We start from the raw sequence: 57,671 nt of genomic DNA on the forward strand, positions 1-57,671 counted from the left end.
GTTTCTTTCGTCAGCAGACCATCCCCACCGCTTTGGCCGCCGTCGTACTCGTTTTCCAGAACGACCACCATGTTATTGCCGAGGGTTCCGCCCCCGGCTGGGTCCGTATCTGTGGCACCTGCATCACAGGTCCCGACCCACCGGCTAGTTACCAGATCGCGTGCGTCGAAAACGGTCCGCGAAATGGTTCCGCCAGGACTCACAACCCGGTTTTCCCTGCCCATGGAATCATAGCCATAACAGGTCTCGTTGAAATTGATGTTCCTCTCTCCGTCTCCGCTTTCAGGCAAGCAATGATAAACCCGGAGGGATAGCAACTGCCCCCACCCATCATAAATCTGCCGTGTCCATTTGTTCCATCGTTTGCGGGGGAAAGTCTCGGCATAAGACAGGGGGCCGGTGTCTGCGACACGGGTGGCCTCGATCTCGTCAGTGATACGCCCTGCATCATCGCGGCATGTGATTCTGACCGAGCCCACCGTCACAAACGTGTAATCTGGGCCGTCTCCTCGTGCATAACCGGTCGTTTTCAAGACCTGTCGCAAATCGTCCCGGTAAACGGTATAATCTACTTTTCGCACCATGAGGGCCTCCACCGTGGATTCGTCAACGCGCACCTGGGCCTCATGTACCGGACCAAACTCCCTCAAAACCCGCCCATGGTTGTCACACTCATAATCAGTCACAAGGTTTTGTTGACCATCTGAGAGCGCCTGCAAGGCCATCTCAGCTCCTGACTCTGGAGGAGGGCTGGCATCACTCACCCGCCTGACAACCGCCCCTGTCGCATTGTTGTAGCCGATCAGCGTGATATTCCCGCGCGGATTGATGGTCTCTGAACGGCGTCCGTAGGTATCCAGCGTCTCCTGCTTCTGATATTGCTCTCCAGTGCCGTTTTGTTCAGGTGGAACCACGGGCAACGAAGTCGCTTTCTCTTTTGGCTGGAAGGTCGGCGGCCCTTCACTGGAAAGGCTTGATGAGGAGGACTGCAGACTGGAGCTGCTTGAAGAATAGGGCAAAGATGAAGACGAATACGGAAGCGACGATGAAGAGTCGGGAATTGAAGACGACGAAGGAACTTCAGAGGACGATGATTGAGGCTCGGAAGAGGAGTAATAGACTTCGGAAGAAGAGCTCATGGTCTGGTCAGATGGATAGGTGAAAGTGGGCTAGGGTCGTTTACTTGACGAAGTAGGTGAGCATCAGCGAATTGCGCTGCTCTCCGGGGCCAATCGGAACATCCGTTCCGTGATAGCTCTTTTTGTTAACCACGAACGCATGGCCTGCCCCTGGCAGGAAGTCCATCTGTCGGACCTTAACCTTTTGGGCACCAGAAACGCAATAGTAGGTGGTCCCCCAATCTTTCGCTCCCCCCCCCCGAGGAGGCAGGTAAAACTGAACCGCGATGGCCTTTTGGAGGATGTCGGAATGAATTCCGATTTTGTCGCCTTCCAGGTGCCGGACCAGTTCCAGTTTAGGCTGTAGAACCAAGGTGTTAAAATCCTTGCCGAACCGCTGGTGCAAGGCATTTCTGAAAACGGTCCTAAAAGCCTGCTCAACCTGACGGTTCAGCAACACAGCGCGAACTGCGGACCATACGGCTTGCTGTTTGGCCGTGAGCCCGGCAATCTCCTGCCCGGAAAAGGCAAAGCGCAGCCTGGCATAGGTGCCATCGTTGCGCAGTGCATCTGCATGTTGAAGTTCATGATAGTGTTTGCTGTCAGGCAAATGTTCCATCAGCTCCCCGTAGGTCTGGTCGGCAAAGCAGTGACGAAGCTCCAGGTGATCAAAGGGGTCTGACTGCAGAGGGCAGCGTCGTACGACATTGGTAAGATGCTGCAGCATCTGAGTTTGATCGAGCAGGCCTTTCAACTGCGGCAGATTGCTAACCGCTACGACTGTCTTCGCCGCAGTCTCAGCCTTCTTGGGAGGGGCATTTTTGTGAAGCGGAGTCTGCTTTTTTTGCGACGCCTCTTTCTGAGCTTTGTAGCGGTCCACATACATTCCTTCGGTAGTGGCGCTGCAGTCAACTTCAGCGAGCCTCAATTCCTCATCCAGGTCAGCCATTGGAAAGGCTTCCAATTGGCTCCGAGGATTGCAGTTAAATACCCGGAATCCTGACGCCAGAAAATGTGGCTGCAATTCCTCGAAAAAGCCCCTGAGAATGCGGTAGCTGTTGAGGTTGTTGTTGATCGCGTGGTTCGTCCTTCCCTCGGCGAACCAATAACGGTTCTTCTCATCCATATGGAAGTCGCAGCCCAACAAACAGACTTTGCGAAAACCCAGCAGGAAAGCGATTCTAAGTGCTGCAAGCATGACCGACCGCCCCCCGCCCCGCTTGGAGTGGTTTCCCCAGTTGATGGTGTCCTCATGCAGCCATTGTTCTGCGTGGAAGGCTTCGTTCCGGCGGTAACCAAACACACTGGGAAAATCTTTGACCCGCCAGTCTGAAAACCTGTTTTCCTTCACATCCCAGATTGGCTTCTCAAAGTGCGACATCGGGATAACCTTGGTGATCGTCGGGTCAGCCCAAATGGACCGTAAAAAGCGTGTTGGATCATCCACCGAAGTCCAGAAGTTCGGACGGAAGGCATGCGCACCGTTATTGACCCCCATGGTGCAAATGCCCTGTCTTTTCAGACGCGACCAGTCAAAACCCGCAAGGCTTCCTCCATTGAGAACCAGAAAGAGGGTCTGGCCGGCGTAGAGATCCACCAAGTCCGCATTCATGCCATTGCTCCTGAAAAACATGGGCGTGTTCCGGACACGGCTGGTGGCTAGAGCCCCTGTGCCCCGTTCGCCATTCCATTGCAGGGTATTAAAATCGTTCCGGTCAACAAACTCGTCCTTGGAATGACCATTTCTGCCCGGGTGACGCGTGATGATCTCCAGATCAAATCCAGCAGCCAGATCAATCCGGTTTTGGAGAAGCCTGCGGCCCAGCTCACTGGCCGGGTTGCCGACTTCGATCATCCGCCCGGACTGCCGGACTCTGGCCAGCACCTCCCGGCCATGGCAGCTGCGGATAGAATCCAACAGTTGGGGTTCATCATTCTGCCAGCGGACATTTTTCCAACGTAAGATGTGACTATTGTAAGAGGGGTCCATAATGTCTGTCGAAAGCTACTTCCGCTGCGCCATGAATTCGATGTGGCAGACGGCACCCCGTCTGGTCTGGTCCACCGAGCCAGGAAGCGAGGGATCAAAATTGTCGTCGCAAAGACCTGCATAACGGACGCTCAGTCGGTCTGAAAGCGGCCCTCGAAGTAGGTCCAGAACGTTAAAAAGGGGGACGCTCGGATCGGAATCCCGTTGAAGTGAAAATGCGGTTCTGTGAAAGCGGTTTCGGATTCCTTGGCCGCCTTCATACAGGTCATAGTCCGGAACCGTAATGTAGAGATAGCCGTCTTTTTTGACCACCTCGGCCCACCGCTTCAAAACTTTCACAGGATCATTCAGATGCTCCAGGCAGTGGGACGAATAGACATAATCAAGGGAGGATGACGGAACCCCTTCAAGCTTCGCCGCATCTCCATCTCCGTTCTTTTGGTCCCACGGACGGCAGGACCCGGCAACGGGCCGGAACGGGTCATCACCAGCCCCTATGTCGAGTCCCTGCCCAACGAGTTTCTGAAGGTGACCCTGCGTAAACCGGCGGGCCGAACATTTGGAGGTTTCCCAGCTCATGAGTTTTGAATCAGTTGAAGGGCCAGATCAGCAATGTCTTCCGGCGCAAACCGGTCTATGCAGACTCCCTCTTCTTGCGGGCACTCGTCGTGTTGCCTCACCCGGCATTTCCTTCCGCCACATGGCCAATCCTTTTCCACAATATGAGTGCGGTCATAAATGTTCCAAAAGGCCGAACGGTGAATTCCTGTTTGAAGAATGAGGGCCTGACGATGCACCCCGGACACCAGATGTGTGGGGCCTGTTTCGACTCCAATGTACAGCTTGGCGGACTCAACTAGCGCCAGCAATTCCGGAAGCTTGAATGCGTGGCCCTGCCCGCTTGTTTTAGAGATATTGAGCACTGACAGCCCTCTCCTTTTAAGGGCATCCTCCAGTTCTCCGCCACGTCTATACGCCCGCACCGGTTTCCACCCGCCTGCGTCAGGAGAAAGTACAACATCCCAGGTTTCCTTTGCCTTCGGCAGGCGATGGACTTGCAGCCCCCCGCATGGCAGCGGCAATTGATGAACCCCGAACTCCTCAAGGCATTGGAACACCGTGTTCAGCTCGCGATGAATTTCGTAACGGAAATCAATGATGAAGTCGAAGGGATGCTTCTGACCCATATAATCCAGCCCTCCCTCATAGCCCCGTGCGGCAGGTTGGGTGGGAAGAGGGTATCCTCTCAGGTCCGGCTGATACTTGTAGCAAGGAACCCCCTTCAGTATTCTCGGAAAATCGCGGTCATAGGGGTTGTGGCGGCATCCGTACCAGACATCAAGGTTGAATTGGTCTCGCAGGATACGGCAGCAAATGGCGTTCATGGCCATGTCCCCCAGCCCGGGTTTCCGGGTCCAGAGCAGGATCCGCTTGTTCTTGAAGAATCCAAGGGAGTGATGACCCGAGCGATTGGGAAGGCCAACGCTCTGCGAAAACTGCCGTCTGTCCCTGTGAATCTCATCCTGAGACCGCCATAGAACTGGAGAAACGCAATTCATTTTATTCTTAATATGGTGAGGATATATTTTATTATCGATAAGCATACAACATTAAATTTCCTGGGTCATCTGACACAATAAAATCATATTTTCAAACCTACTAAGAATCAGGGTTTTACGGGTGTTTAAGCGTGCGTGATGTATCGTAAATATTTGCATACCCAAACGTCAGCTCACTGTAAAAAACCCCTTATGCTTGGCCACAGCCACGTCGAAATGGAGGGAAACTGTCTGGACGCAGCCCATGCGATCCCTGGAGCCGGGCGTTGAATGAGCCGGGGTACGAAATCGCCCTGTCAGTATAACTTCTCTACGAGAGCGGTGGAGATTGGGGGATTGTCCCTGGTCATGGGACAATCCTCCAGCTTTCTCAGAAGAACTGAATTCCGATGTCTAGTACATCGACTAGCCTCATATCGGACCGCCTCAATCAATCCGTATCATCCATTAATTTACACTGCGGGACTTGGAACACACCGTTCCATATCAACGAGTTCCTTCCGAAGCAGCTTTGCAAAAGTGATCCCAGCATCGCACCACAGCTTGCTGGATTTGTTCTTACTGAAAAGTGATTCTGCTGCCTCGGGTTCAAAGAGTCTGTCAGCAATAACCACGCAGCCATCCTCCTTCACACACTCCTCGCCCCACACAAACCCCTCTTTAGGATTCAGAGGCCAGAGGAGGGCCGGAACGAACTTCTCCAAATAACGTCTGCATTTCGCTGTCTCGCTCCCAACCCCCATCTCGATAAATTGGGTGAGTGCATGGCGAATTTCCACATCGGAAGCGCGCCTGGCTTTCTTGAAGATCATTGAGATCAGACGATCTTTGGAAGATCGTTCTGCACGCTCCAAAAGTCGGTCAAGCGCCACGGTATATTTCTGCCCAGGCTTACCGCGTGATTCATAGGTTTCTTTTGCCTCTACAAAAATGCCTTTCTCCTGAGCTACTAGAACAAGCGCTAAGCCGGAGATCATTCCCATGGCTTTCAAAAGACCAATTCCATAAGGTTTCGAGGTAATGTCCCTGATGGCCGGGGAAACTTCCCAGATTACTGATGCCACCTTAGGTTTCTGATCGAAGGCTCCAAGGAGCTTTGTGATAAATTCAAGATTCTTGTCAATGAGTTGCGACTGTGCCGAAAAGCGCTCTTGCATGCGGTTGATGGCATTTGCAAAGACCGATTTTGCCGCTGAAGAATCTGAGTGCTCGCCTACCGGTTTATGGGGGTTCCCCACCAACGCTGTAGCTTTGTCTGAATTGAACGGAACAGAAAACTTTTCATCCGCCAGCAGATGTCGTTGGATCCGATATGTCGGGCTCAGACCTTCTGCGACTAACTTGTAAAGCGAAGTCACGGTCACAAATGGCAGACTTAATGGGGCAGGTTTCGTGTGTGGTGTTTGAGCCATGTCAATCTAATAATTGAAATATTTTGCTTGTCAAATCGCCATCCTTAAGCGCCGATCTTAGCCCTTCTTTCTTGGGTTATATCTCTATTTTTCGAACCTTCACCAAGCGGCCATTTGGCTGCCCAATTTGGCGTTTGAGAGATACAACATCACGGATCATTTGGTGATTTCGATTGTATTGCATCTTGTTAGACTCAGCCCTTAAAGGCCTGCTGGAATGGTGACAATGATACGTCCGATATTGAGGTGCTCCTCAAAATGAACATCGGACATGAGGCTTGTGAATGAAGCGACATCGATACTGACCTCGTGACACAACCAACACGGGATAACAAACAGTATAACACATTGCATAACTACCTCGCATCATGACAACGAACGTAAACATTAATAACCATGAATCGGTGCCTGAAACCCAGGCTTCGTCAGAACCTGCAGCGCCAACTGCTCCGCCGTTCACTCCCAACGATACTGAAGGCATCATCGGGACACCCAGTCAGATCAAGCACCTACGGGCCCAAATAAGCACCAAAAGGGCATACATCTCATCGGTGGTTCAGACTCATGCGGGCCAGATTATCGAAGCTGCTGGTGGTGTGAAGTTGCTGGCAGCAGTGTCGGTGTTCGAACTCCTCAAGAAGCTCGGGCATCCGCTGCCGTCTAGCAATGCCATTGCTCTCGGAGACGTCCTTGGACATGAAGGCCTTAAACTTCCAAGGATTTTCTGTCTGAGGAAGCGCCGCTACGCGCTCCATCTCACGGACAGCTCTGATGCAGAGAAAATCAAGTTCCAGAATTGGCTGGATAATCTCAACAACGACGAGCTCAAAACGCTGCTTTTTGGCTGAAATCATTAACCAGGCAGGCGGTCATCGCTGGCCGCCTGCCCTACTTCTAGCCTACCTTATGTCCGACTTTAAACCGAAAACTCCACGAATTGAGCAATACCTGGCGAACGCCGAGAGGCTTCTCAATTCTTCCCAAAGGCTCGATACGGAGGCGCTCATTCAGCGGTCTCCGGTACCGATTCCTGACGATCCCGCCGAGCAGTTTGCCCTGACGGTTCAGAATCTTTTCCAGGCCGATGAGATTGTGGAATTAAAAGCTGCTCGTCCGAAGTTTGGAGCCTCTAAAAATGTTCCCAGTGGACCGGATCTTCGCCGTCGTGCCGAGGATTGGATTCAGATTGCCCAGTCTGGGTCTCTGGAAGCCATCCTTGGCGAGCACCAGGGTGCTTTCATGCGGATCAACCCCGTCAAAGGAAACCGAAGTGCTTCTATGACGTGGTCGTGCAGGTAGCCATTATCCGCCCCGGACCCATTGTCGGGAAAATGGTTCACCCCTATCTTGATCGCCGCAATGGGAAGCAGCCTGTCGATTACATTCACCCCAGCTTTGAGCCGGTTCTTAGCCGCACTTTGGGGGTTCCTCTTTTTCAAGAGCAAGTGCTTAAAATGGCGATGGTCATTGCCGACTTTAACGGTTCAGAGGCTGAAGAGCTTCGTCGCGCCATGAGCTTTCACCGCAGTGAAGAGCGGATGCAAAGGGCGCTGGGGAAGCTACGGGCGGCGATGACTAAAAGAGAGGTGACCCACGATGTGCAGGAGCGAATTGTTAACAGCATCCAGTCATTTGCGCTGTACGGTTTCCCGGAAAGCCACGCCATTAGTTTCGCACTGCTGGCTTATGCCAGTGTGTGGCTGAAGGTGCATCGTGGTCCGGAATTTTATGCGGCGCTTTTGAACTGCCAGCCGATGGGTTTTTATTCAAGTGCAACTCTGGTTCATGACGCCAAGCATCACGGCCTGAAAATCCTTCCGGTCTGTGCTGTAAACTCCGAAGTAAAATGCACGGTCGTGGATGACAAAACCATTCGCCTTGGCCTTAACCAGTTGAAGGGAATTGACCGAACCGCGCTGCTCTCAATGGTGGCCGTCCGCTGCCAAGCAGCCTGGAAAGACCTGGATGACTTGCTGACGCGCTGTTCGCTTCCAAAAGACGCACGCAGGGCACTTGCCAAAGCTGGAGCGTTCAATGCCCTCGGGCACCACCGCAGAAGCGCACTTTGGCGTTCTGAAGCTGAAGTGCATCACGATTTATTTTTTGGCGTTGAAACCAACGAGGGGGACTCACCTTTAGCCATGATGAAACCGGAGGAGCGACTTGAGGCCGATTACCAAACCACCAGGATGACGGTGGGGCCGCATCCGATGCTTTTGGTTAGGGCAGCCATCCCTCAGGCCATCAAAGCCATCAATCTGCCCTTTATGCGTCACGGCCAAGGAGTCACTTTGATTGGCATGGTTATCTGCCGCCAGCGTCCCGGAACCGCAAAAGGACACTGCTTTATTAGCCTGGAAGACGAGACGGGCATTTCTAACGCTTTTGTACCCAGTGCCTTGTTTGAGGCAAAACGGCTGATCATTACCCAGGAGCCTTTTCTGGAAATACGAGGCATGCTTCAGCATTCGGAGGGTGTGATTACGCTTCTGGCGGGCACTGTTTTGCCGTTCCGCTACCCTGCCATAAGCTCGCAGGTGCAATCACATGATTTCAGGTGAGCAGGTTATTTAAGCTTTGATGAGGAAGATTTTCGATGTGCGGGCGCGGAGTCCAACGCCTTTGACCGGCGCTAGTCGTGGGACGACATGGAAGAGCGCCGGTCTGGCATGAATATAGTGTACTGACTTTTAGGTGTGATGGTGTCCGCAGGTGATCGCCTACATACCGCAAGGTTCAGTGGTGGGTGCCTCAGGGCACCTCAGCAGAGGCTGACTTCTCACCTTTCACCTTGGCAGTTTGAGTGAAAGCCTCACGGTGTCTTCGCGGGGGGGGGGCTGGCTGCTTTACACGCGTAAGGGTATCGTGAGCGTGCTGTCTTTTCACGGTGACATCCTGGCGCTGGCCCGTTTGCTCCCCCCCTTTCTTGGGGGGGGGGAGTTGGGGCAGTTTCACGCACTCTTTTTCCACACTCTTTTTCGTCACTTTTCTCGTTCTAACACTCTCCTTAAAAAGGTGCCTTTCTACCTCCCCCACGTCCCCCACCTTTCTTTCTCTCAAACCTCCCCCGGAGGGGGTTGTTGTGTGTGGGGGGGGATAGCGCAAAACGAAAAAAGCGGCCGTGTCCCGCAAGAAGAACACGGCCGCCACGGATGTCGTTTAATCCTCTTCGATCTCCTGGAATTTCCCCTGAAAAACGTGCTGTGAAGCCGTTTGCTTTTTGGCGGCATAGTTTTTCAGGGCTTCTGCTTTTGAAGGCCCTCCCTTCTTCGTTTTTGGCTCAAAGTAGATCCGCCAACGACGATTACCGTTAACCTTGGTACCACGCTCCACAATGTCTGGATAGTTATCGGCGAGGGCTTTGATCAAAAGGCCAGCCGAGTGACGATTGCGGAATTCTCGCCTCCAACCCTGGTCGGCTGGCAGGGACTGAACAAGCACCTCAAAGTCCTTGGAATATCCTTCCCAGCACCACCTCTCCTTCTGAGGATCTTCTTCGCCTCCCAGCACCGACATTTTGCCCGCAACGAGAGGCTGGTCCTCCTCCACATAATGTTCACGCAGGCAGCGCAGCAGTTCTCGGTTCGTGTCGGAATTTGAAAGTTCTTCCAGGAGGTCCGCATCCTGGAAAGCCTTCACCCCATACCGACCGTCGGTGATCGCCTCGGGAATCTGGAATTCGTGGAGCAGATAGTAAACGAAAGCTGGCAGGGCCAGCTTGTATCGGTTCATCCAGGCGTCCCGCTCTTCGTCGTTGCGGATCGCTGATACTTCCTGGGAACTGTAAGCACAGAGCAGTGCGTATTTGTCCAGGAAATCAGGCTCAGGAGCTGGGAAAACCGCCAGCGAATCTCGATTACCGAGCATCAGAACGCGCTGAAAGGTCGGAGCCGAGAATGCTTGCCTGAATTTCGGATGGAAACGCCGATTGGGAACCACCAGGAATTCTTTAATGTGCTTGGCAAGTTTGTGACGAGCATCGGCACGAACTGATTCAGCGCTGTCGTCCATCACCAGGAAGACGGAATGAGCGAGTTCGCCCTGAAAATCCGCAGCGCCGGACATGGCAGGGAAGGGATTTTGGATGGTCCCACCAAATAGCTCTGAAAACAGTGTCACAAAGAGGGTTTTGCCCGCCCCAGGAGGTCCGACAATCGCCAGCAACTGAGACGGCCGTAAGCGGGCTTTTTCAACGCCCACTTTCAAACAACGCAGCCCGTCTGAGACAGCAATTTTCAGCCACGATAAGACATAATCGTACTGCTCGGGACGCCTGCCCAAGAAATCCCAGAGATAGGACAGAAGCGGAGTTGGATCGCCTTTTTCTGGAATGACCATTTTGAAATCCTTTGTAACGAGGCAACGAGTGCCATCCTTGAATTTGGTTAAACCGATGGGGTGCCCTGCCAGAGGCATCACCTGATCCACACCATTTTTGGTAATGATAGCGGCTCGCAGTGCCTCAATCGCGGCGTGTGCATCCTTCTTTGGAATCTCAAGGCCGACTGCGCGCACGGCGGCCTCAAATCCCTGCCAAGGCACAGTACCAAAATTTCCGTCGCTCTGCGGAAAGTGAAATTTGCTATCACTTGAGGAGTAGAAGATCTGGACGTTGGCAGTGTGTTTTTCAGCGTAGGCTTTGAGGTCCTGGGGCGGAGCAAGACCTACAGTTTCCAATTGTTTTTGAAGGCTCACGATAAGAGATGGATGTTCCATAGAATGGTTCAGTGTTCAGCGATTGGGTTGAAGTCAGGGGTGGGATTTAGGTAAAGGAGCCGTTGGCGTTGCGCGGTCTGGCCGTTCTCACGACGCCAAATGCCAGGCACGCGGCTCAATCTCGACGGATTGCCCGTTGAGGGGTCGAATCCGAAATACAGCCGCAGGGTTTTATGGATCTCTTGGGCCTTGTGCGCGTACTCTTCAGCGTTGCTGGCAGAGAGTTTCACCCAGCCGTGGATGCTATTACCGCCTGATGCCACGATGACACAGATGGGAAGCGCAAGCGCAGCCAGCAAACAGACCTGGACGGCCAGAGGAAACGCATCATGCTCAATGAGAAGATGGTCAAACCGGGCAATGTCGCTGTCCTTGGTCACGCCTTGCGCGCCGCTGCCTGGCCCGGTTCATGCGCGGCAGCGTCGCCATCTGTGCTCGGCTCTCTATCTGGAAAACGCCGACCGTGTCTGCCCGTTGCATCATCTCAAATGTTTGAGGGTCATCTTTGGGGATGTTCGCCAAATCAACAGGCCTGCCCCGTGATTGAGAAGTTGCCAGCGTTTCTTCAATGGCTGCCATCATGCCAAGGCCAAGCAAATCGACTTTAATGATCCCAAGATCTTCACAGTCGTCCTTATCCCACTGAACGACAACGCGCCCCGGCATGGAAGCAGGCTCAAGCGGCACGATGCTATCAAGTCCACTTGTGCACAGGACCATGCCTCCGCTGTGCTGACCAAGATGGCGAGGGAGTCCGAGCACTTGCTGGTAAAGAGTGAGAAAGGCTTTGAGCCTGGGATGCTGGTCTGATACACCCGCCCGTTTCAGATGGTCTTCAAGCTTGAGCGTATGGGGAAAATCACCGTTGGCAAAAAGACTGCTGAAACGAGTGATAACATCACTGGGAAGATCCAAGACTTTTCCCATTTCGCGCATCGCACTTTTACCTCGGTAAGTGATGACATTGGCCGTCATCGCTGCGCCATACGGGGCAAATCGGCGATACACTTCCTGGATCACTTGTTCGCGTTTCTCCCCACTCGGTAAATCCAGATCAATGTCGGGCCACCCTTCTCGCCCCTCGCTTAGAAATCTCTCAAAGAGCAGCTTTCCGGCAATGGGATCCACGTTGGTTATGCCAAGGGAAAAGCAAACCGCACTGTTAGCAGCGCTGCCCCGTCCTTGGACCAAAATGCCCTGGCTCCTACACCAGCGCACAATGTCCCACACAACCAAGAAATAACCGCTAAATCCCAGCTTCTTAATGAGCGAGAGTTCATGCTCTAGCTGCCTTTTGACCTCAATAGTCAGCTTCGGAAATCGGTTCTGGGCTCCGGCAAAAGTCAGTTCGCGCAAAAAGGATTCCTGGTCATGCCCAGGCGGCGTGTCATAACGGGGAAACTCATACCCGAGGTTTTCCAGGCCGAACTCCACGCTCTGGATGACTCGCTCTGTCTCCGTCAGAGCTTGGGGGAAATCGGCGAACAATCCTGCCATCTGAGCAGCCGATTTGAGATAAGCCTCGGCATTCGGAGCAAGGTGCCGCCCAGCTGCATCAAGGTGCGTGTGATGTCTCAGGCAGGTAAAGGCGTCATGAAGCCCCCGCTTGTCAGGAGTAGCAAAAAGCGGCGCGTTTGACGCAATCACAGGCAATTTTAAGTGACTGGCTAGATCAACGATTTGCTTTAACTGCTTTTCTTCATCCCGCAGTCGTCGCCGATGAATTTCCAGATAGACATGGTGGGGACCAAAAATCTCACAAAGACGCCTGACCACATCAGCGGGTTCGCCTTTACCTTGATTGTTTAAGGCATGATGAAGGAGGCCTTCCTTATCGCCAGTTAACGCGGTTAACCCCTGCCCATAAGTCGCGAGGTTTTCCCAACTCACACGGCTTTGTCCCTTGAGCGCCGACAGCTTTGACCGCGTCAGCATGCGGGAGAGGTTCTGGTAGCCTTCACGGGTCCGCACGATTACAGGCAAAACACACCCGCACTCCAAAGTTAACTCAGCTCCCACCACCGCTTTCAAGCCAAGTTCCTTGGCCTTTTGGTGAGCCCGAGCTGAGCCGTATAATCCATCACGATCCGTGAGAACAAGATGACTCATCCCAAGCTCGGCGGCCCTCACGATCATTTCCTCGGGTGAGGAAGCTCCCCGCAGAAAGCTAAAAGCGCTGCGGGCATGAAGTTCATAAAATGGACTCTGGAGTTTAGGCATAACGTCCCTCCAGCCTCCAGGCCCTGTTTTCGCGGACCAGCCGGTATAAGCACCCGTCTTGTGACGCTATGTCCCAGATTTCCGCTTCCCAGGCATGCAGTTCATCCCACCAATGACCCGACAAGAGCCAAGGCCCACGACAGTCGATGACTTGGAATGAATGGCGTTGGCTTTTAACGCTTGCCGGTCGGCTCCGACGAAACCCCACCTCTGCTAACCATGGAGGCCGGAACCGCATCAGCGGCAGACCAGATTTTGGGTTAACCGACAGAGCGTCAACTGCCCCTGCTTGTTCAAGAAATGAAACCAGCTTGAAAGCGTCTGGCCGGTGGGTCGGCAGCAGTTCCCCACGCCCGACCCGACCGCGTCCCAGCAAAGCTTCCAGGGCAGAAAGAGTTTCAGAAAACTTATTGGGGTCACGCAGTCCCCGCTCAAAAAGAAGGTCTTGAGCGGCGACCGGTTCCGTTGCGATCACCTCCAACTCCGCAAATATGATAGGGGCCGAAGACTTGACTCCTTCCAAGTGGGTTTCCAGAACACGCAAAAGAACTGCCACATCGCGAGTGGGTTCCGCGATACGCAGAGTCGTTTGATGGGATGAGCCGTCATCAAAACGGAGCTCTAGGTGAACAAAAGCCGTCACTTTCCAAGCCAGACTAAGCTCTGAGCATAGCGGAACGGCCAGCTCACGCAGCAGACCCAACAGAGGCTCAAGCGTTTCAATGCCATTATCCAGCTCAATGCTTTTTTTGTATTGGATCCTCGGCCTAACAAGTTTTAAAATTCTCTCTCTTCCGCCTCGTGCCAGATCCCACAGTTCAAGCCCCGGGGCCCCGAGGCGTTCACCCACTGCGAGTCTCTTCAGCGCGGTCAGTTCACCCAGAGTATGAATGCCCCACAAGCGTAGCGTCTCTTGCAAACCAGGATGAGGAGCCAGCACAGACAGAGGCAGTTCCAGAAAGGCCGCCTTTTCCTCTCCAACCGACCCACGGATGACCTTCACAGGAAAGGCGACATGCGAAGCCAGTAAGGCTAAATCAGCTGTTTCGGCCAGCCCTATGCACAATTCGTATCCTCGCTCCCGCATGTCCTGATGCATAAGCATCCCATGTTCAAACCATGTGGGAGTTTGGAATCGGTATGCCCTTCGCAGGTCCAGCAAACAGACTCCAGGCTGCGTTGACTCAAAGTCAGCTGTCCAGGTTTCTGCGGACTGTAACAGGACGTCTTGAAGCTGCTTTTCTGCGAACTCGCTGCGGCTCAAGCACTCAAGTTTTGGACATCTAGCCAAGCCCTGCGACGCTCTCATCCCAGTATGAACGCCTGCCTTTTCCGCCAATCGGCTGACGCAAAGGAGCGCATCATCTTTGCTTCCAGAATCCTTGTGCGGGTTACCATCCAAAACCGCTGCACAGGCGCGGGCAGGCACCTTGAGGGCTTGGAGCAAAAATTGGGGTAGTCTCCACGCAGCGAACATAGCTGTTGGAAAAGTTAAGTTAGCTTTGTAGGGACAAGTCGGTGTTGCCAACCCTGGGTGCCGTGTAACCGAAACCCCGTTGGCAGATAGGATTCAGTCCGCCTAGCAGGCCCGCCTGTTCTTCTTGAACATCATCCAGGCGAAAAGCTCCGCTGACCAACCAGCGCACGGCGGCACAACCGACGGCTTTGTGAGAAGTGAAAACCATCACCCCTGCGTGCGCCCTTTCAGCCAGCATCCGCAGTCGGTGCCAAACGCTCGATGACACACCCGAAAGCTGAGCGAGAGGCACCTGTCTTAAATCAAGCAGCACCGAAGAGAGATTGCCGTCTCTCAGCAACAGGTCTGTAGCCTTTAGGCTGTCTCCCACTCCGTGTCCCCGAAGCCACAACAGACGATTGCGTAATCCCAAAGGTATCGCAGCTAGATCCAGCGCGTCACTGGCATCTACAAACGCCACGGGCCCCACCGCCTGATTGCATATGTGCAGCAGCAAGAGTCCCGCACCGGCGACTTGGTTTGTCGCGACGATCTCAACCAAAGCTCCCGGAACCAGCTCCACGCCGCCGTTTACGTGGGAAGGACGGCTGAAATCTGTTTGCATGGCCGTAGGGAAGCGAGAAGCAACCAGAGCGCGAAGCTGATCAATTTGGGTGTTCATGAGTGTTCTTATGAACAGTTATTGAGTTTTCAGAAAGTGCAAGTACCGGATCAGTCTGCGTGGTTCCGGTTGTGGAAGAAGGGACGCGCAAGGGTGTCTCACCACTCCACCCTCTGCTTGCGCACGACTTCAAAAAGCGTGAGAGAGCTGCGATGACAGCTCCACAACTTCTCAGACGGCTTGATGCCATCGAAGGTTTTCTGGAACTAGGGGATGCCAAGGAGGCTCTGAGGCTTCTGCTGGAAATCCCTGAATGGGTGAGACTAAAAGACTGCCAGCTACTTCAAACTCACCTCAAGGTGCTCTTGACCCAGAAAGACTGGGCCGCCGCTTCTGAACTCGCCCGCTGTTTGGTGGGTGCCTTTCCCAGCAATGCTGAAGCATGGTACGGCCTTGCTGTAGCCGACCTAAACGCTGGGGCCGTCGAGACCGCCAAGGAGGCTCTCCGCAAAGCTTGTGAGCTGAACAGCGACCTAAAACTGCGTGCGCTGAGCGATCACAACCTGACCGCCCTCTGGTAATTGAGGGCAGTGAGCCGTCACAGAACTGCCGCCCTTGTCAATAAACCTGACAAGAGCCCCTTCACAGTGTGATGGCTGCGCGCAGACTGAAAATGCGCTGAGTGTGAAATCACCACCCATTTCCATTCCTGCCGGACCGGCGCTCTTCCATGTCGTCCCACGACTAGCGCCGGTCAAAGGCGTGAAGCCTTCTACCTGAAGCTTGCATGAGAGGCTCAGTGATAACAAATGAAAATTTCGTCCCTTCTCCCATCCACCTTTAATCCATTGGAAGCTTGGAACAAGCTTATCGATGGTTCGAGTATTGACGCTTCACACGGATTAAGTGATTTGTTCATTCTTACGATCATATACTTCGGTGGTGCATTTTTTATCTGGGTCTTGTTTTTCACCGCTCGTTCCTTGTGGCGGACGTTTCGCTACCGCCGTCGCTTGAGTGCTGTTAAAGATTATTCGACTGCTCGTGAGTCGCTGGGAGGAGACCGCCGATTCCCAAGGTTCCGGGAGTTTAATCATCACCTGGTGAATGTACCAAAGCTTGATGGTTCAGGAGGGATGATGCTGAGACGATCAGTTGACGCGGAAGAAATTTTCACCAATGACCGATTTGCGCCAGGGCTATCATCAAACAGAATTTTCCAAGTTTTACCGGGTATTTTGACAGGATTAGGCGTTCTGGGCACCTTTGTTGGGCTTCAGCTTGGCATTGGAGGGCTTGAACTGAACGATCTCAAAAAGCTTGAAACAAGCATAGTGCCGTTGATTCAAGGTTGCGCGGTCGCCTTCTCAACATCGGTGTGGGGTGTTGGGGTAAGCCTTCTCTTCAGTTTATTTGAAAAACTTCTGGAGGGATTTGCTGAGCGCGGAGTCAGAAAACTTCAGCAACGGGTGGACGAACTTGTTCCCCGCTATGTGCCGGAGGAAGCGATGGCAGAACTTGCAAGTTCCTCACGTAGTTCCGAGGAGATGCTAAAAGGCTTGGCCGTGGCAATTGGTGATGAAATGCAAAAGGCAATCGGACGGCTGGGGGCCGAAATCAAAGATGCAGTCGTTAATGCTACGAAAGAAGGACAGGGACCCTTAGCCGAACAGTCTGCTCAGCTTTTGTCGTCCGCCATAACAAATGAACTTGGCAAACTGAAGGAGACTATCGATGGAATGGGCCAGCGCTTCACAGATAATTTCAGCGCCGTAAGCAGTGAGCTCTCACGACAAGTGGAATCATTCGGTCCAACGGTTTCCTCATTAGCACAATCTGTGGCATCCACAGAATTAACTGTTTCAAACGCAGTGAACAAACTTAATGCCCATGAAACAGTTATGTCGAGCATGAGTGAAGCGTCTGAGAAGATCAGACAGGCAGCCGAATCATTTACCTCGATGAATAGCACCCTTGAGACCTCTGCGAGCCGGAACAAAGAAGCGGCAGAAGCCCAGCACGCAGCGGCTAACTCAAACCAGGAGGTTGCTACAAAATTCAGCGTAGTGGGTGAACGCCTCCCCGAAATGCGACAGACGATGGAGGACGCTGCGCGAGTAATTGGATCAATTGGAGCCCCCATAGCAGAGTTGCAAGTCTTGTTAGCGAAACAGCCCGAACTCCAGCAGCAGATTGAAGGTCAGCGAGCTGCATCAGAAGAGGAACGCAGCACAAGGCTCCTTAGCTTGTCGAAAGACCTCGCGGGAACAGTCGGAAAAGCGGTCGAGGAGTTCGCCAAGGTGGGGGATATCGCACAACAACTTGGTAAGGCATCATCCAGCCTAGAGGAAGCGAGCAACGAACTAGCAGTGTTCGGCCAGCAAGTGCTTCAGGCCAGTCAGGAACAACGATCAGCCTCGGAAGCGTCCCGCGACGCTGCTAATGCCAGTAAACAGACGACAGAAATGCTGAAACCACTACCTGGGGCATTCATAAATGCTTCCAGTGAATTGGAAATGGCTGGAAACAGTTTGCGGCAAGGTGCTGAATCGGCGGCGGTAACTTACGAGCGGCTGATTGACTTGCAAAGCCTCTGGTTTAAGGGGGCCGAAACTGGATTGACCGCACTTCGTGATAGAGTGAAAGATATAATTGCGTCCTACGGTGGCGCTATTGAAGGGCAGACTCAGAAATTGATGAATGATTGGACTAATAAGGTCGAGGAGTGCCTGAAGAGTTACTCTGCCCAGGTGGACGAACTAAAAGGAGGGCTGGAAGAATTGCAGGAAGCGATCAGCAACTTCAAACGAAAATCCTGAACATGTTCTCCCGCACCCGACGTACGAAGCAAACTCCAAGTGAGGAGAACCCTTTTGTTCTCTCCTTTTCAGACCTGATGGCAGGTTTGCTTGCCATCTTTATCCTTGCGCTCATAGTCACCATGCTGGAGCTGCAGAAGCGGAAGGAGGAACTGTTGCGAGAACAGGAGAAAATCAAGATTACGCTCGTGGAGTTGATTGGGAGCCTTCAAGAAATCCAAACAATCCAAACCGACATAGTGAGCGCTTTAGACGGGGTCAGTCAGCGTGAGCGCTCTTTAACAGCCATGCTAGAAGGGATTCAAGATGACCTGAAAGAGCGGGGTGTTAAGGTCATTGTGGCGGAGAATGGCAGCGTGCTTCGAATTCCAGAACAGGGTCTTAGCTTTGCTTCGGGGAAATATGACATTCCACCCCTTTCGGAACGGAACGCGACGGCTATTGGCCACGCACTGGCTCATGCCCTTGAGCAAGAGGTCAATCGTCGGATGCTTGATACAGTCTTCATAGAAGGTCATACCGATGCCGTACCGAACACACGTGAAATGGGCAATTGGGGGCTCAGCACCTACAGAGCCATTTCTCTTTGGAATTATTGGACCTTAAAACCAGGTGAACTTTCGAAAATGAAAGATTTAAACAATTTGCCAATGGATCCGAGCCAACTCCCCCGTTCCCTGGTATCAGTCAGTGGTTATGCGGAGACACGATCAACTCATCCACCCGAAATAGCTTCCGTGATGAAACCAGATAGGCCTGAGGATCGCCGGATTGATATTCGTTTTACTCTTGCAGCGTCGGAGAAGAAGAATCTGGAAGACCTGCAGGGAGATTTGAAGACGATGAAAGCGAAGACTGATGCCTTGATTGAGAAACTCAAACTTTCTGATGACAATGCGCCTTGACCTGAATATTTCAGATCTCCCCCGGCCCAGTCTAAGTGACTCCTTACTTCGGCGGCCATTTTCTCGGCTAGATCAAATTAAAAAGCACAACGAAGAGCGCTGGGGGGTTGTCAGCACATCCCCAGTTTTTGAAGATCGAAAGGAAAAGTTACGGCGCAGACTTAAAGCAGCTCGACTCCCAATCGAAGAAATGGAGAAGATTCGGGCGACCGAAGTTGGTTGGCAGCGTTTGCTGCTAAGTCTTTACATTGAATCAAATGGGCAAAGTTGGCTGCCGCCATTCAACGATGCTGTTGCAGCGAAATTGCTTGGAACTGATGGTTCAGGTTGGAATGCATCCCGTCGCAGGCAGGCAGTGAGTTTGTTTTTTGAACGATTTGAGTCATTGCCAGCCCTCTCCTTCCTCGCAAAGCAACTGCGTTCGGCATTTGCAGACGGCATTACTAACTTAGGTGTAAACGGAAGAATCTGGGGGCATCAAAGGAATTCCATTTTCCAAACTGACGGACCGGAGAGGATCGCCAAGGCTGCTAATAGAGGCGAGGCCTTGGAACAATTGATGGAGCGACACAATCTGCCCGCCAAAGGAGCTTATTCGGAAAAGTTGCGCCAAGTCTATTTGCTGGAAACCCTTAAACGTTGTGATCTCGGAGATGAACCCGATGTGTTTCAAGAAATTGAGAATAACCGAAAAGAACCCGCGATTGGTGCTCTTTTGCTGGGCGCAGCCGCTCTGCGCATTCTCGTATCCAGAGTTGAGACTGAGGGGCATCACCAGTGGCCTGATGCTTGGCGCAAATGGTTAGTGCGACTTGGATGCGATCCCCGGATGGGAAGACATACAGCAGAAGGGGCCAAGTGGTGGGGGTGGGCCACAAGTACACAATGGAATCTTGCGGTGCAGGGGGTCATTGGGTTGTCGCTTAAATTTTTCTTCGACTTCCTGGACGGAACCGTCTCAGCCCATCAATGGGAGGAGCGGAAAGAGTTTCTCCAGAGTCTATTCGATGCCGGAAAAATAATGGATGCTCGCCTGATTCTGAACCAACAGTGTATGCAGAGATTGCCTGCTAAGATGAGGGATCGATGGAACACTGCAAATCTGATTTCGACAACCTGGGACACCAGCATTATAGCTCTTAAATGCACTGATGATATGATTTTGCTGGAAGGAACCCATAGCTATGCTTTGCGGGGATTTCATCGAGCGTTCCCGGTTACGGGGTTTTGGGAAAGAACACAACAGCACTATGCTGATTCAGAGCTTAGAATCCCCGAACGACGTTGTCCTGTTTTCATTCGCCATATGGGGAACTGGCGACATAAACTGCTATGGGAACTGAGAAGCAAATATCACATCGAATGGAAAATCTGAAAATATGTCTCTTTTTGCCCCAAAAGTGACTTTCGTATGGTCCTCAAACGAGGAGGGGTTGGCCATTCGATTAGGCACTTCAAAGCTCTGGAAAAAGGCACAATTGCTAAAAGCTCCGCAAGACGTGCAACGCGGCTATCGCCGCATGCAGACGCTAGCTGAGTGCGGTGAAGCTGAAATTCGTGTGGTTGATGACGGTATATTCATTTCAACCTGTGATGCTGTTCGGTTGGATGAATCGACGCGTGAGCTGTTCCATCTCCCTATGCGCTGGCAAGGGGGAATGAGGTTGAAAACTGAGTCAACACCAAGTCTGCCTGGTTTCATAGCACGTTTGGGGCTAGTGGATGCTTTGATTGATGTCGTTTGGAATTGGAGATTGAGAGGGCCAATTTTGGAAATAGGTGACACTCATTATCTACCTTCTGCTGCGCAATTTGCCGCCTTGGCAGCCTTCAAACAGTGGCAGGATTGCCCAATCAAAGACGAAATCGCAAATCTTTCTCTGCTGGCTTCTTTAACAGAAGCACACGAAGAGGGTTGCCTCATTGATCTCGAAACATACCGCGAGCAGGGTATGAAAATTGTCCGGGCAGATGAGATTGCAGTAAATGCAACAGAAGATCCAGCAACTGGCGATCTGATTTTGTGTCCCTTACCGAAAGGGAACTTTCCAGAAGTCACTGTCGATGAGATGGACCAGCGCCTTGCACAGCTTGATGGCGAATCACCGCGCAAGGTGATCCGTGTGGGAAAATGCATTATATTGCTGGATGATCAGCAGACTTCAGTGGCTCGAGCAGTGAAGGCACGTTTGCGCGTGCCCCGAAATGCCAGGGAAGAGTTCGTGAAAAATTCCGCTTTATGGCTCAGTGACAATATCTTTCCAGATGTTCCCATAGAGTTTAGCCCTCGCGTTACAGGTATCGGCGAATGGAAGGGAGGATACATGGGTGCAGTGAACGGTGAACCCGAAGATTGGTTTGGAGCAAAGCCTGAACACTCAAAAGCAAAATCTGACCCAATCTCTGCCGAAGATGAAACAGACATTGACTACGATAGTGAAGCCGAGGATGAGCCAGCATCTCCGGGATGAGTGCCTTGAATCGGTTGCTCCAGTTGCATTTGGTCTCCCAGAAGAACCAGATTCTTCGCGCATCTAGACATTGCCACAGCGTTTGCTAATGACACTTGTCCTGCCTCATCAATGAAAAGGATGTCGAGAACGCCCACCCATTCCGGTATTGTGAAAAGCCAAGCGGTTCCGGCTACAATGCCAGCCGAGTATGCGACTCGCGCGTCTTTTGAGTGCTCAATATGGACCAGACGAGGATTGGCTACAAATACAGGGTCTTTGTCGTTATCCCCCACTTTAATGCCTTGTAACTGCTGACCGTGTTCTGTTAGGGCATCACCACATGCCTTGAGCAAATTAATCACTGCCTTATGGCTATTCGATGCAATGCCAACCTTCTTGCCAGCGGACACAAGGGCGGCGATAACCCTCGACGCTGTATAAGTTTTCCCGGTTCCAGGAGGACCCTGAATAACGAGACATTCACCCTGCATCGACGCGGTGAGTCGGATCGCGGCAGCCAACGTGTCTTCATCGGCTGCTTTGAGAGCAGGACCGACAGGCCTTCCCTGCAACAAGGAAACAGCGGCAAGCGGCAGAGATTTGGCAAGGTGTTGGGCGGCAACCGAAGCGATAGCCGCTGCTATCACATCCTGACTCACGTATTCATCTGGAAGAAGTGACCCAGTGGCGGGGAAAGCTCCGTTAAACTTCGAATTTATGCTACCGCTCCCAAGTTTGAGTCGAAGCACACCGGTTGTCAGATTCAATTCCACCAAATTGGGCTTTGCATCAAGATAGTGAGCGAACCTCACCTTTGACTTCTCACCGGCGGCAAGTTTGCATTCTTGGGACGCATCAAAACGATATTCCTGTATGAGTGACTTTTTGTCAGGCACTGCATCTCCGGAAGCGCTAACTCCTTGAATGCAACCTGGGTCGTCACGCAATTCTTCCGGTGTGGCTTTGGCACGATCAAACATGCGCCACCACATTGGCTTTTGCTCGCGTCTGTGAAAGTCAACAAGATCGGCGAGTGTTAGGGCAACCAAGCCTCCTAGCGATCTCAATCGTCGTATCGTTTCAAGTTTCGCCAAGATTTCAGGTGTGAGCGGCTGAGGAGCGGCGGCCTCAACGGTTGGGAAAGGCATTGTGTTTGAGATTCCGTAATCTCTGATCGCCTGACGCAGCCACTGGGTCAGCTCAGCTGTGGACCGGCAGTCATCCTCATTGTAATCCCGAATCCCAGCGAGAATGGTGCTTTGCTCCCACTGGCGACCTTCGCCACTCTCAATCCATCGAGCATATTGAACGATCGAATCAACAGCGGTCGCGACCTCTGTTGATCGTTTTTCGCGATAGAGACTTTCCACTTTTTTGATGGAATAGCTGTCCTCTCCGATCCGAATTCCGTGACTTACGATCTGGTACAGATCGACGAAAACATTATTGCGGAGCAAATTGTCCACCTCATCCTGGCGAGAATCGTGCCTGGTGCTAAGACGGCGAATTGCGCTCACTTCATATGCTGCATAATGATAAATGTGCAGCTCTGGATTTTGAAGCCACCGAGAATAAACCCAGTCAACGAACTGCTCGAACGCCAGTTTTTCTTCCACACGATCATGAGCCCACCAGTCGTGAAACTCCAGTTCGGTTCCCTGCGAAACCTTGGTGGATGCCCCGAAGAGATATTCCAGTCCACCTGCAACCAAGGGGAAACCCTCCATGTCGAAATACACATCTGCGAAATGAGGAGGAGGCAATTTTGCCAAACCTACAGGTTCACCGTTCTTGCCCCTACTGGGTAAAATCTCAAACCTTGGTTTCGCAGCCGGATTTATCTTTCTGTCGTCGAGTGTCTGCTTCTGGAGACGAGCCTGTGCAACCAACTTTTCCAGAGAATCGTCCGCGAGTTTCCGTACCGTTTGCCCACTGGACCCTGCCAGATCAGTGAGCGTCCGTATCCCCGCCATTTTTAACTTTTTGATCTGGCCTACACTGATACCTGCAACTCTCACGGGATGATCGCGCTCCGTGAAGAACCTTTCCGCATGAGAGGTCCATCGTCCATGGTCGCTCCGGCATCCTGCCTGTACCCTTTGACCATGACCCCTCGGAAGTATGAGGGGAGAAGAACATTTTTGTCTTCGGGCGTGAAGATGAACGTCTTCTGTGGCCCTATCCGAGCCAATGCAGCACCAAGCTCAAAAATTACGTTGTCGCGGGGGACTGCCTCACTTTCCCCCTTCCCTTCCTTGTGACGAATATCATCATCACCAAGCACGACAGCCGCGCAGTCGTAGCACATGAGTTTTTTCAAAAAGACCCAGAGCGGAATGGTGTTGTGCTCGTCAAACAAGCCCTCAGTCCAAAGTTCGGGAATAAATGCGTCCTGCAAGTTGTCCCTGATGCCTTCGGCCACCGGGAGAGATTTCTTGGACGAAAAGATGATAATGCTTGGTTTCATTGCGCGGGATAAGTGGTGTGAATGGAGGAGTCATCGCCAGGGTGCCCAGTTCCACGTCCGTACCAAACATCAGTTGCGAGCCAGATTTCAAAAAAAGCAAGCCAAGCCAGAGTCCATTTCATCACGGTGGATGCTAGGGCTAAATGTGGTGTCCATTTTCGCTCTCGTGGATCGTAAAGACACAGTTTCTGAGTGGCCTGATCATAACAATGAGGCAATCGCCTTTCGCCTGCCAAAGCCCGAAGATTCGGAGTCAAGACGACTACCGTTGGGTGCAATCCAAGGGTATAGTCCATGCGAACGCGGTAGTCTCTTGAACCTTCATGGGGCATGAGCAACCCTTCCCAGGTGATCGCGTTGCAGCACTGAAGAATCGTTCCTTGCGAGAAGATCGATCTGAGCGTGAATTGCTGAGCAGCAAGCGATAAAGGCTGCCGCTGGGGGATGCGTCGAAGAGTACTCATGGATTACCGAAGAACGTTGTTGGACGGATCGGAGTTAATGAAGCGGCCATAGCGGGAACTGCCGTCAATCTTAGATTGCCAGTGTCGTGCATGACACGCATCTCCCTCCCGATGTCGTCCGCAAGTGAAAGTCGCTGTGCTCCTGGAATCGTCGAATTGAGCACCTCAATTCGCGCGTCCAAGCCCATAGCGGCGGTGTTCATAAGCTTGGTTACTTGGCTGCTCAGGCTATCTGCCCAACGGGTGAAGCTACCGTATGTTTTGAGGGTCCACTTCTCCGCAAAGTTTTCCCTTCGATCATCAGCGGGATTCAGCACATGAAAGTGATAGATACCCGCCGTTTCAGTGACTCCCACCTCGTTTTTGAGTGTTGCCAAGACCTGGATAATGAAAGCGTTCAGTGAAGTGTGCTGAGCCAGAAGCGCCTTCTGATAAGCCTTTGCCGTGATGGTCGTCAGCAAGATTGAAGAAGGCCTGTTTTTATCGTCAACCGCATACCCCTCATTGCGGAAGTGCTTCACGAGTTGGATGAGACGAAGCAGAGGTGCCTTTTCGAAGCCTTGATCGGTTGGAAGCGGCTCGACCCGATCCGAACGGGTGTTTGCTGCTGCCGTTGCATTTTTTCGAACGATAGTCGCAGAAAGTGAGGTCAGTGTTGTAGGCAACTGAGCCGCAATTGATTTGAGCCAATGGTCGCAAAAGCCGATGGGATTTGAGGCGCTCCATGTTTTTAGGCTCTTATCAGGCACCCAAAGCATCGGCTCAGGTCGCGTCGAGTCGGGGATTGCTGGTGTGATGTCCAAATCATAGTCATTCGCAAATCTCAACCGAATGCATCTCGCCTTGGGCTCGCGCATGTTCTTGTAAACACCATGCTCACCAAGAGCGTTCCAGACCAACTGCCAGACCTCTTCCGGGCTTCGGTGCTTTGAAATGAACTCCATCCAACACAAAACATCCAGATCAAATCGGGTTTCTCCCGAGGGCCGGTTTACGGTTCTTGCCCGGACCGAACCTTGAGGACGCAGATCAAGCCGGTGAAGAATCCCTTTAAGGGCTGCCGAGTTCACAAGCGCCTCTGTGACAGCTCCGTAGGAACGATCGAGGTCAGCACGCTGTGTTGTGGTCAGATCCAGCTTTGACAAAAGCCTCCCTAGAAGTGCGAGGGGCGTAGTGGCTATGGGGAATGATCTCGCGCTCATTGGGAATCGTTGTTGATTGTGTGCACCCAAATGGGTATTCTAAACTGTGTGGATCGTTTTTGAATGATCCCTCGTAAAACTGGTATGACACAATTAAAACAGATCAAGCGTTATTTTGCATGGGGAATTTAACAAATCCTGAACAATGGGCCGCCATGGAGCGGCTGCGCTTCGTGGAAAGATGCGCTTTTTGGCGTGGCGTAGTGAATCGCCAAGACCTTGTAGGCGCATATGGACTTTCCGCCACCCAGGCGACTTCCGATCTTCAGAAGTTCCAAGAATTAAATCCTGGCGCTCTTAACTACAACCTAAATAAGAAGCGTTACGAAGGCTCTCCGAGCATGCGCTGCACGCTACATAAGCCCAGAATTGAGGAAGCCATCGCCCTCTGTTTCGGAAGTGGCGACGCGCCATCTGCGCTGACTCGACCCGTCACGGAACCGTCAGGGCAAGAGACAAGCGGGTTTGTCGCCGGTGTGGAACTGCCGCTTCGCACAGCTGCTCCCGATATCCAACGTGCAGTTTTTTTAGGCGCAATTCAAAAGCTACGGGTGCAAATTGAGTACACCTCAATGACTGGGAAGAAGCCGGGGTGGAGATGGATAGCGCCTCATGCTTTCGGACACAATGGCTACCGATGGCATGTTCGCGCCTGGTGTGAGCAAAACGAGGAATTTCGAGATTTTGTACTTAGCCGCATTAAAGCTGCCCATTTTCCTATCCATGAGGCTGCTGTACCTGTTGTGGATAGCGAATGGAACAAATGGGTTACCGTGAAAGTAATTCCTGGGAGTGGTCTATCGGAGGATATGCAAAAGGGGATCATAACTGACTATAGCATGCGATCAGGAAAGCTAATTTTTGAAGTTAGAAAGGCTATGTTGAAATACACATTGCGTCATTTAGGTCTTCCAACCGGCGACACCCCTATTCCCCCACAGCTCGAACTTTTGGCTATTGAAGAATAAAGAAGAAAACACATGCCTTCTATCAGCCTAATGTTTCAATATTACACACTCTTTTCATTTTATCCTTATGGCCATCTCTACCGGAGAATTTACATCGCCATTTTTCCTTTTAAGGGGATACGAGAACTGCTGGAAATGCGGAAACAGCAGCCGCGTTGTCGGACTTGCTTCAGGCGATGCAAACAGCGAGCCCTACGTTCTTCAATACATCAAAGCGATGCCGGAGGCTTTTTTGACGGAGATTCACAAGCTCCAACCACAGCTTGAGTACCGTTTATCTCAAGCCATAGACGCCTCTTACTTCATGAACTTCTGCAGCTGCTGCGGAGCATCAATAGGTGACCACTACATCTTTAGCCAGCCAGGAGGAGCATTCTTCCCGATCACTGATGAAGATACGCAGCATATCGAAGTGCATGAACTGCCATTTCTTGGCTCATTCTCGTTCGAGTGTACGCCCGCACAAGGCATTGGCAAAGCCATTATTCAGAAAGGCACACGAGTATCCCCCCTCTCATCTAGCCCGTAAAAGATCGATGAAACTGACTCTTCTTCACCTGTATGACTTCTGATATTAGCGAACAAACGCTCCCCGGTAAAGTTGCCATCTACTGGGACTTTGAAAATCTCCATGCCGTGATGGCGGATAAAGCGCATGGCCCAGGGGCCTACAGAAAAAATTATTTGGTCGAACAGCCAATTTTCTTTGAGCTTGCGCCAGTGCTTGAATACGCAGCTTCATTTGGCGATATCATCATCAATAAAGCCTATGGCAACTGGCAGTGGTTCGCTTCCTACCGGCACATGCTCAACATCGCTGGCGTGGACTTGATCCAGATGTTTCCGCGCGGAAAAAATATGAAAAACAGCGCCGATATCCGTCTGGCGCTGGATGCCCTCGGCGACGTGTATGCCTACCCTCACCTTACCCACGTCCTTGTTATCTCCTCGGATAGCGATTTCATCAGCTTGGCTCAAAAGATCAAGCAGTCAGGCAAATTCGTCGCAGGGGTCGGCGTAAGCGGTTTCAGCAACAAATTTTGGGCTGCAAGCTGCAACGAATTCAAGTTTTTTGAAGCCCTCATTCCTTTAGAAGAGGATGTAGAACACCCGCCATCCCCACCACTGCCAACTCCAGCCGCTCAATCAGATATCTCCACCAACTTCCTCCCGGCCAGTGATGAAGACATGCCCCCCAGCACAGTGGAGTCTATACCGACCATGGAAGAAGCACGCAAAGTGCTTCACCGCGCAATGCTTCAGCTTGTGGAGCGGCGAGGTGAAAACTATGTCGCCAAATCTGGGCTGAAAAGCATCATTAAGCGCCTTATGCCCTCCTTCGATGAAAGGGCTCTGAAGTGTGGTAACTTCAGCGGATTCATCCACCAATGCGCCGACATCGTCGCAATCGTAGATGAGGACAGCGGCGGTCACGTCGCCCTGCTCAATTATGATGTCCATTCTGAGTCTCCACCTCCCCCAGAAGCAATTCATCCCCCCTCCACTGCCTCTGTTCCTACCCCACCTCCAACCACTCCAGAATGGCCCGCATCCGAACCCTCTGAGCCTTAGGCCCGAAATTATAGGATCGAAACGCGACCTATTTATACCTGCAGGTCACAAACTCGAACGGCTTTAAGATTTCAAACGAGCACCGAATCCACCCACCTTACAGACTTTTTGCTGGCCGTGAAGGAACCCTGCACAAGCTTCCCAAAGTCTGTTTGTCGCTAACACTCAGTATAACTTCTCCCTTCTTGTACTTCGTTCCAAGACTTCTCCAAGCGTAGGTTTATGCTGATCCAACGCATGTTGAACCCAATCTCGCCCAAAAAGTGAAACGTTGCAGATTTCTGCTGCACGTTTGCTTCGATTGCTGAATTTCCTTGCGGTAGTGTGGAGTGCTCTTTTCGCAAAGACAACTCCTAAGGGTCGTTCAAAAAAGGGCGCGGAGCTGCATACAGCCCGCACTCCTTCCTCACTATCAAGCTTGTCACTTTTTGTGAACTTGCATTGAATTAGCACGTTCTCGCGGTTCGGCCCCCAACCGAGAGCCACAACATCTGAACCATGGTCAGCGCTGTGGGGGGTGAGTATGACACGTTCGGAATCTCGCTCATAAATAACGGAAATTAATGCCTCAAACATCTGCCAAGAAAGATGAAGCGCATCCTCCAAAGTGATTGGGGCGCTCAACTTTCTACCTTCACGGCCTGATTGACCGAAAAGCTCCGCGATCAGTTCCGGTGCAGACACTATGTCCGGCGGGATTAGACCAAGTGCTCCCTGGATCGAGCGTTTCTTTTCGAGCAGGCCATGGAGAATGACATCGAAGGAAGCAAACTCACTATGAGTGGCGCTGGGCAGATAAACAGTCACGGGTTTCTGCTGGCCAATGCGATAGGCTCGGTCAGTCGCTTGATCCTCCTTGGCTGGATTCCAGTGCCGCTCAAGGTGAATGACATGATTCGCTGCTACGATGTTGAGACCTGCCCCAGCCGCGATAGGAGAAAGAATGCTGACTCCAAACCCAGGTCGTCTTGAAAATTCGCCAATAAGTCCAAGCCTCGTTTGTTCAGGATTGCGACGGGACGTGGCTTTCGTGTCACCATTGACAATCGGAACAGGAAGCCCATAAATCACCTCAAGATGCGCCGAAAGAGCCTCCTGAAGTTCTTTTAGGACACAAAAGACCAGAACCTTTTCCCCCTTGGCTTGAATGGTATCGAGCTGTTTGAGGAGCCACGCTAGCTTTCCTGAACGGTTGAGAATCCGGCGGCAGTTGCTTTCGGTTATTGCCGTGGGAATCGACCCTCCGCCTATAAGATCTGGGTGGAGGGAAACCTGCCGGAGATGCCACAGAGCAGCCAAATGTTGACCTTTCGGGGCAGGATCCAAGGTTAGGTCGTTAGTCTTTACGACTTCTCGTGCTTCCGCATACAATTCCTCCTGCTCAGCGCTCATCGGACAAGAGACAGGAACGATACTTTTGCCATGCAAACCCGTGAGGCGCTCTTCCTTTGTCCGTCGCAGCATGAGTCCCCCAATGTGTTCCCGCAACTCTTTCCCGATCTCATGCATCCTTGCCCGATCTTTGAGCATTGGTGTAATCCAGTTCTTACGGAAATCAGAGAATGACCCCAACGGTCCTGGTTCAGCAGTGTCTAAAATGCACCAATAATCGCCGAGATGGTTTTCCACAGGCGTTCCAGTCAAAGTAATGCGGAAAAGTGCCCTGAGTGCCTTTGCTGCAATGGTTTGTTGGGCGTTTGGATTTTTGATGTGCTGTGCCTCGTCAAAGACCGCCGCCCCCCACTGGGCAGCAGCGAAGGAGAATCGATAATCACGCAGAGTCTGATAGGTGGTTATGACACATGAACCCGGAAGGTCGAGGCTTCTCCCAGTGCCATCTCCAAAGCATAATCCAAACTCACGAACGTTACCAGGTTCTGCAATGTCAACGGCACCAGGGCTACGCCGGTAGCTGTTAAGCTCAAAGTCTGGGTGAGCCATCACGACGCGAAGAAATGGACCATTTGAATTCCCAAAGGCTTCCTTAATCTCAGCTTGCCAGTTTTCCATCAGCGAAAGCGGCACAACAAAGAGCACCGCCGGTGGTTCCGTGGTAGCCACGCTGCGCCAGTGGCGGAACCATTCAGCGAGTGCAATCAATGTGGTGAAGCTTTTACCAAGTCCCATGTCATCAGCCAGAAGGGCACCAGCCCCCCACGCACGTTGATCGGAGACGACCTCACGGTGAATCAGAGCACGTTTGGCATGAGAGAGAAGCCAGCGAATTGCCTCTTCTTGATGAGGCATGGGCTGGCGAACATATTGGGAGAAGTTGGGTCGATAAGGCTCCTCTGGTGATTCGCCAAGAGGAGAAAATGCCCAACCATAACCAAGTTCGGTGTCATTCGGAATGATGAGGGGGTGAAGGACGACAGCCTTCTCTTTGGTTGGCCTGTCATCGCTCCAATATGCTTTGAAGGATACATTATTGAGCCTGCCAGATGCACCAAGCTTTCACGCGGTGGTCCCTGACAACATTGGATTATTCTTGGGAGAATCTCGTCGCATGCATCCAGACGTCTGCACGTTTATCTCAGAGACCATTTACGAGGGACGACTGCAATCCCATGTCGATTGTGCCGCCCAAAACATCTCGGTTTCCGGCAATGAAGGCGCTTTGGTGGACAAGGGCGTTGGAATCGTCTTCAGCGGGGTGGAACACGATGGCAACATCCAGCAGAGCGACGAGGAGGTTCATCGAGCCAAGGCGATCTTTGAAGAGCTAATCGGACGCCCACACACAACGAAAAATGGAGAAACAAGGCCTCTCGTCCTTTCGGATTTCCTCTTTATTGCGCCGTACAACGCGCAGGTTAGATCTCTCCAAGCTGCCTTGCCTCCATTGGCAAGGGTCGGTAGCGTGGACAAGTTTCAGGGCCAAGAGGCTCCAGTTTGCATTTTGTGTCTCTGCTCCAGCTTTGGCGAATACGGGTCTCGTGGGCTGGGTTTTATTCTGGACCGGAATCGCATTAACGTCGCGATCTCACGTGCGCAGTGTCTCGCAGTCGTGGTCGCCGATCCCCGAATCGCAATGACATCTGCAGGTTCAATTGAGGAAATGCGGCTGTTAAACCTATTCTGCAAATTAACATCAGGATCATGAAGATGCACTGGTGGGTAATCACCGCCCGAAAACGCTCGAAAAAGTAGAAGTATCCTTCTCCAAGTGAAACAAACGTCTCCTAAACTTTGAAGCAGTCTAGATATGGATTACATAACATTTTACAACGAATCAGGCTCGCCAGTAGCTTGGCTTTCCGACGACAACCAGTCCATTTACCTGTTTAACGGCAAGCCAGTTGCTTGGATCTGTGAAGACTCGGTCTATTCGTATTCGGGGCGCTATCTCGGCTGGCTTCAAAACGGATGGGTTTGGGATCGATCTGGACGCCCTGCATTCTTTACACAAGATGCATCAGGCGGCCCGTCTCGTCCCTCCCGCGCGTCCCGCCCCTCCCGAGCATCTCGGCAATCTCGACCCTCAAGAGCCAGCCGCGAATCACGCCCATCCCGCCCGTCTCGTTCTAGTTCGTGGTCGGCTTTGAGTGGTGAATCGTTCTTTGATCTTTAGGGAATTGGGATGCCCTAGCCGCCGATGGGCATGGAATCGGCGACGCTCACTGTCAGTGTCATTCGAACCCGCACGGGCAGGGATTCAAAGCAGAAATCGCCAAATGTCAGAGCCGTTAAAAGAACGGATCTTCAGCAACCTGCGCCGTTTCTTGGTGGAGAGGAAGAGTGCCCGCTGCGCCAGTCGTCTTTGAGCTTGGAATCCGTTGGAGCTACATCAATTCAAACAACACTGCACACTTCGTCATCGCCGGAAAAAAACCTCCTGCACTCACTGCGGCAACTCTCTCGGTGGAAGATGTCGATGAGGGCATGGCATATTATGAAGATGCTGATTGGTTTCCTGACTTGAGCTGGGGCAAGGAGGAAGTATTGGAGCAAACCATTCGGATGCCAAAATTGAATGCTGGGCTTACCCTGTTATTGCTGCCTTAAATCGAAGTGCGGATTAGGGCGGAACCGTTTCTGCCCCTTGGGCGTGGTCTAAACCAGAGTGCGAAATTCCAGGAAGAAGCAATGTGGGTAGCGATTCAAAAGCTCGTGCGCTGGACCTCCATTTGCAGCCACTAGCTCACAGTGTGCCTCTTCATGTTTTCCGACCCCTCGTGCGCGGGCTTTGACGCTTCCAAAAAGCATTTGGTCAAGCTTTGGGGGTCATGTGCGCGGGCAAATAACCAGATCTGCCACATGCCTTATAGCATACTGCGAGATCACGGATTTGAACGGGAGCCTGTATGAATGCCAGCCCATGGCTCTCGAATCGGATCCTCCCATTTTTTGGGGGGCCCAAACAATGAGTTTCCAGCAACTGCCCATTTTATATTCACCACCGCTTTGTTCTCTGACGCGCACGCTGAACCAAACTTACAATGAGGGAAGAACATCCTGCACGCCCTGGTTGCCGATAAGCTCAAGGAGGAGGTCAAAAGCGGAGCGCTCTCACCAACAAGCGGCACCTGCGGCTGCCACGGATCACATTAGTATCAGAGGGCATTCGGCTTGAACACCTGTGCCGATACGATGGAAAACTCCGCGATGGGCCGGATCCTCAAGACCTCGAAGTAGCCCTCGTGGGAGCCAGTGTCGGCATACCTGAAGTAATGCAGGTGAACGACCTTTAGGAACGCGTAGTGCACACGGTGCCATTAGAGAGCGACGCTCTGACAGATCGGTTTTTTGTGCAGGTGTAGGCGGACTGGCAATAACCACATTGGCATGATGTCCATTGCAATTCTCTACCGCAGGCTCGTCGCAGATATCCCCCGTAACTAATCCGGTGATCACATATCCTTCATGAAGTGCGCAGGAAGTTCTCCGGTCATTTGTACCCTTAGCATTGCCTCCACGTATTGGGTCATTGCTCGTCGGCAGGTTATCTTGAGGATTCCCTGTGCGCCGGTGCCGTAGTCCAGCCGGAGCGCAGCTTGTTGGGCCTCACTGAGCCTGTCGTTGATACGATAGCGGAGTTCTTCCTCCGTATTCCAGTCTTCATCAACTGGCAGCAATTCGTTTGGATTCAAATCTTCTGGCCACTTTGAGTCACTTATCCGACCTAATACGAAGTCGCGGTAATCACCGCCTTCTAGGGACCACGCCCTGACATGCCAGCGGAGACCGTCATGCCCAAACGCGTGTGGAGCAAGCCAGCGCCAGTCGCTACGCCCACTGTTCACACTGTGATACTTCACACATAACTTTTTCCCCTGAGCAACTGCGAGGAACACCCTACGCTCAACTTGAGGACAAACCTCCCGCCTTGGGGCTCTAACAATCGAAACGTGTGGACCATCCAACGTGTTTCCCCCTGTAATCATACCCACTCCACCCTGCTGGAGAAAAGTGCCCATGCCGTCTGTTAAACGGGGAGTGTGCAGCACACAGGCCATCCCCTGAGTTGCTTCATAGCGTTTACGGCTGGTCTGATAAACAATCGCCCCGGGGTTGAGCTCCACATATTTTTGCAGATCGCTCGAAGCTTGTGCGGCCGAAATTCCAAACAGGGCAACCAAGTCTGGACGCCCTATCCACCCTCGCCACCAGAGGGCACGTTCCACAGCTCGCAGCCGCTCTTGAGCCGCCCAATTCTCCAATCGAGTTTCATTTCCCATCGTTTTTTACGATTCGTTCGTTATTTTGTGCTTGCCAACGGATGAAAAGCCCACAAATTCCTTTGTGTCGTCTTTTTTTACATACACTCAATCTACGATACGTTCTGTCAGCTTGCAACGCCTAAACCGAATGGTGTTCCTCCCGAGTGAATAAACCGCCCTCAACGAATACAAAATGGCTCCCTACTACGTAAACGTTAACGCTCAACCGAATGGTGATCACGAAGTCCATGAAGAAGATTGCCCATTTTTGCCACTGCCCGGCAACCAAATTTATCTTGGGCTTTTCGCTTCCTGTGTCCCAGCAGTGTCCCAAGCACGCATGCATTATCACCAAGTCAATGGCTGCTACTTCTGCGCCAGGCTCTGTCACACCTCGTAACGAGACAGTCGTGTAAATACGGCGGCGATGTTGCTCATCTGAAAGCATTAGATCAGACCTGATCTAAGAAGTGCAGGGAGAAAGCCGCGACACCTTCAAACTGCAATGATTTCCTGGGCAAAACTCCAATTTTACAGATTTCGAATGGGCCGCAAGGATCCCAGACTCTGTCGAGTGATCCGACAACATTTTAGTCGGCACCGGTCTCTCTTGAAAATTGCTTTACAACGAGAAGCAGAACGTGAACTCCGCTTGCGGCTTCGGAAGAAACGTTCGAAAAAGAATGACCTTCCGCCATACCTCACGGATAATAACTGGGAACATGAATTGAACTACAAACTTTGGATCACCAAAGGAGCTCGTTTTGCGGCAGCGCGCCGGTGTGAAGAACTTGACTCCTGTGGCCTTTGGGCGACGACAATCCTTTCTTCATACCTTATAATCGTTGGGTTAATTCCCTACATTCCGCATCCGGTATTCAAGGAGATCTCACCGGAACTGCTTGGCTTTGGGACGACCGCGCTTTCCATCATTCTGATGGCAGTGACGCTCTTGATCTCGAGCCGCCAATACCCGCTGCAAGCCAAGGCATTCCACGAATGCTCTCTAAAGATAGCAATTCTTTACGACCGGCTGCGACAGGCCAAGGAGATTGAAAATAAGGAGCAAAAGCGGGCACGAATCGCCGAAGTGACACATGATTATGAGGAACTTCTGCCAAACTACTCAAATCACGAAGCGATAGATCAGGATATGTTTAAGATCCAAAAATCTGCCTACTTCAAACTCAAATGGTGGTGGATTGCATGGTGCCGAATCAGCTACTACGGTCGGACTAGGGCTATGTTAGATCTCATTATCGCAGCGGGTGTTATTGTTACAGGTTTTTTGCTTACAAGTAGAGACTGACAATCTTTTATCACCTGGAATATAACCCAATTTCTAATGAAAAAAATCGGAGCCAATATCATTTATTCACCGGCTGACTTGATCCGTTATCTAGAGTCGCCATTCTCTTCATGGATGGATCGGTGTTATCTGGAGGATCGAGCATCTTTCATTCCGGACAAGGAAACCGAGGATCAGAAACTGATCTTTGAAACCGGATATAAGCATGAAAATAGGGTCCTCAGTAGGTTTAAGGATTCCACGCCAGGTCTTATCGAGATCCCAACGGACGAGTTTGAAAAAGCAAAAGCTCAAACTTCCTTGGCCCTAATTGCTAAACCTCCGATTATCTTTCAGGCTGCACTCGATTTAGATCAGTTTGCTGGCTACGCAGACTTTCTCATTCTCGATTCGACGGGGAAGTTCCAGGTCTGGGATACTAAGCTGGCGCACTCTCCCAAACCCTACTATATAGTTCAGCTTTGTTGCTATTCCGAGATGCTTGCCGCTGCGACGGGAGATGATGTTCCAAACAGCTTCGGCGTGATTTTGGGAAACGACAACCGCGTTGAGTTTCGCGTTAAAGATTTCATCGATTACTACCGCCGGATCAAAAGCAGCTTCCTGAAAATGCAGGAAAACTTTGTGGCCAATATATCCCAACGACCTGAACCGCTTCCTCGCGCAGATCATGGACGATGGACCTCTCACGCGGAAAGCTTCTTCACGGAGCGAGATCATCTCGTGAGAGTGGCTGGCATCAGTGTAGGCCAGATCAAAAAGTTGAGCATGGAGGGAATACGGACACTCACTGATCTAGCAGGGGCCGGTGGGCGAACGGTACGGAAACTCGCGGACGAATCGCTGAAAAAGTTAGTAGCGCAGGCTCGTCTCCAGAAGCAGACACTCGACGACAGAAAAATAAATCCGGCAGCGAAACCAAGGTTTGAGATTCTAGCTAGCAGGGGTAAAAATGGTGAACCTGTAGGCCTGGCAAAATTGCCTCCCCCCCATTTCGCAGATGTATACTTCGACATGGAGGGTTTCCCCTTGGTGGCAGGTGGACTGGAATATCTCTTCGGAGCATCCACCAAGGTTTCGCAGGGAACCGATTTGGAGTTTCATGATTGGTGGGCTCATGATCGCGCCGAAGAAAAGCAGGCGTTCGAGCAGTTCGTAGACTGGGTTCATGCCAGGTGGCTTCAAAACCCAGAGATGCACATTTATCACTATGCAGCATATGAAGTCAGCGCGATTCGCCGCCTCAGCACCAGGCACGATTCTCGCCAGGATGAAGTGGACAATTTGCTCCGCAATAATGTCTTCGTTGATCTGTACCAGACCGTAAGCCAAGGCATCCGTATCGGAGAAGACAGCTATTCCATCAAAAAGGTGGAAAGCCTCTATCGAGAAAAACGATCAACGGGAGTTACGACCGCTGTGGATTCAATCGTCCAATATGCTCGTTGGATTGAGAGCGGCGAGGGGTGCAAGTGGGAGCAAAGCGCCATTCTAGCTGGAATTCGGGATTACAACGAGGACGACTGCCGGTCCACAGCTGAACTGGCCCAGTGGCTACATCAGGCGATCATCGATTACGGCATCTCAAACACAATGCCTTTCCCAACCGTTGAGGCCATCGCTCCTCTGCCGCTCACACCTGAAATCTTGGCGAAACTCGAAACGATACGACGATTGAGATCGCTTGGAGGCTTGGTTGCCCTAACACTCGCCGATCTTGTTGACTTTCACAGACGCGAGCAAAAGCCAATCTGGTGGCGAATGTTTGATCGTGCCGAAGCCGCACCGGAAGAATTGCGTGACGACCCAGGTTGTATTCAAGGAGTCAGCGCTTTCGGAGATGCAGTGCCTGACAAAAAGTCCCTCATACAGGAATATCGTTTTGATGCGTCTCAAGAATGCAAGCTCTCCGCAGGTGATAATTCCACAGTGATGTTTTCGCACAACCTTGATGCGAAGCCCAACTTGTTGGAATTGAACTTGGCTACTGGAGTGCTTCGCCTCAAACTTGGAACCGGTAGCATAAACTCGAAATTCGATGGGGCTTTTCCAAATTCAGGGTCGATCCTTCAAAATGAGTTTGTGTCTCAGGAAGCCATAGCCAATGCGATTGAAGAGGTTGCCAGTAATCATCTTACTGGTACGCTCCACCCTTCCGCCGCATCTTTATTACAGGGAAGACCTGCGGGCCCCCCCCTCAAGCGGGTTGACGAAGACCTCTTGGCAGCTGCGATTAGAATCACGGCGTCGATGCAAGGTGAGTGCCTCGTAATCCAAGGACCTCCAGGGACTGGAAAGACTTATACGGCATCTCGGGTCATAGCCGCTCTCGTAACAGCGGGGAAGAAGGTGGGCATCACCTCAAATAGCCATAAGGCAGTGATCAACTTGCTAAAGGCATGCGGGGAAGCACTGACAGCAACCGGTCTGGAATTAAGAGGCATTAAGGTTGGGGATAATAACGAAGATCCCGTGTTCAAAGCCAACCCTCGTCTGGTTCATGTTAAGATCTCAAAAGACGCGCGAGCATCGTATTCGAGTGGCATTGTCGCGGGAACCGCCTGGCTCTTCACGCTTCCAGAATGGGAAGAAGCTCTTGATGTGCTTTTCATTGATGAGGCTGGGCAGGTATCCCTAGCAAACGCAGTCGCGATGTCACGATGCGCGAAAAACTTGGTTCTTCTGGGTGATCAGATGCAACTTGAGCAACCGATTCAAGGCAGTCATCCCGGAGACGCTGGTCTGTCATCGCTTCAATATGCTTTAAAGGACACGTCATTGACCCTGCCGGATGCACCAATTTTTCACGCAGTAGTGCCTGACAACTTTGGTTTGTTCCTGGGAGAATCGCGTCGCATGCATCCAGATGTTTGCACTTTCATTTCAGAGACCATTTACGAGGGCAGGCTTCAATCCCATGCCGATTGCGCCACACAAAATATCTCCGTTTCTGGCAACGAGGGAGCCTTGGTCAGTAAGGGGGTTGGAATCGTCTTCAGCGGGGTGGAACACGACGGTAATATCCAGCAGAGCGACGAGGAGGTTCATCGAGCCAAGGCGATCTTTGAAGAGTTACTCGGACGCCCACACACAACGAAAAACGGAGAAACAAGGCCCCTAGTTCTTTCGGATTTCCTCTTTATTGCGCCGTACAATGCGCAGGTTAGATCTCTCCAAGCTGCTTTGCCAACGGGGGCACGGGTCGGTAGCGTGGACAAGTTTCAGGGCCAGGAGGCTCCAGTTTGCATTTTGTCTCTCTGCTCTAGTTTTGGTGAATATGGGGCTCGTGGGCTGGGCTTTATTCTGGACCGGAATCGTATCAACGTGGCGATTTCACGTGCGCAATGCCTCGCAGTTGTGGTCGCTGATCCTCGGATCGCAATGACATCTGCTGGTTCAATCGAGGAAATGCGATTACTTAACCTATTTTGCAAAGTGACATCTTAAGCCAGGCGACTACTGCTCCAGTCTAACCTCTTCATTCTACCAACAGCTAATATTACTTTTCCCATGTTCTGGCGAGAATTCCCTTCCAAAGCGGCTGCAAAGATCGCCATTCAAAAGATCATTAATGAGCAACCGTTCAAGCAGCCGTTTGAGTCCTCGCTCATTAGCGATTTAATATTGGAACGTCATTATTTCTGTTCACTTCGTGGCCTGCGCCCATCACGATTTCGGAAGATACCAAGCTACGGAGCTTATTCCTTTGAGGGAGACTTTACTGGTTGGTTGGAGCGAGATATTGGCTGGCATCCTGTATCCTGGACTAAATGCCTTATGCCACCATTGACTGAGTGGGATCGTATTGTTCGTGCCATGAGAGACCGCTGTCTGGATGCCAAAACCTTTTACCGGGATGCCCATTTCATTTGCGAAGGATGCGGCATAGAAGAATCTGCGGAGGTTCATCACAAGCAACCTTCGTTTTTGGCGATCGCTACGAGCATTCGAGCAGATGTTTCAGACGTGGAGATCGCTGATTGCCTGTCAGGATGGGACTGGTTTGTCAAAGGTGACTTCTCTCTGCCCGAAGGCCACAAGATCACTGGGCTTTTTGATCAACGCCACAATCTCGCCAACCTCGAAGCGCTTTGTAAGGACTGTCATAACAAGACCAAAAAACGGTCCTGAGGTGATGGTGTAGAGGGTCACACTGCGCTGGCTTCCTTGTGCATCACCGATGAACAGCCAGTTCTTTTTGCCGATGGCGGTGGGGCGGATCGAGTTCTCAACCGGGTTGTTGTCAATCTCCACACGGTAGCGCGGGTGCCAGCCCTCCGAGATCACCCTTCCAGCGCGTGCAGCACCTTTTGGGCAAAGGTCGCTTCAGCCCGGCGGAGTTGCTCCAGCGCTGGGCTCGCGGAGGCGAGCCCAGCGGCATCCCATCCAGTGATGTCAAAAGTCAGCACCCCAAGGCGATGCTGCGGATGACGACTCAGCGCTGCCACATCCCCCTGCGGAGCCCCGCGCACCGGCGTGATAAACAGGCCCAGCAGGGAGCGATCCGTACGCCCATAATGATACAGATACGTACTCATCTGGTAGAGATCCTCGCGAGAAACGCCGTCTTTTTCATAGCGCCCCACCTGCGTGTCGTTTTTAAACTTGGCATCCAGCACGGCCACAACGTGACCCTCTCGCTCGATCAAGAGATCCGGCCGGATCTGCCGCCGCTCCCCCTCCAGCAGCCACTCCCCACCTTTGTGGTTAGGGCTGAAGATGCGATACCGCGCCGGTAAATACCGCCCCAGCACGGCCAGCAGGTAGTTCTCCCACAGCTCCGCAAGGTCAATCAAGTACGACGGCGTGTCCTGTAGCAAACTCTCCGCCCGGTCATGGCCCCCGCCAAAACGCCGCAGGAGGGCCACACTGGCCTGCATGAGCGGGCGGTAGCCGATAGAAAAGCGCGTGTAGCGGATCTTGGCAATCTCCTCGGCCCTAACAACTTGTGCGGAGACGCCAAAAGCAGCCAGCCTCTCCTCATAGCCCGCTAGGTCACGCATCAGCGCGGGGTAGGCCCCCGCCTTGGAGAGCAGGCGGATCACCTGGAGGATGGTTCGGCTAATGGAGGTATCCATCGTCAGCGGCGCATCCAGGCAGGCAAAGCGGCTCTGATCCACCGCATTGTCCCGGATCTGCCTGGGCACATCCAGCCGACTGCGAAAGAACCGATCATTGGTTTTCCGTACCCGATACTCCTTGGGGATGTGGCAGCGGCGCAGGGCCTGGTTAAACAGGCTCTTCCACAGCATCACAAGCAGCCAGGTAGCGCCATCCCTCTCCGTCTGCATGGGGGCCGCCGCATTCGGGGGCTGATAGATGCCGGAGGTATACTGAAGCAGGTAGCTGAGCATGCCGCTGCCCCAGCGCGGCTGGAGGCGCAGCGTGATGACCTCCCCGCCGATCTTGGTGCTGTAAGTGCCGATGAAGTGGGAGACGCTGAAGCATGCCTCCGTAATGATGTAGCCCGCGCGCCCAGCAGCCTCTGCCTTCTGCACCGTGTAGGTGAGGATGTCGCTCAAGTCCGCCGCATACGGGCGGGGATCACCGCGCAGGGACACCAGAGGCACCTCCCCCTTCATAAGGGCCGTATTCAGCTCATCCACTGCCGCCAGTAGCAGGGGCAAGGGCTTGCCGCCGTACCGCGTGGTGGAGCAGTCTTGAAACGTGTAAACCATGATTGAAAACACAGTTAGGCCGCACTGGAGAAACTATACGTAAAGCGCTCGCGCTGCTGCACCAGAGCCTGTTCATAGTTAGCCGTATCAGCCCCCAGGTATTCCTCAATCAAGGGCTTCAAGTGGTAATCCCAGAGCTGCTCCAGGGCAAAGGTGCTGAGGCTACGCCCTCCATCTTCAACCTCCTCAAGAGGGCAAAAGTCGTGTACCTTCATGAAATAGGCCTGGCCAATCGCAAAGTCGCCCGGCAGCTTCGGGCCGTCGGCATCCGTCATGAGGTAGGCGTTCAGCGCCTTTGCGCGGTCCAGCAGGAACTGCATCTCTACAGCGGGAAACTTAACCTCGGGCTGCATGCCCCAGTCCAGCAGGCACTCCAGATTTGGGTCCAGCTTATCAAAGATGAAGCGGCGGCGCAGGGCTAGGTCAAAGGAAACCAAGCTCTTATCCGTGGTATTCATCGCTCCGATGAGATAAACATTCTTGGGGATGCTGAACCTGCCAAAATGTGTCACCTGCACCACCTCACCTCGATATTCCAGCGCATACATCAGCTCCCCAAAAACAGAGGACAGATCCGCACGATTGATCTCATCCACGATGAGAACAAACGGTTTGTTAGACTCAGCCGCCGCTTTACAGAAGCGTAGAAACACCCCCTCATTCAGCTGGTAGCTCAGGCCGCCCGTAGTCTCATCCAGGCAGGGCAGGATACCCCCCATAAAGTCTTGATAGCTGTAGTTGGGATGAAACTGGATCAACTCCCAGCAGCCCTTCTCAAACGCAGCCGCGCCCCTGCTACTCTGGTCCAGTTTGCCAAACTGAAGGTCCTGAAACTCCTCCTTCGTGCCTCCCGCACCCAGCAGCATTTCCTGGGCGATCTTCTTGGCCGAAAACGTCTTCCCCGTGCCGGGCGGCCCGTAGAGAATTAGCGCCTGATTGCCCTTTTGCAGCAGGTCCAGCGCATTTCTCGTGGTGGTGACTTGCAGACTGGCCGTGAAGAGAAGATTCCGCAGGGTGACCTTTTCCGTCGTGGAAAGCTGGCTGTACGTCTTGCCCGTGATCTGCTGGCACAGCGTGTCCGAAGCCTGCGGCCACACTTGGATAAATTGAGGCAGACTGAGCCCCTCCAAATCGCCTAACAAAGGATCGAGCAAAGGAGCCACTTGCCAGAAGGAGTGCAGGCTGAAGAGCGGCACATGCTTGTCCCGATTCGCCAGCATCCATAGGTACTTCACCAGAAAGCGCTGCGGTTTGTAAAAGGCGAGCGCCTCCATGCTCGGCTGATCTTTGCAGGTGTGATAAAAGCGGACGATCTCAAACGGGAAGTTGTAGGAGACAAAGAAGGACTCAGGGTTACTCGGCAGCACCGAGGTGGTCTCCGATTCATATTCGGATTCCCCGGCCGCATTGGAAGACACGCGGAAGTGCGGATCTCTCCATTGCACATGGATGAGCTGGGCTACGTCCTCGATCTGCAAGGCATGCTGCTTCAGCGCCTCGTGCAGCTGATAGTATTGCTGCAGATTGGCCTTCACCGTGGCCCAACTGCTCTGCGGAATACCCTCATCCTCCGCTGTTTGAGAGGCGGTGAAGTCTGGCTGCGCAGTCTTTAGCTGATCCCAGCGATCCACAATCTCCTTGATCTGTCGGAGGCGTTCAGAGACTTTTGGGGAGGCAGCAGGCGCGTGTTTCCACAGGTATTGGAGTTTAGGCAGGCTCAGGCTCATTGGCGGGCAGGGGTTAAGAAAGTGTTTTGAGAAAAGACGCGTATTCAGCCGAAGGAAACGCAGCCTGACAAGTCTGGAATTTTTCTCTAGCCCCTCATTGACGACGGAACGTCGCCACCACCTCTCGACCACCGTGAAAGCTGTTGGGACAAAGACCACCGAGACGGTGAAGCGTTAGGCGTAGCCAGCATCCGGGAAGGGAGATGCTTTACAGCTCCAAGCTCTTTAACAAAATAGCCAGTGCTAGAACTAAGGAAAGCAGGGCGGTCGTGGATTGGGCAAACTGGCAGAAGAAGTCCAGCTTAGGGGTCATTCGCAGCATTCTGAACAAGAATCTGGACAAGGAGCACGCAGTTCTCATCATCGGCTATAACAAGGAGACAGAGGAAATTGCTTTTAGCGACAGCTGGGGTGAGCGGTGTGCGGAACGCTGGATCACGCTGAAAGAAGCCAATCTCGTCTCCCAGAACTACTACTATGTGATCGGCTTCTGAGGAAACGTTCGTCCCCGCAAAGCGTTGACCCTCAAGTTTTCAGCAGCCAGTCGTCATCTTTCTTTTGGTCGCTGCCATTCGTTACCCTACGGGCAGGGATTCAAAGCGTAAATCGCCACATGCCAGAGCCGTTAAAAGAACGGATCTTCAGCAACCTGCGCCGTTTCTTGGTGAAGAGGAAGAGCGCCCGCTGCGCCAGTCGTCTTTGAGCTTGGAGTCCGTTGGAGCTACATCAATTCAAACAACACTGCACACTTCGTCATCGCTGGAAAAAAACTTCCTGCACTCAGTGCGGCAACTCTCTCGGTGGAAGATGTCGATGAGGGCATGGCATATTGTGAAGATGCTGATTGGTTTCCTGACTTGAGCTGGGGCAAGGAGGAAGTATTGGAGCAAACCATTCGGATGCCAAAATTGAATGCTGGGCTTACCCTGTTATTACTGCCTTAAATCGAAGTGGGGATTAGGGCGGAACCGTTTCTGCCCCTTGGGCGTGGTCTAAACCAGAGTGCGAAATTCCAGGAAGAAGCAATGTGGGTAGCGATTCAAAAGCTCGTGCGCTGGACCTCCATTTGCAGCCACTAGCTCACAGTGTGCCTCTTCATGTTTTCCGACCCCTCGTGCGCTGACCTTGACCATCTCAAAAAGCATTTGGTCAAGCCTTGGGGGTCATGCACGCGGGCAAATATTCAGAGCTGTTACAAGGCTGATAGTATAGTGCAAGACCACGGTTTTGAACAGCGGCCTGTATGAGTGCTAGCCCGTGGCTCTCGAATCGTCCGGTTTCGCGAGCCAAAACAAAGAGTTTCCATCAACTACCCATTTCATTTTACCGTCGCTCTATAATCTGAGGAGCACTCGACGCCTGACTCACGATGAGGAAGAAACTTTGATGACTAAGCCCCACCCCGGCCTCTCCATTGCGTCCTGCTTGGCAGGAGAGAATCCAGTCAGCAGTTCAATTTCTGCCTGCACCTTTCGACTGAGTGGTTTGGGTTTGGCCGTCGGCTGGTGGAACACATTCTGCAAAAGAGCTCGCTGTCTGGGGGTGGGCTCATCTAGCCAATCCTGAAGCCGCTGTTTTGCTTCCAGGGCGGTTTCACATACAGTGCCGTAGATGATAGGGTGGAGATTGATCATGTGAAATAAATATGTTCTTTAGAACAGTAATCAATATTCCTGGCTCGCAAGTGAAATGTTATAAACGGATATCAGAGAGTGAGGTTGAGTGCGCAGAGGTGCTGCCTGTGATGGAGGCGGCCCCGCGAGGCCTTTCATTGCGACATCGTCAACGTCATCATCATGAACCCGTGCATGCAGCTCCCGTCGAAGGACGAATCATCCGCTGGGAAGACGCCCTTCGAACCTTTTTGCCCCTTTGCCCGACTTGCCACGCGCTCATTCACGCCAAACCTGGTGGCGGATGTTTTAAGCTGCGGGAGCTACGGTCGATGATTTGAAGGCATGAAAAAGCGGCGGCACGTCTCCGCGCCGCCGCCTCGTAGGGAGGGCTATTTGCCTTTTCCTCCGCGGAGGATGTCATTGAGGGAGTCCATGCCAGTGCGTTTTTTCAACGTGTCGAGGCGCATGTCGCTTCGCACACCGAGATCGACGCCGTATTGCTTCTCAATCGTGCCGACAAGTGTGTCGCCGCGTTTGGCGCGAAGCGGACCACTTTCATTACGGGACCGAATGCCTTTCATGCCAGGTGCATCTTTTGCCATGATGGGGGAATTTCCTTTCTAGTTTTGAGAGTTCTCCACTCCAAGCTCAGGGCTTGACTCGCGGCCTGTCTGCCAGGAAACTACGTGCAGTCGTCCAGACTGAAAGCCGTTCCAAACGGGCGGAGTGATCCGTGCCGAGGAGCGGCCGGAATGAGCCGTCTCTGTATCAGCAGAGGCGGCTTTTTCGTGTTGCTGTAAGTTGAGCTTCACGATGGATAGAGTGTGGTGGGTAAAAGGTTATGTCAAAAGTATTTTAACCTTTTGGGTAAAAAGTAATTGTTCACCAGCGTTCACCCTTATATTACCAGATATTCACACCTGTCAGCCCATGCTGGTTCATTTCCGAAATACCAAGATTGAAAAAGAATTCTCCTCGGAAAAGGAGCTGGCCCGGGCCTACGGGGCGGAGCAAGGGCGGAGACTCATGCGTCGCGTAACCGAGCTACGGGCGGCACGATGTCTGGCGCATCTGCGCCTGCTGCCGCAACTACGCGCCCATGAGCTGACGGGCGACCGACAAGGGCAGATTTCCATCACCGTGCGGCACCCCCACCGCCTGATTCTCCTAGTGGCCCACGAGCCGGAGCCGCGCAAGGCGGACGGCGGACTGGACTGGGAGGCCGTGACGGAAATAACGATTTTTGAAGTGGTGGACTACCACTGAAAAACACCAAGCAACAAAATCCCCCAACACACATGAGCCCCAACTTCCAACCCGACTACGCCTCCCCGCCAGGAGAGACGCTTGCGGAGACCCTCGATGCTATGGGTCTGACGCAATCCGAACTGGCCCGGCGCATGGGAAGGCCGATCAAAACCATAAATGAAATCATCCAGGCCAAAGCCGCCCTCACTGCGGACACGGCCCTGGAACTTGAACGCGTGCTGGGTGTGCCAGCCTACTTTTGGATGAACCTGGAGACACAATATCGTGAGCTTCTGGCCCGCCAGCGTGCCGCTGACCGTCTGGAGGTGGACGCGGAGTGGCTGAAAAGTCTTCCAATCGCAGTGATGCAGAAAAAGGGGTGGCTTTCCAAAACGAAAGACGAAAAACAAACCATGATGGAGATGCTGGACTTTTTTGGCTGCGCCACCGTGAAGGGCTGGAAAGAAGTCTGGAGCGGACCCGTAGCCGCCTTTCGTAAATCACCCAAGCTGCAAAGTGAACCCGAGGCTGTGGCCGTGTGGCTGCGTAAGGCGGAGCTGGAAGCCCGCAAGCAGGCCTGCGCCCCCTATGACGAAGCCGCTTTCCTCGAAGCGCTGGGGCGGCTCAAGAAAGCCACAACACTGCCGGTGAACGAGTGGGTTGCAGTCATTCAGAAAGAATGTAATGCCTGTGGGGTTGCCTATGTTCTTCTACCTGAGCTTCCAGGAACACATGTAAGCGGAGCCGCTAGCCAACTGATGAACAGCACCGCTCTCATTGTGCAAACAGGCCGTTACAGGGATGACGGTCATTTCTGGTTCACTTTCTTTCACGAAGCCCGCCACGTTTTGCAAGGTAAGCTGAAGCGTGAATGGCTGGTAGAATATGAAGGCCGGGAGGATGCGCTGGAGACAGATGCCAACCTTTTTGCGCGTGAGTTCTTGATCCCCTCAGAGGAAATTCGCAAGGTCAGGGAGAATCATGGCGGCAAAATGCCAGTGAGCGCAGCGAATGAGCTTGCCAAGAAGCTCGGCATCTCCGGCGGGATCGTGGCCGGTCGCCTTCAGTTCGACCGCATCTGGATGCGTGTGGTGGGTAACAACCTGAAGCGCCGTTACGAACTTTCGGAGTTAGTGCCTGGGTAAAGCCCAGAGCGTTTTATGCACCCAAGGCTCCGCCCCCCCCTAATTAGCCCCCCCCGACGGGTACAACTTGGGACTTTTCGAGTCGTTTTTAGTCACTCAAGGTGGGTTGAGTGAGGGCGGCATGGGACACCTTCTTGGAAGGGCCGGAGTCTATGAAACTCCCTGAATAAGAACACCTTAGAAGGTGGTCAGGCTGGCGGGATTCGAACCCACGACCTCTTCGTCCGCCAGGAAGAGCCGAAGCACCAGTAAATCTCGGTTAATATTATCAGCCCGTGTCGTCCCTCTCCGTGTATCAACCCCGGCCCCGACGCGAGTCAGATAAAGGATTTGGCGACGCTACTTTAGCCTCGTCCGAGTCTCTGAGATCAGCCGTAGAATTTATGAAAATAATTCTGCTCAATATCACCGCCGCTTGAATCCATACTGACAGGGGTTCATCGCCGCGACTAACATAAAGGAAGCGGGGAAAGTGACACTGCCACTGGCCCGTGAAATGGTGACCCGGCCATCCTCCAAAGGTTGCCGCATGACCTCCAGCGTGCTGCGGCGGAACTCGGGCAGCTCATCCAGAAACAGCACGCCATTGTGCGAGAGGCTGACTTCGCCCGGCCCTGGATTCGTTCCACCGCCGAGCAACCCAGCATCGCTGATGGTGTGGTGCGGGGAACGGAAGGGACGCGTGGCCACAAAGGCCTGCTGCTCATTTAACAAGCCGCCCACGCTGTGGATCTTCGTGGTCTCGATGGCCTCCTCCTCGGTCATGCCCGGCATGATGGTGCCCACGCGTTTGGCGATCATGGATTTGCCCGTGCCTGGGGGGCCCACCATGAGGAGATTGTGCCCGCCGGCGACGGCCACCTCAATGGCGCGCTTGGCATCGCCCTGCCCTTTCACATCGGCAAAATCAATGTCGTAGTGCGCAGCCGCAGCGAAAAATTCTGTGGCGCGGCAGGGCTCGGGTGTGAGTTCGATGTCGCCTTTCAGATACTCCACGACCTCGCGCAAGTGGCTGACACCGATGATGTCAATGCCAGCCACCACACTGGCCTCGATGGCGGCCCGCTTGGGCACCAGCAACCGTTTGCGCCCCTTGGCCCGAGCTTCCAGCGCCACGGCCAGCAAACCCCGCACGGGGCGCAGTTCACCATTGAGCGCGAGCTCGCCGATCATGGATGTCTCTGCGAGCACGGCGATGGGGATTTTGACCCGGTGCGCAATAAGTGAAATAGCGATGGGAAGGTCAAAGCCCGGGCCTTCCTTTTTCAAATCTGCGGGAGCCAGATTCACCGTCGTCACTCCATCATTCATGGCGAAACCGCAGGAAGAAATCGCTGCCGTCACCCGCTCGCGGCTCTCTTTCACGGAGGCATCCGGCAAGCCTACAATGAACATCTTCTGCGTGCCCCCACTATCGTAAGACTCGATCTCGATCTCGATCGCATTGACGCCAAGAAGCGTGGCTGAGTAGGTGCGGGCAACCATGAAAGGCCACTATTCAAATGCTCACCCAAGCTGCAAGGAAGGATTTGGAGGAGACTGAGCTGAAATCTCTTTGTTACTTCGCCGGGGTTATAGCGTAAGACAATGTGCAGACATGGGAATACTCATGATCAGGTGGGCAGCTTTTGGACTTCATTCATACATTCTTTTATTTTGGCTACTCACACCCCTTCGGGGCCTTTTACGTCGTCGCTTGATTGCAGTTCGGTTAGCTCTTCGCGAGTCCCCTCTCCTTCTCTGCGGGCTTTTATCTCCAAGAGCGTTTGGGGCGTTTTGTTGCTGCTGTTTCTCGCGGCACCAAATCTCCTCGCCCAGAATTTCGAGTTGCAGGCCTTTGGCCACACGCCTGACACGCTCGTCACTCACTCCACCACCAGTAAGTCGGGCGTGGTGCGCAGTCCTGCAGGCATAGCCATCACGCCGGATGCCCTCACCACCTCTCACCCGGCGGGTACGGTCGTTACGGTGACAAATCCTGTCGTGTCACAGTTTGGCACACCGCTCGCCTTTCTTGGTTGGGCACCGACGGCCTACGATCCCATCACGGGCTATGCGGCGGCGGATACCACCAATCCGCTCGCCATCACGCTGAATGCGAATCGCCTCCTCGTCGGCTATGCAGGCTACCCGGTGGCAGAGGCGATCAATACACCAGGGCGCACCTGGAGCACGGGCGGTCATGCGCTGTGGACGGGGACGTATGATGTCTTTGGACCGCAAGGCGGGGGCGTGGCCCGTGCCACCACGCTGCGGGAAGTGGGGGATGAGGCCTGGCTTGAGAGCACCTTCACCGCACCCACGGTGATCAGTTACACCTGGCGGCTGGATATCCCCACGGGGGCCGGAGCGCGATTGGAAGCCTTGGTGGATGGGACGGTGGCAGATACCGTCACGACGGATACAAATCCTCCTTGGAAAACACGCACGCTGGACCTGACAGGAAATGGGCCTGTCAAAGTCCGCTTTCGCCTCACTCACACAGCCACCAGCACCATCCCGCAATTGGTCAATGGCCGTGAAACTGCCTACGTGACCCACATCCGCACGGGAACATTTTCCGCACCTGCACGGGTGGTGGTTTCCAACACTTCTGGAACGGCGGCAACGCTGAACTGGGACGCTGCCTATGCCGCCGAAAGTTACACCGCTGAGCTGGCTGCCGACGCCAGCTTCACCCAGGTGCTTTTCACTCAAAACATCACCGCACCTGCGGTCGTCACAACGTTTGGGGGCCTCACCCCAGGTTCGACTTACCACTATCGTGTGCTCTCCCGCCGCACGGGTTATCAGCCTCTGGCCTCGGTTGCGGGGAGTTTTGTGGCAGTCACCCGCAGTGCCCAAACGATCACCTTTCCAGAGATCGCGGGGAAAACTCTGGGAGCCGCCGCTTTTTCTCCAGGCGCGACCGCTTCCTCGGGCTTGCCGATCACTTACACCGTCGTTTCTGGCTCTGCCAACATCGATGCCGAAGGGCTCGTTACGGTCACAGAGCTCGGTACGATGACATTGCGGGCAGAACAGCCGGGGAATCACAGTTTCGAACCAGCCCCAGCGGTGACGCGGAATGTTTCAGTAACGATACCCACCAGTGCGAAGGTGACTTTGGCGGCGGCCACGCGCACCTACAACGACCTGCCGCAAACGGTGACGGCCACGACCACACCGCCAGGACTTTCGGTCACCTATCGTTATCAACTGGGCAAAGCAGCGCCTAGCGAGATCCCACCGACCGAAGCTGGCACGTATGCAGTGACGGCCACCCTGAATGTGCCGGGGCTCACCGTTGCGCCCGCTAAGTCCACCCTGAAAATCCTGAAGGCTCCGCTGACCGTCATGGGCGTTCCGGTGGAGCGACTGGTCGGCCAAGACAATCCGACCCTGGGCCTCACTTACAGTGGTTTTCTGGGCGATGACGATGAGGGCGATCTCGATAGCCTCCCCACGCCTATGACCTCGGCCCGGCCCAACAGCGCAGCTTTCGGCAGTTACCCCATCACCTTCACGGGTGGACTGGATAACAACTACAGCTTCGTCTTGGGCACCCCACTCGCCCACGTGACGGTACGTGGATTCGGCACCACCTTGGAGGCCCTGGTCTTGGATGCAGACCTGCTGCCTATGGGCAAGCTGACCTTGACACCTTCCAAAAATTCTTTGACCTACACCGGCAGTCTCCTGCTGGCAGAGGAGGCGAAGGCCATTCCTCTGGCCCCAGGTCGCGCGCTGCTGACTTCCGTGGATCTCGCCACCGGAACGGATACTGTGGTGCTGAACCTGCCAGCCACGCGAGATCTGCCTGCGCGCACTTACAGCCTGACTTTCACGCTGAATTCCGAGGAGGGCACTTTAGAAGGCAGCCTACAGCGCGACAATCAACAGTATGGCACTCTGGCGCATGGACGGTTATTGGAAATCGCCGCACCGCGCACCACCACAGGGCTCAAAGGGGCCTACACCCTTCTCCTGCCGCCAGCCAGCCCCTCATCGCTGCCAGGTCTCCAGGCCCTGTCGCTGCCTGAAGGCGCAGGTTATGCCACAGGCACCATCACGGATGCGGGTAAACTCACCCTGGCGGGTAAGTTGGCCGATGGCACCCCCTTCACCACCTCCGCTCTGCACGATCACGCCAAGGCTTACCGCCTTTTCATCAAACCCTATGGCACGCGGTTAGGCCAGCGTTTCGGTGGGTATCTGCCGCTCGTCAGCAGCCAAGATTTCACCACGTCACCCAGCCTGCGCTATCGGACGGCAGCGGCTCCTTTCGTGTGGGCCAAACCAGGACTGGTGAGCGATAAGTCCTATCGTGTCGGTTTCGGGCCTCTCGTCACCCAGGCGAATCTCGAGCTCTGGTTGCCCCCAGCCGCCCGCATTCCCGCTCGTGGCGCAGCCCCAGAAGTAGCCGCCATCAGTCTGGGCCAGCGTCTCGGTCTCGCCCCATCTCCCACGGTAGATGGTTCCTTTGAGTTGGAGTATCTAAATGGGTCCCTCAGCGAGTTGCAGGTGGCTTCGCTGCCTTCCCTTCTCAGCCTGAAAGCAACGGGGACGGTGCTGCTGCCTGCCCCTAATACCGCGGGTTTTAAACTGGCCCTCAAGCCCACGACCGGGGCCTTCACGGGCGAATTCACCGTGGCAGAACCCGTGGTTCCTCCCGCAACGAAACCCGTCACGCGCAAAGCCACCTTCACAGGCATCCTGCGCCAAGGCCCCACCGCAGATTCGACCTTGATCGGCCAAGGCCACTTCATCCTTCCCGCTCTCCGAGGAGCCGCCAGCACCGAGAGCAGCTCCGGCGCGATTTCCTTTTTCGTCCCAGCACCAGCTCCCTAGCGTTACTCTGACGCGGCAGAAACAAGCGGTCTCCAGGGATGTGCTGGGGGCCTTTCATTTGCAGCTTCCACGGCCTAACAAAAGGTTTAACAGGATAGATTAGCTCCAAAGCTGGGCGCGGATTCATGATGGCCGAGATCACACAAAAGACGGCCTACCGCAGCTCGTGACTCCAGGCTTAAAAGAAGGGCTATCAAACCATGCTTCTTTAGAGTCCATCCCCTTCTCAGCCACCATGAGACGCTTTTTCCTCCTCATCCTGCTGGCGGCGCTGCCAGTGCTCTCTCAAGAACCGACTTCGCCACCGGAGCAAAGCCCGCCGCCACATCCACGGGCGGCGTGGGGGCCCATCGTTTTGAAGGCAGATGATAAGCCCGCCTTTCCTGCACCTCCCGTCGGTTGGGATTTAAGGCGTACAGACATTCCCCACGGCAAGCTGGAGATGATCGAGTACGATTCTAAAACCGTCGGCACGCGGCGGAAGATGCAGGTTTACACCCCACCCAATTATTCAGCGGCGAAGAAATACCCCACGCTCTATCTGCTGCATGGCATTGGTGGAGATGAGACGGAGTGGGCGCGATTCGCCTCACCCGAGGTGTTGCTGGACAATCTCATCGCCGATCAAAAAGCCGTGCCCATGATCATCGTCATGCCGAATGGACGTGCGCAAAAGAATGACCAGCCCACGGGCGATGTCTTCCAGCATGCAGCCGCCTTTGCCGTCTTCGAGCGCGACCTGCTGCACGATGTGATCCCGGCCATCGAATCCCGCTACAGTACCTTCCAAGACCGAGAGCACCGGGCCATCGCAGGTCTTTCGATGGGCGGCGGGCAGGCTCTGAATTTCGGTCTGGGGAATTTGGAGACCTTTGCGTGGGTCGGTGGCTTCTCATCTGCTCCCAACACGAAAAAATCCGAAGACCTGCAGAGCCCCGCCACCGCCAAACAGCTCAAACTCCTCTGGCTGTCCTGCGGCAATCAAGATGGCCTCCTCCACATCAGCCAAGACCTTCACGGCTATCTCAAGAACCAAAACATTCCCCACCTTTGGCACGTGACCGACCACGGACACACCCCACCCGAATGGAAGCAGGCCCTTTACTGGTTCGTCCAACAACTGACTTTTAGTCAGGGCGCTGGGCCTAACTAGATGGATGGACCTCAATCTGAAGGAATTGTTGCAGGACGGTGGCGGCCTGGAGGGGAAGAGGGTGGCATGGGTAAAACGATGCCTTTTGATCCAGGGTTCTTGAATGACTTGGACAAATGGGGCCGCTTTTTTCGTTATCCTTTCCCCCTCATTTCCATGAAGATTTTTGCCACCTTTCTCCTCGCGGCTGCGACCTTGACGACCTCTATCCCCCAGACGTCTGCGGCGGAGGCGGTCCCGCCTTTCATTGTGCAGAGTCATCGGGGCGCGGGGGTGCTGGCGGCGGAGAATACTATCGCGGCGTTTGAGCTGGGCTGGGGCTTGGGGACGATCCCGGAGGCGGACATCCGCACGACGAGTGATGGCGTGATCGTGGCGTTCCACGATGCCGACTTTGCCCGCGTGGTGCATGGGGCCGATGAAGCGCTGAAGAAAAAGGGGGTACAGGATGTGACCTTTGACGAGCTTTCCAAACTGGAAGTGGGGGCGGAGAGTCCGCAGGGTTTCCAAAAGCGCCACGTTTCTAGCATGGCGGATATTTTTGCCATCATGAAGGCGCGGCCTGAACGGCGGCTGTATCTGGACATCAAGCAGGTGAGTCTGCCTACCCTGGCGGCGCTGGCCAAGCAGCATGAGGTGGCCCCGCAGGTGATCCTGGCCTCGACCAAGCTGGAGGTGATCCACGAATGGAAAACGCTGCTGCCAGACTCCCACACGCTGCACTGGATGGGCGGCACGGAGGAGAGCCTGAGGGAGCGGATCGAAAGCCTGAAACGGACGGGGTTTCCGGACATCACGCAGGTGCAGATCCACGTGAGGGAGAAGAAGGGGACAACGGGCTGGACCGCGATCGAGCCTTCGGAAGCATTTTTGAAAAGCGTGGGGCCGGAGCTGAAAAAGCGTGGCATCCTTTTCCAGTCGCTGCCCTGGGGGGCGAATTCACCGGGCATCTATGAACGCCTGCTGGAGCTAGGCGTGGAGTCCTTTGCCACGGATCATCCCGATGTGGTGATGCCACTGATGCGGAAGCACCATGGCCAGTAAGCGGACATTTGATCTAGATCACGATGGCAATACGAACCGCGACGAAGGCCGTTTCACGGCCTAACGTCTTCCGTGATTAAAATCTACTGGGGCGATCTTGGTCTCGGCCCCTTGGTTCGAGCTCACGTTCACGTTTTGGCAAGAAGGGTCCACGACGATGGTGGCAGGGCGGTTTTGAAAAACATTGCCGGTCATCTGAATATCATGGCCATTGGGCGCAAAGGTGACGGCTTCCTGAGGGGCTAACTCTCCTAGAGAAAAGACATTGTCCCGCACGATGACCGGGCCGTAGCTGGCCCCTTCCTCGTATAAGGTGAAGTAGAGCTCAGGAAAACTCACGGGCTTGCCTGTCTGATAGGCGATGCGGCCCCGGCGCAGGTCGGGCTCGTTCTTCGTGGTGTTGTTCACGAACACATTGCCTTGAAGGATGAAGTTTTTCGGCTGGTTGATCCAGTTCCCACGCCCGCCGTTGCGAAAGGTATTGGCCACGATGGTGACATCCTCGCAGGACTTCTCCACGCTCATCACTCGAGAGCCATTGGTGCCATCAATCAGGTTCCCGGTGATGGTGGCATTCTGGCAAAATTCGGCGAGGAAGAAGGCCCCCATGCGGGAACCAAGGATGTGGTTATTGGCAAAGACGATGTTCCTGCAGGCCTGGATGTGCATGGTATCGCCGAGGGCGCTGAGCTGGCAGCCGGTGACCCGCACGTCATGGGCCCCAGTGATATCAAACGCCCCCTTCCCTGGCCCGCTACCCGTGGGCGCGTAGGCGGCCAGATACGTCGCGAAGATATTGTGGGCCATGATCAATTCCCCATCTGCCCCGCCCTCAAACCGGATGGGAGGGCCGCCTGGAGTCTCAGAGATTTTGATGAACTCCGGGGTGGAATCCACGATAAAGTATTGCCGCCCCCTAACCAAGTTTGATGGAAAATGCGACCCCAGAAAGGTGAGGGCTTCCTTGGGCTCGTCATTGGCACTAACAGGCCAGGGATCAGCCTGATTCGCCACGAACACGCGGTCGTCTCCCGGCTTGATGGAGATAACGGGCCGCAGTTTATCCATGCGGAAATACTTCCGGGCTCGCTCCACTTCCCAGGTTTCATAGGCCTCCGGCCAAGTGAGGATCTGCCACAGGTAGCCATAGTCCCACATGAACTTGCCACTGCGGAGCAAGGTGCAGCTTTCCACCGCCACCCGCTGGGCCGGGGTGATGACTTCTCCTTCCTGGCCCTTTTTGCTGAGACCATGCACTCCGATCACCGCGCCCGCTAGGCCGTTTGATTTCACATCGCGGAATAGGATGTCATGCGTGGTACCGCCTTCCGAGGTGGTGATCTCGATGCCTTTGGTATTCACACTGGGTTCCCAGGTGTTGTCCTTTTGCGCAGGGTCAAACACATGCCCGATGAACTCACCGCCTAACCAAGTGAAGTGGTGGATGTCCTGCCCGGCAAACAGGACCAGGCGCGCTTTGTCTCCCAGGACTTTCGGCAAGTGAAACCGGGCTCCATAAGCAGTGATGGTGCTATTGGAAACGAGCTTCACAGGCGCTGTCCCCTCCAAATGATAGTCCCCCGGCGGGATGGTAACCACACCGCCAGCCCCCACCAGCGCAGCGATGCGCGCTGTGTCATCTGCCAGCAAGGGAGCCGCCACCAAGGAGAGCAGGAGGGACAGGAGTCCGGGCGCAAAAAGTTTCATGCCTGAATCCTAACGAAACCAAACCCTGCTTGACCACGACAAAGACTGTGTGAAACGCGACACCCGCGCCCAAGCTTTGCCAAATCAGCCCCGCCGACGGCGCATGAGTAAGGCACCCAAAGACATCAACAACAGGACGGCACGGGAAGGCTCCGGCACCACGACAATGCCGACAAAGCCGGTGTCCCAAAAGCGGCTGGTATCCAGCATGAGGCCATTGAGGTCTAGGTAGTTTTGCAGCGCGCTGTCCACTTCAAAAGTGTAGGAAGTCTCGGAACCATTCACCATCGTGGTCCAGTCCAGGAGATCCCAGACCATGCCCGCCGAATAGTTCAAGTTTTCGCCACCCGAGGCTGCCCCGATCTTCACATTCGTGCTGCCGCTACTGTTCACATTCAGCGTGCCATTGATGACGAGGGTGTCGTTGTTGATGGTGCCATCCTTGGCGTAAAGACCGCCTGCGTTCGCCGCGATGGCATCCCAGTTCATGGTGCCATTGGGGTTGAGATTGGCCAGCAGATTGCTCGCATTGACGTCGCTGGTGGTGCGGCTGATCTGGAAGTCCAAGATGCTGCCACCAGTGGCATTCAACGTGACGGGGGCGGTGACCGTAAGGGCACCGAGGCCACCGGAAACAGTGGGATCGCCAGGACGAAGAATGGCCCCGGCACTCACCGCGACTCCTGCGGTGGTCACGATGAAACCATTGCCACCCAGTGCGCCCGCAGTGACGGTGACCGCCCCCGTGCCTGTGCCGGAGCCACCAGTGTTGTTCACCAGCAGCGCGCCCCCCAGCACCTCCGTGCCGCCGCCATAGGTATTGGCAGCCGTAAAGACCACCGTGCCCTGCTTCGCTGTGCCGACGAGCTGGTTTGCATTGGCATCGGGCAGGCCATCGAGATTGGTATCTAGATTGGCGTGATTGCGGAACTGGTTGATGGTGATGCGGGTATTGTTGGCCGCCATGGCGGCACCGGGCGTCTGCGAGCCAGCGACGGGAGCCGTACTGCCGGAAATAATTCCGGAAAAAACGGTAGTACCACCCGTGGCCGCACTGAGGGCAAAATTATGCACGGCTGTGATGACATTGGTGCCACCAGCCCCGGCCGCCGTACCCGTGACAGGCACGTTGACATTTTGAGCCGCGATGCTGCCGCTAAAGATCACCGTGCCGCTGGTGTTCAGACCGCCAAATTCATAGCCGTTCATGAGGTTCATGCTGCCGGAGTTCCCATACAGGCTCTGATAAACGGCTGGGGTCACCCCATTGACATTGGTGGTGCCCGCCAGATTGGTTCCTGTGCCGCCCGCCGGAGAAAGGCTGCGGGCAAAGGTGGTGCCGGGTGTCTCCATGAACAGACGGCGGCTGCCGCCCTCCGTATTCGGCGAGTAAAGATTGCCGCCATTGCCATCTCCCAGGCTGAAGGTCTGCGTGCCGATGGGGCTGGCCGTGCCCACGGCACCGACGGAGCCTTCGATGACGACGGTGCCTGCGGTGATGTTTTGACCATTGGCATAGGTGCGCGCGAGATCCGAAAAACGGATGGTGCCATTGTTTCGCCCATCGGTGCTGTTGCCAGGGGAGCCAGGGCCCCAAAACACGGTACCATTACCGCCGGTGCCAGAGGCGATCTGACCCGTGAAGTAGATGGTCTGCCCCTCACGGGTGGCGAGGAACTCGACGCTGCGTGCATTGGACCCCAGGGTCACATCGCCACTGATGGTGAGCGTGTTTGTATTCAGCCCACCCGCGCCATCGCCATCCAGGGAAAAACGCACACGTCCGTTTTGCGGGCTGGTGCCGGTATTGCCGGAAAAGTCCAGGTCGCGCTCAAAAACATAGTTTTCCGTGTCGTTCGAAGCGCGCAGCCGAAGCTGGGTGGCAGTGCTGTTGCGGATGTCGGTGGTGCTGATGGCCGTGTTTGCACTGCCCACTTTCACGGCGGAGGTGGCATTGCCCAGTGCACTGTTCTGCCCACTGAGCACACTGCCCCGGAAAATCAGCACTCCATTGGAGACCACCGTGTCTCCCGTGTAGCTGTTGTTGGTGTTGGTCATCTCCAAAAAACCATTGAGCGAACCCGTGGGCATGGTGGGCACGGTGACGTCAATGCCATTCGCCCCAGACACGAGCCCAGCCAGGCGGATGCCATTGCTGCTGCCTGCCGCCAGGCTGACATTCAGCGGCGAATTCAACAGCACATCGGCATTGATCACATCGGTCGCGTTGCTGTTCGCCAAGCGCGCCAGCAAGGCCGAACCTGACGTCGTCTGAAAAACCAATGAACCGCCTGTTCCAGCATTCAGGGTGATGCCAAAATAGGTCGAGGTAGAGTCCCCCAGATTCAGCGTCCCTAAAGTGATTTGCTGATTCAGCCGGATGGTCTGGTTTCCAGCGAGATTGATGTTCACGTTGGCCACGTCATCCACGGCATTGGGGAAAGCCGTGGCGGGAGTCCAATTCGCGGCGCTGTTCCAGTCGTAAGTGGTGCCGGCAGCCGTCGGCACCCACGTGTAGGCAGCCCCTTGGGAAACCAAGGGAAGACCAGTGATGGCCAGAAAAAGAGTCCGGGCGAGGGTTAGGTATGAGCGGGGGGATCTCATCCTATGA

At 53.8% G+C, this 57,671-nt stretch carries 46 protein-coding genes, 1 tRNA gene and 1 pseudogene (1 of these 48 cut by a window edge); 23 read left to right on the forward strand and 25 right to left on the reverse strand.

The features are described from left to right. From ABEB25_RS13950 to ABEB25_RS13970, 5 genes are all read right to left on the reverse strand, one after another. Window positions 1-1,139, reverse strand: partial view of an RHS repeat-associated core domain-containing protein gene (locus tag ABEB25_RS13950; RefSeq protein WP_345737025.1) — the beginning only. The gene continues 6,361 nt to the left of window position 1, outside the view; only the first 1,139 of its 7,500 coding nucleotides appear in the window; its start codon is at window positions 1,137-1,139; the stop codon falls past the left edge of the window. A 40-nt stretch (window positions 1,140-1,179) separates the two neighbouring features. Then, window positions 1,180-3,108 carry a hypothetical protein gene (locus ABEB25_RS13955; protein WP_345737026.1) on the reverse strand — a complete coding sequence of 643 codons (1,929 nt, stop codon included), beginning with the start codon at window positions 3,106-3,108 and terminating at the stop codon, window positions 1,180-1,182. Between the two features lie 15 nt (window positions 3,109-3,123). Next, window positions 3,124-3,687, reverse strand: coding sequence for a methyltransferase domain-containing protein (locus tag ABEB25_RS13960; protein WP_345737027.1), 564 nt, complete (start codon window positions 3,685-3,687; stop codon window positions 3,124-3,126). Beyond that, entirely contained in the window at window positions 3,684-4,499 is an 816-nt protein-coding gene (locus tag ABEB25_RS13965; protein WP_345737028.1) for a glycosyltransferase family 9 protein, read from the reverse strand. Before ABEB25_RS13965 ends, ABEB25_RS13960 begins: the two co-directional genes overlap by 4 nt. 620 nt (window positions 4,500-5,119) lie before the next feature. Then, window positions 5,120-6,025 (reverse strand): hypothetical protein, encoded by a 906-nt coding sequence (locus ABEB25_RS13970; RefSeq protein ID WP_345737029.1) that lies wholly within the window; start codon window positions 6,023-6,025, stop codon window positions 5,120-5,122. A gap of 422 nt (window positions 6,026-6,447) precedes the next feature. On the opposite strand from ABEB25_RS13970, the gene ABEB25_RS13975 reads away from it, so the two are divergent. The 3 genes from ABEB25_RS13975 to ABEB25_RS13985 are packed head-to-tail and all read left to right on the forward strand — an operon-like array spanning window position 6,448 to window position 8,640. Next, entirely contained in the window at window positions 6,448-6,927 is a 480-nt protein-coding gene (locus ABEB25_RS13975) for a hypothetical protein (protein ID WP_345737030.1), read from the forward strand. Between the two features lie 58 nt (window positions 6,928-6,985). Then, entirely contained in the window at window positions 6,986-7,378 is a 393-nt protein-coding gene (locus ABEB25_RS13980; protein WP_345737031.1) for a hypothetical protein, read from the forward strand. Then, window positions 7,369-8,640 carry a helix-hairpin-helix domain-containing protein gene (locus tag ABEB25_RS13985; RefSeq protein WP_345737032.1) on the forward strand — a complete coding sequence of 424 codons (1,272 nt, stop codon included), beginning with the start codon at window positions 7,369-7,371 and terminating at the stop codon, window positions 8,638-8,640. The genes ABEB25_RS13980 and ABEB25_RS13985 overlap by 10 nt, the downstream gene beginning before the upstream one ends. A 598-nt stretch (window positions 8,641-9,238) precedes the next feature. Here ABEB25_RS13985 and ABEB25_RS13990 read toward each other — a convergent pair. The 5 genes from ABEB25_RS13990 to ABEB25_RS14010 are packed head-to-tail and all read right to left on the reverse strand — an operon-like array spanning window position 9,239 to window position 15,153. Beyond that, window positions 9,239-10,795, reverse strand: coding sequence for a DUF5906 domain-containing protein (locus ABEB25_RS13990; RefSeq protein ID WP_345737033.1), 1,557 nt, complete (start codon window positions 10,793-10,795; stop codon window positions 9,239-9,241). A gap of 8 nt (window positions 10,796-10,803) precedes the next feature. Further along, window positions 10,804-11,175: a hypothetical protein gene (locus ABEB25_RS13995; protein ID WP_345737034.1), complete on the reverse strand. Its 372-nt coding sequence runs from the start codon at window positions 11,173-11,175 to the stop codon at window positions 10,804-10,806. Then, the gene (locus tag ABEB25_RS14000; RefSeq protein ID WP_345737035.1) at window positions 11,144-13,015 is read right to left on the reverse strand and encodes a PHP domain-containing protein; all 1,872 of its coding nucleotides are present in this window, start codon (window positions 13,013-13,015) and stop codon (window positions 11,144-11,146) included. The genes ABEB25_RS13995 and ABEB25_RS14000 overlap by 32 nt, the downstream gene beginning before the upstream one ends. Continuing rightward, on the reverse strand, window positions 13,008-14,492 hold the full coding sequence (locus tag ABEB25_RS14005) for a DNA polymerase Y family protein (protein ID WP_345737036.1): 1,485 nt from the start codon (window positions 14,490-14,492) through the stop codon (window positions 13,008-13,010). The genes ABEB25_RS14000 and ABEB25_RS14005 overlap by 8 nt, the downstream gene beginning before the upstream one ends. Window positions 14,493-14,511: 19 nt before the next feature. Next, a complete protein-coding gene (locus tag ABEB25_RS14010) occupies window positions 14,512-15,153 on the reverse strand; it encodes a hypothetical protein (protein ID WP_345737037.1) in 642 nt (213 codons plus the stop codon). A 152-nt stretch (window positions 15,154-15,305) separates the two neighbouring features. Between ABEB25_RS14010 and ABEB25_RS14015 the strand changes: the two genes are divergently transcribed. The 5 genes from ABEB25_RS14015 to ABEB25_RS14035 all read left to right on the forward strand — a co-directional run bounded on the left by ABEB25_RS14015 (window position 15,306) and on the right by ABEB25_RS14035 (window position 21,288). Next, complete coding sequence (locus ABEB25_RS14015; RefSeq protein ID WP_345737038.1) at window positions 15,306-15,674, forward strand: tetratricopeptide repeat protein; 369 nt, start codon at window positions 15,306-15,308, stop codon at window positions 15,672-15,674. 228 nt (window positions 15,675-15,902) lie between these two features. Then, window positions 15,903-17,912, forward strand: a complete 2,010-nt coding sequence (gene zorA, locus ABEB25_RS14020; protein WP_345737039.1) for an anti-phage ZorAB system protein ZorA — start codon at window positions 15,903-15,905, stop codon at window positions 17,910-17,912. Window positions 17,913-17,914: 2 nt separating this feature from the next. After that, window positions 17,915-18,817: an OmpA/MotB family protein gene (locus ABEB25_RS14025; protein ID WP_345737040.1), complete on the forward strand. Its 903-nt coding sequence runs from the start codon at window positions 17,915-17,917 to the stop codon at window positions 18,815-18,817. Next, on the forward strand, window positions 18,801-20,192 hold the full coding sequence (locus ABEB25_RS14030) for an EH signature domain-containing protein (RefSeq protein WP_345737041.1): 1,392 nt from the start codon (window positions 18,801-18,803) through the stop codon (window positions 20,190-20,192). The genes ABEB25_RS14025 and ABEB25_RS14030 overlap by 17 nt, the downstream gene beginning before the upstream one ends. 4 nt (window positions 20,193-20,196) lie before the next feature. Beyond that, window positions 20,197-21,288 (forward strand): hypothetical protein, encoded by a 1,092-nt coding sequence (locus ABEB25_RS14035; protein WP_345737042.1) that lies wholly within the window; start codon window positions 20,197-20,199, stop codon window positions 21,286-21,288. Here the strand turns inward: ABEB25_RS14035 and ABEB25_RS14040 are convergent. From ABEB25_RS14040 to ABEB25_RS14050, 4 genes are read right to left on the reverse strand one after another with little or no spacing between them, the layout of a single operon-like run. Then, on the reverse strand, window positions 21,246-23,288 hold the full coding sequence (locus ABEB25_RS14040; protein WP_345737043.1) for a TM0106 family RecB-like putative nuclease: 2,043 nt from the start codon (window positions 23,286-23,288) through the stop codon (window positions 21,246-21,248). The two genes, ABEB25_RS14035 and ABEB25_RS14040, sit on opposite strands and share 43 nt — an antisense overlap. Beyond that, complete coding sequence (locus ABEB25_RS14045) at window positions 23,285-23,737, reverse strand: TIR domain-containing protein (RefSeq protein WP_345737044.1); 453 nt, start codon at window positions 23,735-23,737, stop codon at window positions 23,285-23,287. The genes ABEB25_RS14040 and ABEB25_RS14045 overlap by 4 nt, the downstream gene beginning before the upstream one ends. Further along, entirely contained in the window at window positions 23,734-24,201 is a 468-nt protein-coding gene (locus ABEB25_RS24545) for a type II CBASS E2 protein (RefSeq protein ID WP_486360837.1), read from the reverse strand. Before ABEB25_RS24545 ends, ABEB25_RS14045 begins: the two co-directional genes overlap by 4 nt. Then, complete coding sequence (locus ABEB25_RS14050) at window positions 24,198-25,346, reverse strand: nucleotidyltransferase domain-containing protein (protein WP_345737045.1); 1,149 nt, start codon at window positions 25,344-25,346, stop codon at window positions 24,198-24,200. Before ABEB25_RS14050 ends, ABEB25_RS24545 begins: the two co-directional genes overlap by 4 nt. Before the next feature lie 212 nt (window positions 25,347-25,558). Here ABEB25_RS14050 and ABEB25_RS14055 point away from each other — a divergent pair, with 212 nt between their 5' ends. The 3 genes from ABEB25_RS14055 (at window position 25,559) to ABEB25_RS14065 (ending at window position 27,943) form a co-directional block, all read left to right on the forward strand. Then, on the forward strand, window positions 25,559-26,371 hold the full coding sequence (locus ABEB25_RS14055; protein ID WP_345737046.1) for a BrxR family helix-turn-helix transcriptional regulator: 813 nt from the start codon (window positions 25,559-25,561) through the stop codon (window positions 26,369-26,371). 67 nt (window positions 26,372-26,438) lie between these two features. Next, complete coding sequence (locus ABEB25_RS14060) at window positions 26,439-26,900, forward strand: hypothetical protein (protein ID WP_345737047.1); 462 nt, start codon at window positions 26,439-26,441, stop codon at window positions 26,898-26,900. Window positions 26,901-26,932: 32 nt separating this feature from the next. Continuing rightward, window positions 26,933-27,943, forward strand: a complete 1,011-nt coding sequence (locus tag ABEB25_RS14065) for an NYN domain-containing protein (RefSeq protein WP_345737048.1) — start codon at window positions 26,933-26,935, stop codon at window positions 27,941-27,943. Window positions 27,944-28,108: 165 nt separating this feature from the next. Here ABEB25_RS14065 and ABEB25_RS14070 read toward each other — a convergent pair whose 3' ends face one another. Then, window positions 28,109-30,190, reverse strand: coding sequence for an SNF2-related protein (locus ABEB25_RS14070; RefSeq protein WP_345737049.1), 2,082 nt, complete (start codon window positions 30,188-30,190; stop codon window positions 28,109-28,111). Window positions 30,191-30,404: 214 nt separating this feature from the next. Between ABEB25_RS14070 and ABEB25_RS14075 the strand changes: the two genes are divergently transcribed. The 3 genes from ABEB25_RS14075 (at window position 30,405) to ABEB25_RS14080 (ending at window position 31,948) form a co-directional block, all read left to right on the forward strand. Then, entirely contained in the window at window positions 30,405-31,046 is a 642-nt protein-coding gene (locus ABEB25_RS14075) for a DEAD/DEAH box helicase (protein ID WP_345737169.1), read from the forward strand. 102 nt (window positions 31,047-31,148) lie between these two features. Further along, window positions 31,149-31,514, forward strand: a complete 366-nt coding sequence (locus tag ABEB25_RS24520) for a 4-fold beta flower protein (protein ID WP_425572056.1) — start codon at window positions 31,149-31,151, stop codon at window positions 31,512-31,514. 167 nt (window positions 31,515-31,681) lie between these two features. Then, window positions 31,682-31,948, forward strand: coding sequence for a hypothetical protein (locus ABEB25_RS14080; protein WP_345737050.1), 267 nt, complete (start codon window positions 31,682-31,684; stop codon window positions 31,946-31,948). An 845-nt stretch (window positions 31,949-32,793) separates the two neighbouring features. Here ABEB25_RS14080 and ABEB25_RS14085 read toward each other — a convergent pair. After that, window positions 32,794-33,621 (reverse strand): BrxR family helix-turn-helix transcriptional regulator, encoded by an 828-nt coding sequence (locus ABEB25_RS14085; protein ID WP_486360838.1) that lies wholly within the window; start codon window positions 33,619-33,621, stop codon window positions 32,794-32,796. Window positions 33,622-34,213: 592 nt separating this feature from the next. Here ABEB25_RS14085 and ABEB25_RS14090 point away from each other — a divergent pair. The 3 genes from ABEB25_RS14090 (at window position 34,214) to ABEB25_RS14100 (ending at window position 39,043) form a co-directional block, all read left to right on the forward strand. Next, window positions 34,214-34,912, forward strand: a complete 699-nt coding sequence (locus ABEB25_RS14090) for an SLATT domain-containing protein (RefSeq protein ID WP_184205929.1) — start codon at window positions 34,214-34,216, stop codon at window positions 34,910-34,912. A gap of 36 nt (window positions 34,913-34,948) precedes the next feature. After that, window positions 34,949-38,359 carry a TM0106 family RecB-like putative nuclease gene (locus ABEB25_RS14095; RefSeq protein ID WP_345737052.1) on the forward strand — a complete coding sequence of 1,137 codons (3,411 nt, stop codon included), beginning with the start codon at window positions 34,949-34,951 and terminating at the stop codon, window positions 38,357-38,359. 63 nt (window positions 38,360-38,422) lie between these two features. Next, entirely contained in the window at window positions 38,423-39,043 is a 621-nt protein-coding gene (locus ABEB25_RS14100) for a hypothetical protein (RefSeq protein ID WP_345737172.1), read from the forward strand. Between the two features lie 3 nt (window positions 39,044-39,046). Here ABEB25_RS14100 and ABEB25_RS14105 read toward each other — a convergent pair. From ABEB25_RS14105 to ABEB25_RS14115, 3 genes and pseudogenes are all read right to left on the reverse strand, one after another. Beyond that, window positions 39,047-39,169 (reverse strand): annotated as a pseudogene (locus tag ABEB25_RS14105) (IS66 family transposase); the annotation flags it as partial. 26 nt (window positions 39,170-39,195) lie between these two features. Beyond that, the gene (locus tag ABEB25_RS14110) at window positions 39,196-40,590 is read right to left on the reverse strand and encodes an McrC family protein (protein ID WP_345737053.1); all 1,395 of its coding nucleotides are present in this window, start codon (window positions 40,588-40,590) and stop codon (window positions 39,196-39,198) included. 14 nt (window positions 40,591-40,604) lie between these two features. Continuing rightward, window positions 40,605-42,317, reverse strand: a complete 1,713-nt coding sequence (locus ABEB25_RS14115) for an McrB family protein (protein WP_345737054.1) — start codon at window positions 42,315-42,317, stop codon at window positions 40,605-40,607. Between the two features lie 203 nt (window positions 42,318-42,520). Between ABEB25_RS14115 and ABEB25_RS14120 the strand changes: the two genes are divergently transcribed. Continuing rightward, on the forward strand, window positions 42,521-42,811 hold the full coding sequence (locus ABEB25_RS14120) for a hypothetical protein (RefSeq protein WP_345737055.1): 291 nt from the start codon (window positions 42,521-42,523) through the stop codon (window positions 42,809-42,811). An 870-nt stretch (window positions 42,812-43,681) separates the two neighbouring features. Here the strand turns inward: ABEB25_RS14120 and ABEB25_RS14125 are convergent. Next, window positions 43,682-43,951 (reverse strand): hypothetical protein, encoded by a 270-nt coding sequence (locus ABEB25_RS14125; RefSeq protein ID WP_345737056.1) that lies wholly within the window; start codon window positions 43,949-43,951, stop codon window positions 43,682-43,684. A gap of 371 nt (window positions 43,952-44,322) precedes the next feature. Beyond that, on the reverse strand, window positions 44,323-44,535 hold the full coding sequence (locus tag ABEB25_RS14130; protein WP_345737057.1) for a hypothetical protein: 213 nt from the start codon (window positions 44,533-44,535) through the stop codon (window positions 44,323-44,325). A 328-nt stretch (window positions 44,536-44,863) separates the two neighbouring features. On the opposite strand from ABEB25_RS14130, the gene ABEB25_RS14135 reads away from it, so the two are divergent. Beyond that, a complete protein-coding gene (locus ABEB25_RS14135; protein WP_345737058.1) occupies window positions 44,864-45,199 on the forward strand; it encodes a type II toxin-antitoxin system RelE/ParE family toxin in 336 nt (111 codons plus the stop codon). Between the two features lie 32 nt (window positions 45,200-45,231). Beyond that, a complete protein-coding gene (locus tag ABEB25_RS14140) occupies window positions 45,232-46,326 on the forward strand; it encodes a HigA family addiction module antitoxin (RefSeq protein WP_345737059.1) in 1,095 nt (364 codons plus the stop codon). A gap of 185 nt (window positions 46,327-46,511) precedes the next feature. Here ABEB25_RS14140 and ABEB25_RS14145 read toward each other — a convergent pair. Both ABEB25_RS14145 and ABEB25_RS14150 read right to left on the reverse strand, forming a co-directional pair. Beyond that, window positions 46,512-46,602 (reverse strand) — tRNA-OTHER (locus tag ABEB25_RS14145). Window positions 46,603-46,731: 129 nt separating this feature from the next. After that, the gene (locus ABEB25_RS14150; protein WP_345737060.1) at window positions 46,732-47,811 is read right to left on the reverse strand and encodes a YifB family Mg chelatase-like AAA ATPase; all 1,080 of its coding nucleotides are present in this window, start codon (window positions 47,809-47,811) and stop codon (window positions 46,732-46,734) included. 291 nt (window positions 47,812-48,102) lie between these two features. Here ABEB25_RS14150 and ABEB25_RS14155 point away from each other — a divergent pair, with 291 nt between their 5' ends. The 3 genes from ABEB25_RS14155 to ABEB25_RS14165 all read left to right on the forward strand — a co-directional run bounded on the left by ABEB25_RS14155 (window position 48,103) and on the right by ABEB25_RS14165 (window position 53,353). After that, a complete protein-coding gene (locus tag ABEB25_RS14155) occupies window positions 48,103-51,156 on the forward strand; it encodes an MBG domain-containing protein (protein ID WP_345737061.1) in 3,054 nt (1,017 codons plus the stop codon). A gap of 235 nt (window positions 51,157-51,391) precedes the next feature. Next, entirely contained in the window at window positions 51,392-52,309 is a 918-nt protein-coding gene (locus ABEB25_RS14160; protein WP_345737062.1) for an alpha/beta hydrolase, read from the forward strand. 156 nt (window positions 52,310-52,465) lie between these two features. Then, a complete protein-coding gene (locus ABEB25_RS14165) occupies window positions 52,466-53,353 on the forward strand; it encodes a glycerophosphodiester phosphodiesterase (protein ID WP_345737063.1) in 888 nt (295 codons plus the stop codon). Between the two features lie 60 nt (window positions 53,354-53,413). On the opposite strand, the gene ABEB25_RS14170 is transcribed toward ABEB25_RS14165, so the two are convergent. After that, complete coding sequence (locus ABEB25_RS14170; RefSeq protein WP_345737064.1) at window positions 53,414-55,060, reverse strand: right-handed parallel beta-helix repeat-containing protein; 1,647 nt, start codon at window positions 55,058-55,060, stop codon at window positions 53,414-53,416. An 84-nt stretch (window positions 55,061-55,144) separates the two neighbouring features. Continuing rightward, window positions 55,145-57,664: a beta strand repeat-containing protein gene (locus ABEB25_RS14175; protein ID WP_345737065.1), complete on the reverse strand. Its 2,520-nt coding sequence runs from the start codon at window positions 57,662-57,664 to the stop codon at window positions 55,145-55,147. Window positions 57,665-57,671 lie beyond the last annotated feature (7 nt).

Source organism: Prosthecobacter algae (assembly GCF_039542385.1).
Classification (GTDB): Bacteria; Verrucomicrobiota; Verrucomicrobiia; order Verrucomicrobiales; family Verrucomicrobiaceae; genus Prosthecobacter; species Prosthecobacter algae.

Coding starts and splice junctions, on each gene's coding strand:
- ABEB25_RS14000 (WP_345737035.1), bottom strand. CDS start 13,015: ATGCCTAAACTCCAGAGTCCATTTTATGAACTTCATGCCCGCAGCGCT.
- ABEB25_RS24520 (WP_425572056.1), top strand. CDS start 31,149: ATGGATTACATAACATTTTACAACGAATCAGGCTCGCCAGTAGCTTGG.
- ABEB25_RS14170 (WP_345737064.1), bottom strand. CDS start 55,060: ATGAAACTTTTTGCGCCCGGACTCCTGTCCCTCCTGCTCTCCTTGGTG.
- ABEB25_RS14135 (WP_345737058.1), top strand. CDS start 44,864: ATGCTGGTTCATTTCCGAAATACCAAGATTGAAAAAGAATTCTCCTCG.
- ABEB25_RS14165 (WP_345737063.1), top strand. CDS start 52,466: ATGAAGATTTTTGCCACCTTTCTCCTCGCGGCTGCGACCTTGACGACC.
- ABEB25_RS14120 (WP_345737055.1), top strand. CDS start 42,521: ATGCTTTACAGCTCCAAGCTCTTTAACAAAATAGCCAGTGCTAGAACT.
- ABEB25_RS14015 (WP_345737038.1), top strand. CDS start 15,306: ATGACAGCTCCACAACTTCTCAGACGGCTTGATGCCATCGAAGGTTTT.
- ABEB25_RS14035 (WP_345737042.1), top strand. CDS start 20,197: ATGTCTCTTTTTGCCCCAAAAGTGACTTTCGTATGGTCCTCAAACGAG.
- ABEB25_RS14010 (WP_345737037.1), bottom strand. CDS start 15,153: ATGAACACCCAAATTGATCAGCTTCGCGCTCTGGTTGCTTCTCGCTTC.
- ABEB25_RS14060 (WP_345737047.1), top strand. CDS start 26,439: ATGGCCATCTCTACCGGAGAATTTACATCGCCATTTTTCCTTTTAAGG.
- ABEB25_RS14150 (WP_345737060.1), bottom strand. CDS start 47,811: ATGGTTGCCCGCACCTACTCAGCCACGCTTCTTGGCGTCAATGCGATC.
- ABEB25_RS14125 (WP_345737056.1), bottom strand. CDS start 43,951: ATGATCAATCTCCACCCTATCATCTACGGCACTGTATGTGAAACCGCC.
- ABEB25_RS24545 (WP_486360837.1), bottom strand. CDS start 24,201: ATGAGTACTCTTCGACGCATCCCCCAGCGGCAGCCTTTATCGCTTGCT.
- ABEB25_RS13955 (WP_345737026.1), bottom strand. CDS start 3,108: ATGGACCCCTCTTACAATAGTCACATCTTACGTTGGAAAAATGTCCGC.
- ABEB25_RS14055 (WP_345737046.1), top strand. CDS start 25,559: ATGGAGCGGCTGCGCTTCGTGGAAAGATGCGCTTTTTGGCGTGGCGTA.
- ABEB25_RS14095 (WP_345737052.1), top strand. CDS start 34,949: ATGAAAAAAATCGGAGCCAATATCATTTATTCACCGGCTGACTTGATC.
- ABEB25_RS14065 (WP_345737048.1), top strand. CDS start 26,933: ATGACTTCTGATATTAGCGAACAAACGCTCCCCGGTAAAGTTGCCATC.
- ABEB25_RS14100 (WP_345737172.1), top strand. CDS start 38,423: ATGTTCTGGCGAGAATTCCCTTCCAAAGCGGCTGCAAAGATCGCCATT.
- ABEB25_RS13990 (WP_345737033.1), bottom strand. CDS start 10,795: ATGGAACATCCATCTCTTATCGTGAGCCTTCAAAAACAATTGGAAACT.
- ABEB25_RS14130 (WP_345737057.1), bottom strand. CDS start 44,535: ATGGCAAAAGATGCACCTGGCATGAAAGGCATTCGGTCCCGTAATGAA.
- ABEB25_RS14110 (WP_345737053.1), bottom strand. CDS start 40,590: ATGGTTTACACGTTTCAAGACTGCTCCACCACGCGGTACGGCGGCAAG.
- ABEB25_RS14045 (WP_345737044.1), bottom strand. CDS start 23,737: ATGAAACCAAGCATTATCATCTTTTCGTCCAAGAAATCTCTCCCGGTG.
- ABEB25_RS14140 (WP_345737059.1), top strand. CDS start 45,232: ATGAGCCCCAACTTCCAACCCGACTACGCCTCCCCGCCAGGAGAGACG.
- ABEB25_RS14030 (WP_345737041.1), top strand. CDS start 18,801: ATGACAATGCGCCTTGACCTGAATATTTCAGATCTCCCCCGGCCCAGT.
- zorA (WP_345737039.1), top strand. CDS start 15,903: ATGAAAATTTCGTCCCTTCTCCCATCCACCTTTAATCCATTGGAAGCT.
- ABEB25_RS13980 (WP_345737031.1), top strand. CDS start 6,986: ATGTCCGACTTTAAACCGAAAACTCCACGAATTGAGCAATACCTGGCG.
- ABEB25_RS14115 (WP_345737054.1), bottom strand. CDS start 42,317: ATGAGCCTGAGCCTGCCTAAACTCCAATACCTGTGGAAACACGCGCCT.
- ABEB25_RS14160 (WP_345737062.1), top strand. CDS start 51,392: ATGAGACGCTTTTTCCTCCTCATCCTGCTGGCGGCGCTGCCAGTGCTC.
- ABEB25_RS14085 (WP_486360838.1), bottom strand. CDS start 33,621: ATGGGAAATGAAACTCGATTGGAGAATTGGGCGGCTCAAGAGCGGCTG.
- ABEB25_RS13975 (WP_345737030.1), top strand. CDS start 6,448: ATGACAACGAACGTAAACATTAATAACCATGAATCGGTGCCTGAAACC.
- ABEB25_RS14025 (WP_345737040.1), top strand. CDS start 17,915: ATGTTCTCCCGCACCCGACGTACGAAGCAAACTCCAAGTGAGGAGAAC.
- ABEB25_RS13960 (WP_345737027.1), bottom strand. CDS start 3,687: ATGAGCTGGGAAACCTCCAAATGTTCGGCCCGCCGGTTTACGCAGGGT.
- ABEB25_RS14175 (WP_345737065.1), bottom strand. CDS start 57,664: ATGAGATCCCCCCGCTCATACCTAACCCTCGCCCGGACTCTTTTTCTG.
- ABEB25_RS14070 (WP_345737049.1), bottom strand. CDS start 30,190: ATGCCTCATCAAGAAGAGGCAATTCGCTGGCTTCTCTCTCATGCCAAA.
- ABEB25_RS13965 (WP_345737028.1), bottom strand. CDS start 4,499: ATGGCCATGAACGCCATTTGCTGCCGTATCCTGCGAGACCAATTCAAC.
- ABEB25_RS14005 (WP_345737036.1), bottom strand. CDS start 14,492: ATGTTCGCTGCGTGGAGACTACCCCAATTTTTGCTCCAAGCCCTCAAG.